This is a genomic window from Epilithonimonas lactis, assembly GCF_900110605.1.
Taxonomy (GTDB): domain Bacteria; phylum Bacteroidota; class Bacteroidia; order Flavobacteriales; family Weeksellaceae; genus Epilithonimonas; species Epilithonimonas lactis.
The window spans coordinates 633,764-691,291 of record NZ_FOFI01000002.1 but is presented as its reverse complement, the minus strand read 5'-3'; the positions used below and the strand labels follow the sequence as shown (position 1 = coordinate 691,291).

Here is a 57,528-nt window from a genome sequence, read left to right as displayed (position 1 = left end):
GAACTTTTTGAAGGCTTTCAAAATACTTTTCACGCTCCAAAGAAAGATGCCCGCATTCCAAAGAAAATCTCCTGACTCCATGAAACTTTTGGCGATATCCAAATCGGGTTTCTCTGTAAAGGTTTTCACCTTGGAATAATTTTCATTATTCTGTTGGATGAACTGGATGTAGCCATAGCCTGTATCTGGGCGTGTAGGCGTAATTCCCAATGTGATGAGATAATCATTTTCCGATGCCAATTTGAATCCCAACTCCACTTTTTCCAGAAAAGCTCTTTCTTTCAGGATCAAATGATCGGCCGGCATTACAATGATATTGGCATTTGGGTTCACAGCTTCGATTTTTTTTGCCATGTAGAGATTACAGGCAGAAGTGTTCTTCATTGCTGGTTCTCCCACAATATTGCTTGCAGGAACCTCAGGTAACTGCTGTTGAGTCAGCTCCACATATTCCTGATTTGTAATAATATAAATATTCTCTTTGGGAATCAATTGGCTGATCCTGTCGTACGTCTGCTGGATCATCGTCCTACCAGTTCCTAAGATGTCATGGAATTGCTTGGGAAATTTTTGGGTACTCATTGGCCAAAATCGGCTTCCGATCCCACCGGCCATTATTACACAATAATTATCGTTGTTCATTTATGATAAGTTTTTCGACCTTTGCCAGAGGGCGGAATAGATACTTCTTTGAGCTTTTAAGATGATGACAAAGATATAACTTTTTCTTTTTTTCCAAGATAACGTATTCATCACCTTTGTACAGAAAACTATCGTTGATCGACAAATTCTCAATAAAAACCAAGTTATCTTCTGGGTCTTCGATATGAAAGTAGCGAACCAAGTCCGGACTTGCCATAAAATTGGCTTTTGGATTTTTCGAGAATGATGAAATAATCGGTTTCAGATCATCCTGGTAAACATCAATACTTTCCAAAAGCATGTCACGAAAGGTTTCCTTCCACTCTTTTCCGTGTGCACTGATCTTGTAATTGAACTTATCAAATGCAATAAGATGCGCCAGTTCATGCGTCAACACAAAGAAAAATAATTGCTTGTCCAATGTAGAATTCACAGTGATCTGATGTGACTTATCTGGCAACCTTCTGTAATCTCCAAGCTTGCTATTCCTGTTTTTTGTGATCTTGATATGGATGTAATGATCAGCAAACCATTTTTTCAAATATGGAAAAGTATGCTCCGGAAGATATTGTTCTAAGGTTTTGATTGACATTAAAAGTGGTAGAAATATTAAACAAAAATAACCATTCACACGCATTTTAAAATTAATTAGCCGTCAATTATTATAATATTTCTTAAATTTCGGGTAAATTGTAAAATTGCTGAGACCAGTCGTATGCTTCTTATTATTTATTTTAATTGGATGTTCTAAAAAAGAGGATCTAAAAACACCGACTGCTGTAAGCAAACAGATCAATCCATTTTACGAAAAAGCATTTGTCTTTATGGACAAGAACCAGGACAGTGCTTTCTTTTATCTTAATAAAGGTAAAGAATTGTTCCTCAAAAGAAATGATAGTTTTGGACTGGGGAAAAGCTTTGTGAACATGGCTATCATTCAGGAGAAAGAAGGCGACAATTTTGGTAGCATAGAAACCAGTTTGATGGCAAGTCGGTTTTTCAAGGAAAAGGATACTTCGCACCACGGCTTTTTGTTTTCCAATTATAATAATTTGGGTGTAGCGTCCGCAAATCTCAAGAATTATCAAGATGCAAAACGGTTTTATGACAAAGCTTTCGATTTCACAAAAGACCCCATAGACAAAATGATGTTGGCCAACAATATCGCCATTACTTTTCATAATGAGAAGCGCTATGACAAGGCCATCGACATCTACACAAAACTTCTGGACAGCGTTGGTGATAAGAGCGAATTTTATCCTAAACTATTACTAAATTATTCCAGATCAAAATGGTTCGAAGACCAAAACTACAATCCGACAAAAAATTATCTTCTCGCAGAAAAATTAAGTGAAAACCTGGATGACGATTGGACCAAGGACGCTGCTTTTGCTTACCTGGCCGCCTATTATCTCACAAAAAATAATGATTCTGCCAGAATCTACAGCAACAAGATGTTGGATCTCGCAAAAAAAATAAATTACCCTTCCGACCAATTGGAAGCTTTGCAAAATCTGATCAAGATTTCCGACGGAAAGCAATCACAGAAATACTTTGAAGACTATTCTCGAATTCAGGACAGCTTACTCAATGAGCAAAACCGAGCAAAAAATCAATTTGCGCTGATCCGCTTTGAAAGCGAAAAAGCGAAGGCCGAAAATCTGACATTACAGAAGACAAAATCGGTGAACGAATACAAGATACTGCGACAAAAGATCACCATCTGGAGCACTTTTGTCATTACCACTATTGGTGCTTTTTCTATCTTTTTCTGGATTCGCAGAAAGCGGCAACACCTCATTCTGGAAGCGAACAACAAATTACAAAACCAGCGCCTGGACTTTTCCAAAAAGGTTCATGATGTGGTTGCCAATGGGATCTATGAGGTGATGAGCACCATCGAGAATCAGCATGATATTCCAAAAGAAAAGATCCTGGACAAGCTGGAACTCATGTACGAAAAGTCTCGAAACCTATCGTACGACGGCACATTGCAAAAGGACTTTGATGAAAGGATAACGGCATTGATCAGCTCTTTCGACCATGGCCAAACCAAGATCATCATTATTGGAAACGATGGCTATTTTTGGGAATCCATTCCAAACCATGTGAAGGAAGAATTGTTTCAGGTCATCCGAGAACTGCTTGTAAATATGAGAAAACACAGCCAGGCATCACAGGTCATTTTAAGATTTGTAAAGGAGAACGACGATTACGAGATTAAATACACAGACAACGGAATTGGCCTGGCAGAGCATGTTGTAGAAAAAAATGGGTTTATCAATATGAGGTCCAGGCTTGCCGAATTGGATGCGAAATTTGAAATTGGCGAGCGCATTTCTGGATTAAGAATCTCAATAAAATTTAAAAAAAATGTTCAATAAAATATTGATTGCAGAAGATCACGAGAGCAGCAATTTTTCTGTTCAAAAGATTTTGGAAGAATTAAATGTTCCAGATGTAAATCACGTCTATTACTGCGATGATGCGTTTTCACAAATCAAAAAATCACTAGACGCTACACCGTATGAGGTTTTGATCACCGATCTGTCATTTGAGGAAGACCACAGGAAACAGTTCATAAAAAATGGCCGCGAACTGATCAAATGCTGCAAAGACCTAGATCCGGAACTGAAGGTGATCGTCTTCTCTGGTGAACACAGATTGGGCGTGATCGACCTTCTATTTTCTGAATTGAAGATCAATGCATTCGTACGAAAGGCAAGATCTGATGCAAAGGAACTGAAAAAAGCGATTGAAGCGGTTTACAATGGTGAAACTTATATTTCCCATGACCTGAAACTTCCTGTAAAAAGCATGAACACCTTGGAATTCAGCAACTATGATATTATTCTTCTTCAGCTTTTATCGGAAGGTGTGTTGCAAAAAAACATTCCACAGATCTTGCAAGAGCGAGAGATCCATCCCAATAGTTTGAGTAGCGTCGAAAAAAGAATGAACGCGATGAAGCTGGCATTGACGGTAAAAAACAACGAACAACTGATTGCTTATTGCAAAGATTTGGGAATAATTTGATTTTTTTTAATTTTTTTTTGCGTTTTACGGTTTCCCGTAAGGAAATACGAATTTATCTATCTAATTTTGTCCCAGATTAATAACCGTAAAAACACAAAAACACAATAATCATTTCCTAAATAGCCTGAAGATTTTCTTTAGGCTATTTTATTTTCTAAACATCTCTGTGTGCGGAATGTTATCTTCAAGGTATTTCTTCCCTGTATCCTGGAATCCAAAATCCGAATAGAACTTTAGCAAATAATCTTGCGCTGAGATCCGGACTTCCGAAGTTCCCAATCTGTTTTCTATAACCTCAAGAGCGTATTTTATGAGTTGTTTCCCAAGTCCTGTTCCTCTGCCATTTTCCGTTGTCACCACTCTACCGATAGAAGTTTCTGGATATTTGATGCCTTTGTCAAAAATTCTGCAATACGCTAAAACCTCACCATTGTTTTCCGCCCAAAGGTGGATTGCTTTTTGATCATTATCGTCCAGGTCAGGATAAGGACAATCTTGTTCCACTACGAAAACGTTGACTCTGGCTTTGATAATTTCGTATAGTTCCGGGGTTGTAAGTTCAGAAAATGTTTTGATTTTCCACTCTGCATTAATCATCGAATCGTACTTTATTTTTGATGAGGAATTGATTGGTCTCCGAGATGAATTTCAGGATATTGTCTGTTCCCGTTTTTTTCTCTGCCGAGGTTACGTAGATCTCTGGCAAGTCTTCCCAAGTATTCAGCAATTCCTTTTTGTAAGCTTCAACATTTCGGTCCGCCGCGCCAGGTTTCAATTTATCCACTTTTGTAAAAACGATGGAGAACGGAACATTACTTTCACCACACCATTGCATAAACTCCAGATCAATCTTTTGAGGCGTCAAACGTGAATCTATCAAAACAAAAAGGTTGACCAGATTTTGTCTGTTGAGGATGTAATTGGTGATCAGTTTTTCAAAATCTTTTCTTAGGCTCTTAGAAACTTTCGCATAACCATAACCTGGAAGATCGGTAAGAAACCAATTTTCATTGACCAAAAAATGGTTGATAAGTTGCGTTTTCCCTGGCGTTTGTGATGTTTTAGCCAGATCTTTGTGATTCATCATCGCATTGATGAGAGAAGACTTGCCTACGTTGGAACGTCCGATGAAAGCATATTCTGCCATCGTAGGCTCGGGACAATCCTGCCATTTCTGACTGCTTTTTACAAATTCTGCGGTTTTGATTACCATATTTTTTATATTTAAAAACCATTAAGAATCAATTTATTTAAGATTAAAAAAATCAAATTCTTAATGGTCTGAAAAGTTTTTATTGATTACTGCTTACATTACTCTCTGTAGCCAAGCGTAAAGAATCTCATTGAATTCATCCGGCTTTTCCATCATTGCAGCGTGACCACATTTGTCAATCCAGTGCAATTCGGAATTGGGAATGAATTTGTGCATATCCTCTGCCACTTCCGGCGGCGTCACATTATCCTGTTTTCCCCAGATGATGCAGGTTGGGCAAGTGATTTTCGGAAGATCGTTCAGCATATTGTGTTTGATGGCACTTCTGGCCAACATCACCGTTTTGATGCCTTTCATCCTGTCGTTTACCACCGCAAAAACCTCATCTACAAGCTCATCTGTTGCTACAATCGGGTCGTAGAAAACATCCTGCGTTTTTTTCTTAATGTATTCTTTATCACTTTTTCTCGGGAAACTATCGCCAAAAGTTCTTTCGTAAAGACCCGAACTTCCTGTTAAAACTAAGTTTTTTACCAATTCCGGACGGGAAGTTGTTAAAATCAATCCAATATGACCACCCATAGAATTTCCTACGATGGTCACTGGTTTCCCAATAACATCTGTAATGAACTTTGCCACAAACTTCGAAATTGAGGTCAAATTGGTATTCAAAATAGGGAGATCATAGATTGGCAATTGCGGCACAAAAACCTTGTAGCCTTTGTCCGAATAAAAATTGATCATCTTATCGAAGTTGCTCAAGCCTCCCATCAAACCATGCAAAAGCACCAGTGGATGACCTTCACCCGCTTCTACATAAGTATATTTCGTGTCTTTTTTAGTTTTAAAAATCATAATGCTCTCTCGATAACGCGCCAAAAATACAAATAAAAGAATAATTTTTTATTTTAATCCTACTAATATGGTCAAATTTAATTTATTTTAACACTGCATTCACTTCATTGATGCGGTTGATAATCGGCAGTGCGAATATTCCGCTGGTTGTGAGATAAAGTTCGTAAAAAGATTTCGCTTTTTCTGCAAAATCGATTTTCTTTTCTGTCCGGAAATGAAACATAAAAACATTGCCGAGCATCTCATAATAATCCGCGTGGTCTTTCGATTCCCGAAGTTTGACCACTTCTATGATCTCATCTTTTGATTTTAATGAAAGTTCAGCAAAATCCATTTTGAAAATATCCTTCATCAAGGAATCGAAATCCAATTCTTTCTGCATCAGACTTTCTTCTGGTTTTCCGAGAAGTAATTTTTCCAATGCTTGGCTGAGTTGTCTTATCAACCTAAGCGTAAAATCTTTATCTTGAATCATTAAGTAGATTTTAATTGTTTGTATTTAGTTCTTAGTTTCAAATTATTAACCAAAAAACAAATACGCCAAAATTACCGAAACCGTTACGCCCACTAGATCCGCCAAAAGCATAGACCCAACTGTATATCTCGTATTTCTGATTCCAACTGAACCGAAATAAACAGCGATCACATAAAAGGTCGTATCCGAACTTCCTTGCAAAATAGCTGATAACTTCCCTGCAAAACTGTCTGCGCCGAAGGTTTTCATCGTATCCACCATCATTCCACGAGCTCCGGAACCAGATAATGGTTTTATTAATGCAGTTGGCAATCCGTCCACAAATCTGGTATCGAGGTGGGAAGCACTGGCAATCCACTTCATTCCATCGATGATGACCTCAAAAACTCCACTAGTTCGCAAGAGGGAGATTGCAATCAACATACCAACCAAATAGGGAATGATTTTCACACAAACCGTAAATCCTTCCTTCGCACCATCGATGAACGCGTCGAAAACGTTGATCTTTTTATAAACTGCGCCCAAAACGATAGCCAGGAAAATCAATAAAATAATACCGTTGCTCATCACTTTGCTGAAAGAATCCAACTCGTCTTTGCTCAGTTGAACCAAGTAGATCACAAGCAAAGCGATGATTGCAGAAATACCACCAACATAAGCTAAAACAATAGGCTGAAAAAGATTGATTTTTTGTCTGATAGAAACAATCGTCATTGCTGCCAGAGTTGCACAAAATGTCGCAATCATACACGGCAGAAAAATATCGGTCGGCGTTACAGAACCCATTGATGAACGGATCGCAATGATGGAAACCGGGATCAAGGTCAATCCGCTGGCGTGCAGACAGAGAAACATAATTTGGGCGTTGCTGGCTTTGTCCTTATCAGGATTCAAGGTTTGAAGACTTTCCATCGCTTTGAGTCCGAATGGTGTGGCAGCATTGTCCAATCCCAATAAATTCGCACTGAAGTTCAACATCATATGTCCGAATGATGGATGGTTTTTCGGGATGTCCGGAAATAATTTGGAGAAGAATGGCTGAATCATTCGACTGAGGAAATTGATACCGCCAGCTTTTTCGGCGATGCTCATAAAGCCCATAAACAGGGCCATAATGCCAATCAGTTTAAGGCAGATGTTTACGGCTGTTTCGCTGGTTCCGATGACGCCATCTGTTGCCGCAACTCTGTACGTATTTACGTTTTGAAGGGAATCCATTTTGTAATGGATGTGATTTTCTTCGAGTTCCGGCGTGGCCTTCAAGGATCTTTGAATATCTGGAGAAAACTGCGCAAATGGTTTTTGCGAGATCTGAATCGTGTCGCCACCTTTCCCTACAACCATATCGTTGAAGATCTGACTGTAATTCTCTGAACTGAAATATTTGATAGAGGCCACCGCAATGGCGATGATGATGAAGGCTGACCAAATCCTGCTTAGAACCATTCTGGAAATTAATTTCAGTAAATGTAAGAAAAATGACAATAGATTTTGGAAACTGGTATTCAGAAATTAAAATTTTAATAGAATACCAAATCCCGCAGCCCGGCCTGAGTGGAGCTCATTTTTTTGCGTTGGGAAAAGCTCGGCAAAAAATAGCGGGAACGGAGGACGGAAATAGCCGCCCAAAACTTTAAGAATCAAATTGTGAGGACAAATCCCATAACTGATTTTTGTCATAAATCTAAATTATACTTGTTTGGTATGAATTGAATTAATACCTTTGCCACGGCTTTTTTTAAACACTATCAATGTTGAAATTTTGTTTTGTTTGTTGCAGTAATATATTTCAGTGATATAGAATGAAGAAGAGAATAGTGTGTTTATTTCGAAAACCTTTCATAATCTCATTTGAAAGGTTTTTTATTTTAATTAATTCGTAAAAATGATAGAACTTTTAAACGTTACCAAAAGTTTTAAGACCAAAAATAAGACGATCCAGGCTTTGGCAGACGTTTCTTTGACGGTTGAAAAAGGCGAGATCTTTGGCGTCATCGGAACTTCTGGTGCCGGGAAAAGTACGCTGATCCGCTGTGTGAACCTTCTCGAAAGACCGAACGCCGGGAAAGTGAGCGTGGATAATATTGAACTGACAAAATTGTCTGATGCTCAACTGACCTTAGAACGAAGAAAGATCGCGATGATCTTCCAACATTTTAACTTGTTGTCTTCTCGAACGGTTTTTGACAACATTGCATTTCCGTTGGAATTGGAAGGAAAATCCAAATCCGAGATCAGGGAAAAGGTAAATGGCCTTCTAGAACTTGTTGGACTGAATGAAAAGGCAAAGGATTACCCAGCCAATCTTTCCGGTGGACAAAAACAAAGAGTCGCGATTGCCAGAGCGTTGGCCAATGACCCGAAGGTTTTGCTTTGTGATGAGGCGACAAGTGCACTGGATCCGGCAACCACCAAATCGATTTTGAAATTGCTGAAATCCATCAATCAAAAATTGAACCTGACGATCCTTCTGATCACACACGAAATGGAAGTCATCAAGACGATCTGCGATAAAGTAGCGGTCATCGATCACGGAAAACTGGCGGAACAAGGCAATGTGGAACAGATCTTCACCAATCCGAAACAGGAAATAACAAAAGGATTTATCCAGTCTTCTCTCAATATCGAATTGCCTTTGGTCTATCAAAATGCATTGAGCAGTGTTGATAGCGGAAATAGCAATCCGCTCTTGAAATTTATGCTAACAGGAAACAATGACCAGAGTTTTGTCATCAGTAATTTGTTTGAGAAATTCCAGGTCAAAGCAAAAGTGATCAGTGCGCAACTGGAATATGTTGGCAATTTGAGTTTTGGCGTTTTGCTCGTGGAATTGCAGGGCAAAAATACCAACGAGGCTTTGGCTTATTTGGAAAATGAATATTCTAACACAGAAATTTTAGGTTATGTCGGATAGTATTATCAATTTGTTATTTCAAGGGACGATAGAAACGATTGTGATGACCTTGGTTTCTGGATTTTTTGGATTTCTGCTAGGATTGCCAACAGGAATTTTCTTATTCCTGACAAGAAAAGGCCAATTGCTGGAGAACAAAGTTTCTCATCAGGTTGTTTCTGTGATCGTGAATATTTTCCGCTCGATCCCATTCATCATCTTAATTGTTTGGATGATCCCATTCACCAGAACGATTGTTGGAACATCGATCGGTGTGGCGGCAGCTTTGGTCCCTTTGAGTGTTGGTTCGGCTCCATTTATTGCAAGATTGGTAGAAAATAGCTTGCTGGAAATCCCTTCCGGATTGATAGAAGCGGCAAGATCGATGGGCGCAAAACCGTTGCAGATCATCCGGAAAGTTCTTTTGCCGGAAGCTTTGCCATCATTAATCAATAATGTCAGTATCACTTTGATCACACTCGTAGGTTATTCCGCAATGGGTGGCGCAGTTGGTGCTGGCGGACTGGGACAAGTTGGTTATCAATATGGCTACATCGGCTATGATTTTGCGGTGATGAATTCGGTCTTGGTATTACTGATCATTCTGGTTTTCATCATTCAATTGGCGGGAGATTTCCTTTCGAAAAAATTCAATCACAGATAAAAAATTAAAAATGAATAAATTAAAAATAATTGCTTTAGCATTTGCTGTCATCACATTATCAGCTTGCAGCAAAAAAGAATCGAACCCGAATATTTTAAAAGTTGGCATCGCTTCCGGACCTGAACAAGGTTTGGCAGAAGAAGCTAAAAAAGTAGCAAAGGAAAAATATGGTCTTGATGTAGAATTGGTAAGTTTCAACGATTACGTGGTTCCCAACGAAGCTTTGAGCCAAGGTGATGTGGATGTGAACGCGTTTCAACACTTGCCTTACCTGGAAGAACAATCCAGACAACGAGGTTACAAATTGGCTGTTGTCGGGAAAACTTTTGTTTATCCAATTGTGGCTTACTCCAAAAAGATCAAGTCCATTTCAGAATTGAAACCTGGACAAACCATTGTGATCCCAAATGATCCTACGAATGGTGGAAGATCACTATTATTGCTTCAGAAGCAAGGATTAATTAAATTAAAAGAAGGCATTGGACTATTACCGAAAGTCGCAGACATCACAGAAAATCCTAAGAATTTCAGAATTCTGGAATTAGAAGCGCCACAGATCCCAAGGGTTTTGGAAGACAAAGAAGTGGTGCTGGCCATCATTAATAATAATTTTGCGGCTCAAGCTGGCCTGGACCCAGAAAAAGAAGGCCTTTTCACAGAAGATAAAGATTCTCCTTACGCCAATTTGATCGTTTCCAGAGAAGACAACAAAAATGACGAGAAAATCAAAAAATTCGTCAAAGCCTATCAATCTCCGGAAGTAGAGGCCGTTGCCAAGCAGACCTTCAAAGGAGGTGCTGTGAAAGCGTGGTAAAACTTCTATTTTATATCTAGTTTTTTAAGTTGGCGGTTCAGATTGAATCGCCAATTTTTTTATTAAATTAACCAAAATCGATTATGGCTTCAAAATCATCAAACTAAACTAGCAATCAAAATCGACTACAAATCCATTCTGTAAAGAGAAATCATTATAATACACAATTATGATTTAAATCATTTTGTTATTTTTATTAGTTCTAAATAAATATGTTTGCAAAAAATTAAATTATATGCTTAATAAATATCTTTGTTTAGGATTGTTTGCGGCTTTTGTAAACACCAATGCACAAAACTGCACACCGCAAGCTGCAGGAAATAATGTGGGCGACAACGGCTGCGTGAGTCTTACTTATCAAAACCAAACCGTGTCCTACAAAACTGTGAGAGCTGCTGATGGCTACGAGTGGCTTCAGCAAAATCTTGGAAGCTCAAACGTTGCAACCAGCATTGCTGACGAAGGCGCAAGAGGTGATTACTTCCAATACGGCCGTTGGGATGATGGTCATCAATTGAAAACTTCTCAAACTACAGATGTTTATCCAACACCTAACAATCCTGTTGGTTTAGGAGCCGGAAATGCTTTGTTTTATATTAATGGAGGAACGCCTTGGTCTGGTAATTATACTGGATGGTTTGCCAATCCTGACCAAAACGATACTTGGTCTGCAAAGAACCTTTCCGAAGTGACAGAACATAACGGGATCGACCCTTGTAAAGCCATTGGTGACAATTGGGAAATGCCTTCTGAGGCAGATTGGGACCTTGTAATGACCAAAGAAAACATCTTCCCAAGACCAGCTGGCGCTACAACTGGCGGAATTGTAAGAGGTTTTGAAAGCAATCTTAAAATCGCTGGTGCAGGTTCGCGTAAAGACGCAGGATGGGCTTTTGAAGGAACCCGTGCTTACATCTGGACAAAATCTGCCAGTGCCAATCCAAACTTTTACCGTTACGTGTATTTGGGAGCTGCAGCATCTAGCACAACTGGTTTTGGTGGTGACGCAAAAAGTTTTGGATATTCTGTAAGATGTGTGAACAAGTCCAACAATACTTTAGCCGTCAATGACCTCAACAAAATTGATTTTTCATTCGGTCCAAACCCAGCTGACAAATTCATCAAGATCAATACAGAAAATGCTTTGAAATCTGTGGAAGTTCTATCCATCACAGGACAAAAGATCTCTGAGACCAAAGAAAATACGGTTGATGTTTCTCGTTTGGCAAAAGGGAATTACTTCATCAAAATTACTTTCGAGAACGGAAAGACCACGACGAAGAAATTCATCAAGAAATAAACATTTCACTAAATTAATAATTGAAAAAAGAACGCCTTTTGAGCGTTCTTTTTTTATTCTAAATAGATCAGGATATCCTTAGCAACTTCTTCATCAACAGAGGTGATCAAAACCGCATCTTTCGTTTTTTCCTGAAGCTCTTTAATGAAGAAACTACTCTCAAAAAACTGTCGGTGAACGCCTGGCAAAAGGCTCATAAAGTAATCCATTCCCAATTGATTGTTATGCAAATCCATTTTGGTTTCCAGAGGTTTGTTCGGGAAAAGGTCTTCATGCATATCAGTCAGCCTTTTGCACCATTTCAAGGACTTCTCTGGCGATGACACTTTGCAGAAGTACATCATAATGATACAACACCAATAGGCGTGACGGAATGCATTTCCTATGCCGCTGTTGGAATTGGTTTTGGGATAAAGTTCCTTTGCTTTTTGAAAAGCCCTCAGACTCGCATAAGTGTAAAGGAAAGCAAATAAAGGATGCATTATTCCAATGGAAAAAACCTTCAATAATTTATTGAAGGTCAAGGTTTTTAAAGCTCTGAAAATGATGCCTATAAATCTCATAAATAAAAAACTCTCCCAGATTTGAGAGAGTATATTTTTAGTTCAATAATTTGATCAATGATATTCGTGGATCAAAAGTTTTACCGCTCTTGAAACTTGATGTTTGATCTCGGTTCTCTTCACGATGAAATCCACAAAACCTTTCTCTTGCAAAAATTCTGAGGTTTGGAAACCTTCTGGTAAATCTTTACCAATAGTTTCACGAATCACTCTCGGTCCTGCGAATCCGATCAAAGCGCTTGGTTCTGCGATAATTAGATCTGCAGTCATTGCAAATGAAGCTGTAATCCCACCAAAAGTTGGATCCGTCAAATAAGCGATATAAGGTAAACCAGCATCAGAAAGTTGAACCAATTTGGCCTGAACTTTTGCCAACTGCATCAATGAGTAAGCCGCTTCCTGCATTCTCGCTCCACCAGATTGGCAGATGATCATGTAAGGCAACTTGTGTTTGATACAATAGTCGATCGCTCTTCTGATCTTCTCACCCATCACAGATCCCAAAGATCCACCGATGAAAGCAAAATCCATACAAGAGATCACCATTTCCACACCATTCACTTTTCCAGTCGCATTACGGATGGAATCAGTCAATTTGGTTTTGGCTTTCACTTCTTTCAGACGGTCTGTGTAAGATTTTGTATCCTTGAATTTAAGAATATCAACACTTTCCACATCAGCATCCAACTCTTTGAATTTCTGATCATCAAAAAGCATATCAAAGTATTCCCTACTTCCTATCCTTACGTGGAAACCATCTTCTGGAGACACAAAATTATTAGCTCTGAGTTCTTCAGCTTCTATGATTTTGCCAGTTGGCGTCTTGTGCCAAAGTCCTTTTGGAACGTCCTTTTTGTCTTCTGTAGAAGTGGTAATGTTTTGCCCTTTCCTTTTAAACCAATCAAATGCCATATAATCTATAATTGATGAATGATAATTGATAATTGATGAAAAAACAACTTAGAAAAATCGTTTATCGCTCATCAATTATCATTTATAAATTTTATTAAAGTGTATTAATGTTGTTCAGATCTTCGAAAGCCTGAGTCAATCTTTTAATATAAGTTTCTTCTCCTTTTCTTACCCAAACTCTTGGATCGTAGAATTTCTTGTTCGGTGCATCTGCTCCTTCTGGATTTCCGATTTGATGACGTAGATATTCGATTTTATCGGTCATATAATCTCTGATTCCTTCTGTATAGCCGAACTGAAGATCTGTATCGATGTTCATTTTCACAACACCGTAACCGATGGCTTCTCTGATCTCCTCCAAAGTAGAACCTGATCCACCGTGGAATACGAAGTTTACTGGCTTCTCCCCTGTTCCAAATTTCTCCTGAACATATTTTTGAGAATTGTCAAGAATCTTCGGCGTCAATTTTACGTTTCCTGGTTTGTAAACACCGTGTACGTTTCCAAATGCCGCAGCAATGGTGAAGTTATCAGAAACCGCTTTTAGAACTTCGTAAGCGTGAGCTACTTCTTCTGGCTGTGTGTAAAGTTTTGAGCTGTCAACGTCAGAGTTGTCAACGCCATCTTCTTCTCCTCCAGTTACACCCAATTCGATCTCAAGAGTCATTCCCATTTTGTTCATTCTCTCGAAATATTTTGCAGAAACCTCTAGGTTTTCTTCAATTGGCTCCTCAGAGAAATCCAACATATGAGAAGAATAAAGAGATTTTCCGTTTTGCTTGTAAAACTCTTCACTTGCGTCCAAAAGACCGTCGATCCAAGGCAACAATTTTTTTGCGCAATGGTCTGTGTGTAAAATTACAGTCGCTCCATAAGCTTCTGCCAAAGTGTGGATATGTTTTGCGCCAGCAACAGCTCCTAGAACTGCAGCTCTTTGGTTATCATTGTTCAAGCTTTTTCCAGCGTTGAAGATCGATCCTCCGTTTGAGAACTGGATGATCACAGGTGCATTAAGTTTCGCAGCAGTTTCCATCGTTGCGTTGATATTACTAGACCCGATCACATTAGCTGCAGGAAGTGCGAATTGCTTCTCTTTGGCATAATCGAATATTTCTGTTACTAAAGAACCAGTGGCAACTCCTGCCGGAAATTTTCTGCTCATTTTGATTATATTTTTAAGATTTTTTTTGAACGGTAAAGTTACAAAATTATTAATTATTTAAAGTTTCGAATTTTCAGTCTTATGTTATGACCAATATTTTTAATTAATTCCTCTTATCATTCCCCCAAAGCAATTTTTGGCGAATGGTCTCGTAGAAACTGAAATTTTTTGGTTTGATGAGAAATAGGGAGAAATCTGCTTTTTCGATATTGATCTCGCTTCCAATCTCCATATGATAAAGTCTGGAATCCAAAGCCAAAGTATACTGCTCTACCCGACTTTTCACGATCAATTTTATTTTTGCGTCATCTTTTACGATAAGTGGACGAACATTCAGATTGTGAGGTGCAATCGGCGTGATGACGAAGTTGTCATTCGCTGGAGAAATGATTGGTCCGCCGCAGCTCAATGAGTAAGCCGTAGAACCTGTTGGTGTAGAAACGATCAAGCCGTCGCCCCAAAAAACGTTCAGAAATTCTTCGTTGATGTAAGATTCCACTGTGATCATGGATGTGGTTTCCTTTCTGGAAAGACTGACATCATTCAAGGCAAAAGGAAAATCGATATCGTTTGGATTGTCTGTGGTGATCTTGATGACAGAGCGTTCGCTGATGTTGTAATTTTTATCTAGGATAATAGAATCCAACTCGTCAAAGATCTGATCTTTTCTGAAGTTGGCCAAAAATCCCAATCGGCCTGTATTAACCCCAATAATTGGAATTTCTAGATCCTGGATGAAGGTCAAAGCGTTAAGAATTGTCCCATCGCCACCAAAACTGAAAACGATATTGACGTTTTTACTTTTCAGCTCATCTTTCCCGGAAAATGTGTCAAATTCCTTAGAAAAATTAAGATTTTCCGCCATTTCGGAATGCAGAACCACAGAAACCTCTCTGAGCGCCAATTCGGAAATGAACTTGTTGAGATACAAAAAAGTATCGAGGTCTTTTTTTTGAGAGTAGATCGCTGCCTTCATAAATTAAATTTCCAAAAATTTCTGAAAAAACCCAAATCGGTCTTTCAACAGTTCTTCCTTCTCGTCGTCGTAATGTTTGGTAACCACCGTGTAGCCATATCTTTCAAAGGTTTCATCAATGGAACTTAGATTTTCATTGCTTATCTTCAACGTAATTTCTATACTATCTTCTTTGATAGCGCTGATGAAGGTGCCGTAGATCTTGGCATTGTTGCTTTCCACAATTTGAGTGATCTCCGTCATCGAATAATGCAAACCTGTCGTTTGGATTGTTAAAATCGCACCGTTCTCAGAAAACAATGGATATTTTGAAAACTCATTGAAGATGTCGTCGCAAGAAATATAACCTAGATATTTCTCCTCTTTCGAGATTACGGGGATCACATTCGCATTGAAAGTATGGAAAAGCTTGATGCTATCGAGGATACTGCTGTCCTCTATGATGGCAAATCGCTCGTAATGAATATTGAGACTGTCCAATTTTCCCTCAGGACTGTCCTCCAGAAAAGACTGGCTGAGTCCGCCAAGGAAAACACCTTTGCTGACAATGAAAACGTGGGAATAGCCAAAGTCTTTCGCAACCTCAGAAGCTTCCTCTATGGAATCTTTTCTGCTGAATGCGGGATAATCTTTGGAAATGTAGTCTTTTATAAACATTATGCTAATTTACAAAAAATCCTTAGCCACAAAAGATTTTAAAAATTTTTATGAAATTTTATAAAAAGTATTGCTTTGTATTAAACAAAAAATATATCTTTGTCGCCTTTCATTTTTACTTTTTATTAGATTTATTTCAAACTGCAACACTTCATTGTGTCTGCAGTTTTTTTATTTTAAAGAACTCAGGTTTTTCGCAAACTCCCAAATGACGATTCCGCCACAGACACTTACGTTCAAAGAATGCTTGGTTCCCAATTGAGGGATTTCCAAAAATACATCAACATTTGGCAAAGCTTCATCACTGATGCCGTCGACTTCATTTCCTAAGATCAGAGCGTATTTTTCATCAGATTTAATTTCAAAATCAGTGATCATTTGGCTGTCGGAAGTTTGTTCAATCCCAATAATATTGAAGTTTTCTTTCTTAAGATTTTCAATAGCAATATTGATATCCTGCTCATAGATCCAATCCACGCTTTCGGTCGCACCCAGCGCAGCCTTGTGAATTTCGCGGTGAGGCGGTTGAGGCGTAATGCCGCAAAGCACCACTTTTTCGATCAAAAAAGCATCGCCGGTTCGGAAAATAGCGCCCACATTGTGCATACTTCTTACGCTGTCCAGAATGATCACGAGCGGAATCTTCGCTGTATTTTTGAAGGTTTCAACATCTATTCTACCCAATTCTTCAAGTTTCAGTTTCTTCGTCACAGTTTTAGGCTTTATTTATAATTAAATCAATATTTCTTTCGATATTCTTTGCGATAGATTCCATTGGGATATCGTTCTCGTCGTTGTTGAACGGATCTTCTATTTCTTCGGCGATCAACTCCAAACTCATCAAAACATAATATACAAACATCGTAATTGGGATCATAAAAATGCCGAGGTTCACCACATTGGCAACCGGCAAGGCTACCACGTAAAAAACCACAAATTTTTTGATAAATGATGAATAGGAATAAGGAATCGGCGTGTTTTTGATTCTCTCACATCCACCACAGACATCCAGAAATCCTGATAATTGGGCATCCAGGAAGAGCATTTCGGTGTCGGAGATCTTTCCTTCTTTTTTAAGTTGAAAAAGTTTTCTGGTCAGGAGAAAGACCAACTCTGCAGGCGGATGATGCTTCAACTCTTTGGCGAGCTCTGCAAAATCCTTGTCCAGAACCAGTCTTGTGGATTCTTTGGAAAGATGGCTGGATAGAAAATGAGGGAAGAACTTAATATATTTTGCGATCTGATTTTTTGTTTTGACATCTTTCTCATCCAGAATGCCACAGATCTTGATCATAAAATTTCGGCTGTCATTCACGAGTTTCCCCCACAGTTTTCGGCCTTCCCACCAGCGATCGTACGCCGTATTGGTCCGGAAAACCAAAAGTAAAGACAAGACAAATCCCAATAAAGAATGCAACATTCCGATGTGGCTGACCGTCGATTTTTCTGTGAGATGCAGATATTCGATCTCTAGGTAATACATCCCGTAAGAATAAAGTCCCACGAGAAGCATTGTAGGAAACAGGATCTTCAGCGTATCTGTTTTATGAAGACTGATCAGGATCTTCAGGAAGTTCTTTGTGTTGTAGGCGCGCATACAATTGCATTTGAGCACAAAGATAATTGATATGGAACAAAAACTTGTGGTCGTTCAACTATTTAGTTCAAGTTTTAAAACCGTTTCTGAAAATTATTTTTAAATTTAAGCTTTTAAAAACCATTCGATGTCAAATAAAGAAAAATTCATAACCGACCTTAACTCAAAATACAATCCAAAAGGCGACCACATCATCCTAGGAAAAGGAATGTTGGACGGCGAAATCGTCACAGAAGTGAATGTTTCGATTCCCTTGAAAACAGTTAACAGACACGGCTTGATTGCCGGTGCAACAGGAACTGGAAAGACCAAAACACTTCAGGTTTTCGTGGAGCAATTGTCTCACGCCGGAATCCCGACTTTGGTAATGGATATCAAAGGTGACCTTTCTGGAATCGCTGAATCTGGGACGGAAAACGACAACATCAAAGAACGATATTCTAAAACAGGTTTACCATATTCTCCTCAGAATTTTCCAGTGGAACTGATGACAATTTCCGGTGCAAAAGGTGTGAAACTTCGCGCAACGGTTTTGGAATTTGGACCGATTTTATTAAGCAAAATTCTTGGGTTGAATGATACTCAGCAAAGCATTATGTCCATCGTTTTCAAATATTGCGATGACAAAGCTTTGCCTTTGGTGGATTTGAATGATTTGAAAAAAGTCCTTCAATACGTAACCGATAATCCAATTGGCAAAAAGGAATTGGCTGATAATTATGGCTCGATTGCGCCGGCATCTTTGGGCGCAATTCTTCGTTCAATCGTGGCAATGGAACAGCAAGGCGCTGCTACCTTTTTCGGAGAACCAAGTTTCGATGTTGAAGACCTTTTGCAGACAAGAGATGGAAAAGGTGTTGTGAATATCTTCCGTGTGGATGATATTCAAAGCAAACCAAATCTCTTCTCGACCTTTATTTTATCACTGTTTGCGGAAATCTATATGACTTTCCCAGAGGAAGGTGACAGCGGGAAACCGAAATTGGTTCTATTCATCGATGAGGCGCATTTGCTTTTCAACGAAGCTTCAAAAACTTTGCTTTCGCAGATTGAAACGATGGTGAAGTTGATTCGTTCTAAAGGAATTGGGATTTATTTTATCACTCAAATTCCAGGTGATGTTCCGGAAAATATTTTGAGTCAATTAGGTTTGAAAATCCAGCATGCCTTGAGAGGTTTCACTGGAAAAGACAAAAAAGAAATCGATAAAGCGGTGGAGAATTATCCAACGACAGAATTTTACAACGCCAGCGAACTCATCCAAAATCTTGGAATCGGGGAAGCTTTTGTAACAGCGCTTAATGAGAAAGGAATTCCAACGCCATTGGTTCACACTTATTTAATTTCTCCCGAAAGCAGAATGGATATTTTGACCTCATCGGAAATTGATGATCTGACGAGAAACTCCGCATTAGTCAGAAAATATGAGGAAGACATCGACAAGGAAAGTGCCTACGAAATCCTCAACAAAAGAATCGAAGAACACACGCAAACCGTGATCCCGACGCCAACGAGAGGCAGAACGGCGCAACCAAAAGAAGAAGCTGGAATGTTTGAGCAAGTGATTCAAAGCCGAGCCGGAAAAACCTTTATGACGACATTGGCAAGAGAAGGCGCGAAGTTTATTCTGGGAATGTTCAGTATGAAGAAAAGAAGATAATATACTGCCAATGGATTATAAACTGATTGAAAAATTACAGATACTTTTGCCTTTAGGGTATTTATATCTTATCATTTTAGGAATATTGAGAGACGGCGTATTTTTCTATATGCTGGGCGTCAATTTTCTGAAATACTCCTCTATAATGGATATTTTGATAAGCCCAATCGCAGAATTGACATCTCAGCCGATCATTTTGGCGACAGTGATTTTGATGATCATTGGATTCTTTTTTTATTATAATTTTCTTGCCAAAAACAGTCATAAAAAATGGGTTCGTGAGTCTGTGGTGAGCAAAAAATATCTCAAACAACATCCTGATTCCACAGAACTCGATTTGAAAATTCATATAAAAAAGCAGGTCTATTTTGCAGTCGCATTTATGATTTTAGCTTTCTTCCTTGGTGGCGGTGTTGGAACAGGAATCAATGTAAAGGACAGAATCACGAACAATAATTTAAAAATCAAGCATAGAATAACCGACGATTCTGGCATTCAAAAAGAAATTTATCTGATTGATTCCAATAGTGCTTATTTCTTTTACGTTGAAAAAGGAAGCAAGATTGTCACCATTGTCCCAGTTAGCTCCATCAAAAAAATAGAACTCATCAACAACAAAATGTTTGAGAATGGAAGTTTCTCAAGTTTCTTAACTTTGTAGAACGAAAAATGTAGATGTACTCAGTAATAGATATAGAAAGTAACGGCGCACCATTTCGGAAGGAAAGCATCATAGAGATCGCGATCTACCGCTATGACGGTCACGAGATCACAGACCAATTTATTTCGCTCGTGAATCCCGAAGATGAGATCTCTTCTTTTGTTCAAAAGTTGACAGGAATCTCGTCCAAAATGGTTTTGACTGCTCCGAAATTTCACGAGATCGCAAAACGTGTGGTAGAGATCACGCAAGATTCAACTTTGGTCGGTCATAATATCGACTTCGATTATCGGATGCTTCGCCAATCGTTCAAACGACTTGGTTATGAATTCAATATCAATACTTTAGATACGATTCCGCTAGCTAAGAAATTGATTCCGGAAGAGAAAAGTTATTCATTGAGCAAGCTTTGCAAATCCATCGGAATTCCTTTGACAGAAGCGCATAGAGCAAGTGGCGATGCGAGAGCGACTTTAGACCTCTTTAAATTATTGATGATCAAAGACAAATCAAATGAGATCATCCAATCTCAACAGGAAGAGAACCACGCGAAAAGTTATCTTAATAAGATCCAATTGCTGACAGAAGACCTTCCAAACGAGCGCGGAATTTTATATTTCCAAAATTCTGACGGGAAGATCATTCATTCCGATGTTGTTGAAGACCTTTACAAATCAGCCAAAAAAATCCTTGAATCGGATTCCAGAAAATACAAGAATATCCAAGAAGATGCAGTTCTGACTTCGTACGAATTGACCGGAACCGATCTGATCGCCAAACTGATGATGAAGAATAAAGGCATCAGCAAAACGCAACCTCTGCCTTTCGGATTGTTTTACAGAAAGAATAAATTCATTCTTGAGAAAATAAAAAAAGAACAGGAAGAAAAACCTTATTTGCGATTCAAAAGTTTTACACAAGGTTTGAAAGCCATCAATTACATCAAATCAAAACCTGAGCTCAAGGAAAATCTTGAGGAATTCACGCAGAAAATCAACCTTAAAAAAAGAAACGAAATCTGGACTTCATCGGGAAGAACTTTGGGCGAAAAGTCTTTCCTCATTTTAGAAAACGGAAAACTGACAGGCTTTGGGTTTTACGATTTGTATCATCAAATCCAGTCTATGGAGAAAATCAAAAAACTGATGTTGCCCGTTTCCAGATTCTCTCAGGATTTGCAGAATGATTTGCAGTTGGCGCTTTTGAGGAATGAGTTTGAGGTTTTGGAGTTGCCGAAAATATAATTTTAACCAAAGCATCAAGCGGATAAGCTTACACAAATGAAATACAAAATACTTTTTACATTCCTTTTTACCTTAACTCTGATATCTGCCCAAAGTTTAAGACCTTTTCAAATAGATTCATTATTTGGATATAAAAATGTAAGTGATAAAATAGTAATTAAACCGCAATTTCAGTATGCATCAAAATTTATTTATGATTACGCAGTTGTTGCAAAAAATGAAAAGTTTGGAATAATTAATTCTCGAAATGATCAATTGATTGATTATAAATATGAGTTTTTGATGCCCTTAGACTCTAGTGAGGTACTGTACGGCAAAAGAGGAAAATATTTTGGAGAATTTTTATTAGGCGTTCTTACGCTAAAGGAAGAAATTAAAATTCAGGATATTTATAGTTCGATTGAGAAAAAAAACAGACTTTATATTGTTCAATTAGATGATAGCCAAATCATTAGTAAAGATGAAAATGGAGCAATGCGAAAAATGAAATCGAAATACGGATTGTTGGATTCAGATGGTAAAATTTTAATTCCTTGCAACTACAGTAATATAACTTGGAAAACCTCGAAAATATTAGATGTTTCTAAAGATTTAGAAACAAATGACCACGCATTATTTAATATTGAAGGCAAACAAATAACTGATTTTGGTTTTATGGTTTTTGGAGATTTCAAAGATGGTTTAGCAAAAGCTAGAATTGATAATAAATTTGGTTTTATTGATGAAAACGGCAAAATCATTATTCCAATAAAGTACGATTATTGTAATGAATTCGAAGATGGTTTTTCAATAATAGAAAGCAATAAAAAATACGGAGCCATTAATACTAAAGGCAAAATTATAATTGAACCGCTTTATGAATTTGAAATTGTCAAGAAAAAACTTGAAGAAAATATAAAACAATAAAAAGAATACTGCAATCTTCATAAACGTCATCAAAATAGCCCAAAATAAAAATCAATCCAAAAATTGCGAGATTTACAGATAAACTCTAATTTTGCCAAAATTTTATTAACAACAAGCAATGCAATATTTTAAACAAAGCAAAATCGGAAAAAAGGGAGCTGTAAGGTTCTCTAAGGTTTGGAATGTATAATGAGTTGCGTGCATAAGATATCTATTGCGGCAGACTCTTTATATAAGAATCTGCCTTTTTATTTTTAAAAATCTACGATTATGACCAATCAGGACTTGCTAAGCATAGCAAAAGAATTCGGGACGCCCGTGTATGTTTATGACGTTAATTCCATCAGCGAGCAGTATAAAAAGCTGACGTCTTCTTTCTCGAAGACCACGCGTTTTTTCTACGCTGCAAAGGCTTTGACCAACATCAATATCCTGAAGTACGTAGAAAAACTGGGCGCATCTTTGGATTGCGTTTCTATCAACGAGGTAAAATTGGGCTTGAAAGCGGGTTTCTCAAACGACAGAATTCTTTTCACACCAAACTGTGTAGATTTGGCTGAGATTGAGGAAGCAATGTCTCATAAAGTTCATATCAACATCGATAATATTTCGATTCTTGAGCAATTTGGAAACAAATTCGGAGGTTCTTATCCGATTTTTGTGAGAATCAATCCACATATTTACGCTGGTGGAAACCACAAGATTTCGACTGGACACATCGATTCTAAATTCGGAATTTCGATTCACCAAATGCGTCACATCGAGCGTGTGATGAAATCTACAAACCTTAATGTGGAAGGTCTTCATATGCACACGGGAAGCGAAATCAAAGACCCAGATGTTTTCATCCAAGGTCTTGAAATTATGTTCGAATTGGCAGAATATTTCCCGAATTTGAAATATCTGGATATGGGAAGCGGTTTCAAAGTGCCTTATCAAGAAGGTGACATCGAAACTGATGTAAAATCTCTTGGAAAAAAAGTAAACGCATCCATCAAAAAATACGAGGAAGAATCTGGGAAGAAATTCCAGCTTTGGTTTGAGCCAGGAAAATTTTTGGTGAGTGACAGCGGTCATTTCTTGGTAAAATCGAATGTCATCAAGCAAACAACAGCGACAGTTTTTGTAGGCGTGAATTCTGGTTTTAATCATTTGATTCGTCCGATGTTCTACGATTCTTATCATATTATCGAAAACTTGTCCAATCCAAAAGGTGCGGAAAGAATTTACACCGTAGTCGGAAACATCTGTGAGACAGACACTTTCGCTTGGGACAGAAAAATAAATGAGGTGAGAGAAGGCGACGTTTTGGTTTTCAGAAATGCGGGCGCTTATGGTTTTGAGATGAGTTCAAATTTCAATTCCAGATTAAAACCTGCGGAAGTAATGTTCCTGGATGGAAAAGCACACCTCATCAGAAAAAGAGATGAGTTTGAAGATCTATTGAAAAATCAGATCGAGGTTTTGTAATTTGTTGCTGATCAACAATATTTTGGCATAGAATTTCTTTCATCACTTTTAAAATCAAAAACTATGAGATCATTATTACTTTCCTTAAGTTTAATCATTGGTTCATTTGCTTTCGCTCAAAACAATGACGTGGAAGATATGATGAACATTGATATTCCGATGAATGATTCATCACTCAGTTCTGTTGCTTACAATGTGCGCGGTATTTATCAGCTTAAGGATAATGCCTGCGATCCAGCGAACTTCAAAAGTTTGAGATATCCTGGTGGCGCTGATGCTTACATTAAAGAAATAAAAGAAAAACTGGCGCAAAATGTAAATTGGAAAACCTACGTCATCAACGGTTTGTTCTTCGTCAAAATGGATATTACGAAAGATGGTGTTCTATCAAAATTGGAAGCTGGACCAAAAGTGACCAACAGCGAACCTTTTCTGAACGATTTGAAAGAAGCGGCCAAAAAAGTAAATAAAACCTGGACGCCAGCGAAATGCAGTGGCAACCCAATCGATTCTCAAGCAATGTTGAAAATTGATTTTTCATCCATGGCTTATGACAGTTCTTTTAATTAAGATTTTAAAATTATAAAATAAAAACCGCCTTCAATTTGGCGGTTTTTTTATTTTTTAGATAATTGGACGAGATATTGGTCATTCTCATCTTCATAGATCAACTCGGATTTCCAGCCTTCTTCTGAAGTGATTTTCTCTAAAGTTTTGAAATCCAGATAAAGCCAGTTGAACCAATCTGTGACTTCTTTTTGATACTCGTATCTGCAAGTCACTTCGCCGTAATAGTGGTCTTGTGGAAGTTCTTCGTCTTCGTACATATAATTGATGTCGGACGAATCGAAAATTAAAATCCCATTTTCATTGAGCAATGTTTCAGCTTTTCTAAGGAATTTCCTGAATCCATCCAGGTCACCACACAAACCGATTCCATTCATCAACAACAAAAGTGTATCGAATTTCTCATCTTTATATTTGAAGATATCTTCACAGACGACCTTTTTCAAACCTCGATCTTTCATCACTTCACATGCTGCGGAAGAGATTTCCAAACCTGTGACATCCAAACTCTTACTTTGAAGGATCAAGGCGTGACTTCCCGCGCCGGCACCAATATCCAGGATCTTTCCTTTACATAGGTCAATGGCTTTCTTCTCCAGTTTAGGCAATTGTTTTTCGGTTCGGAAATAGAGGGAAATAGGCATTTCTACCTTTGGTCCAAAAGTGTCGTGGACGTAGAGTTTTGCGCGGCTAGTTTTGTCTTGGAAATTCTTGATAGCAATTCCGGGAAGATCGATCATATTAATAGTAATTGCTGCAAAGATAAAATTAATAAAAAAAGCGTCCAGATCTCTCTGGACACTTTTTTTCGTCATTCGGAACTCACATTCTGAATGCTCACTACAAATATAAATTTTATTTATTACAAATAAAATGAACCTCGGTTAAGAAATGCGCCTTCTTATTCTACTCAAAGCTTGTGGTGTGATTCCCAAATACGTTGCAATATGCTTGAGTGCGACCAACTGAAACAATTCTGGATGCTCTTTCATCAATTTCAAATAGCGTTCTTCCGCAGATTCGCTCAGATAGGAGAATTCCTTATTGGATTTCGCTAGATAGATCTGTTCTACAGTGATTCTCCCGATCAGGTTTCCTACGCTGGATGTTCTGTAGACTTCCTGCAGATCATCGTAATGGATCTGCCATACGACCATATCTGTAAGCGCTTCCACCGTACATCTGGAAGGCGACCTTTGCAAAAAAGAATCATAGGAAGTCAGATAATAATGCCGGAACACAAATCTGGTTGTCAGTTCTCTACCATCTTTCATAAAGAACAATCTCGCAGTGCCTTCTTCTACAAAGGAAAGATAATTTTCTACTTCGCCTTTTTCCAGGATCACATCATTTTTCTTATATTCTTTCCGAAAGTTCTTGGCACTATAGATTTCCCAGTTTTCGTCTGATATCGGAATATTATTTTCGCGAAGAAATTGTTTCATGAACTCCATCCATCATTTCTTTTAGTGATAAATAGAATTCAGTTCGTTCATATATTCATATGCCGTCAAATCGAATTTCACCGGAACGATGCTAATGAAGCCATTTGCTAAAGCCGTTTCGTCTGCATCTTCCGACTCGTCCATATTATTGAAATAACCTGTCAGCCAGTAATATTTTTTCCCGTGTGGATTGGTTCTTTCATCGAAGCTTTCTTCCCATTTCGCATTGGCCTGTTTACAAACTTTGATACCTTTGATCTCTTCTTTCTTAAGATTTGGAATATTCACATTCAGCACAACACCTTTTGGCATTGGGTTCTCAATGGTTTTCAGGATGATGTCTCTAATAAAATCTTCTGCCTGATCAAAGTCCGCTTCCCATTTCAAATCAGAAAGGGAAAACCCGATGGCCGGCAAACCTTCTACGCCAGCTTCCACAGCCGCAGACATGGTTCCGGAATAGATGACATTGATGGAAGAATTCGAACCGTGATTGATGCCAGAAACCACGATATCTGGTCTTCTCGGAAGGATCTTGTCCAAAGCCATTTTCACGCAATCAACAGGTGTTCCGGAGCATGAAAAATCTTTTTGTGGACCATCAAGATTCAATTCTTCGAAGCTTAATGTCGAGTTGATCGTAATGGCGTGTCCTTTTCCGCTTTGAGGAGAGTTTGGAGCGACCACGATGACGTCTCCTATTTCGTTTACTATGCTAATTAATTTTCTAATTCCAGGTGCTGTGATCCCATCATCATTGGTTACCAGTATCAATGGTTTGCTCATAAATCTTATTTTTATATTTTTTCGCTTTTTGCGACATTTTCAAAATTATCTCAAAAATAACCAATTTATAATGAGTAAAATAAAATAAGGTGTTAAATTTGGTTTCGTTTTTGAATACCAACGTAACATTCAAAATAAAATTTTGACTAATATAAGTACAGATTAAAATTTATGTTCAAAAAAATCAAGTTCAAGAAACTGCTGATGTTTGCGCCGCTGATGACGCTAATGTTCTGTTTCAACTCTCCTCAAAATGATGATGAAAAAATGCAGACCATCATGGTAAGCGTTAAAAATACACTTTCATACCTTCATTACAGCCCAAAACCTATTAACGATGCTTATTCCCAAGATGTTTTTGATAAATATATGGAAAACGTGGATGCATCCAAAAGATACTTCCTACAGTCTGATATTGACGAGTTCAAAAAGCACAATACCAAACTGGATGATTATCTGAATAATGGAAATCTTGTGTTCTACAAATTGACAATCGACCGTCTTTACCAACGTGTAGATGAGATCGACAAAATGACCCAGGATATTCTTTCGAAACCAATCAATTTGGATGAAGATGAGGAATTGATCCTGGAACCGAAAAAAAGAGTGAATCCTGCTGATGCAAAACAACAGCGTGAGGAATGGAAAAAGTACATCAAGTACAACATCCTTCAGGAAATGGAAACATTGACCAGCAAGGAAGAATCTCAGAAAAAGAAAAAAGATTCTGTCGTCAATAACAAATTGCCAGACACGATCAAGTATGCGCCACTTTCTGCGGAAAAGAAGCGTGAGAAAGCAACTGCTGAAGTGAAAGACCTGATCACAGATTCTTTCAGACGATTCAAAAAAAGAAAGAAAATGGACTGGTTCTCAGTTTATATGAATGCTTACACCGAGGTTTTCGATCCACACACCAACTATTTCTCTCCGAAAAGCAAAGAGGAATTTGACATGCAATTCACTGGAAAAGTGATTGGCATTGGGGCTTTGATCCAGGAAAAAAGAGGTTATCTGTATCTTGGCGAATTAACGATCGGTGCACCAGCTTGGAAATCAAAACAATTGACCGCCGGCGATAAGATCCTTAAAGTAAAATCAAAACCGAATGAAGAAGCGGTGAATGTTGTCGGAATGTTATCTGATGAAGCCGTAAGATTGATCCGCGGCGAAAAGGGAACACCAGTGACTTTAACCGTTGAGAAAAAAGATAAGACCATCAAAGAAGTGACCCTGATCCGTGAAGAAGTGGCGATAGAAGACACTTTTGCGAGAAGTATTGCGGTGACTGCGAAAAATGGAAAAAAATATGGTTTCATCTATCTGCCAAGTTTCAATGTGGACTTTGAAGATGCAAAAGGCAGAAATGCTTCCGATGATATCAAAGCAGAATTGATCAAACTTAAAAAAGAAAATGTTGAAGGGATCATCCTAGACCTTAGAAGCAATGGTGGTGGCTCTTTGACGGAAGTTGGAGATATCATGGGCTTGTTTATGAACGCTGGTCCTTACGTTCAGGTAAAAGACAGCCGTGGAAAAGTTCAGACCTTGAGCAACAAATCCAATGAACCGATCTGGACAGGTCCGCTTGTGGTAATGCAAAACGAATTATCGGCTTCGGCTTCAGAGATTCTTGCAGGTGCATTTCAGGATTATGGAAGAGCAGCGATCATTGGTTCGCCAAGTTCTTTCGGAAAAGGCACAGTTCAGACGTTTGTTGAGCTCAACAGATTCCTGAATACGAATGATGATTTCGGAGCTTTAAAATTAACGATTCAGAAATTCTACAGAATATCGGGAGAATCGACGCAGAGAAAAGGTGTGGAATCTGACCTTAAGATGAAAGATTTCTTTTCATACTCTGAAGTGGGAGAACGTTTTGACCAATTCGCTTTGCCTTGGGATAAAATCGAAACCACTTCTTACAAAAAATTGACCGGACTTAATATTCCTCAATTACAGGCAGAACTTGATAAGCAATTGGCAAACAACCAAAATTACAAGATGTTGCAGGAATCTTCCGAATGGAAAGAAGCGCTTGACAAGGAAGAAACGATCACATTGAACCAAGCCAAATTCAACGAACTGATGAAAACGCGTAAAGCGCAGATCGAGAAGTTCAAAGGTTTGGATAAATTCAACAACGGATTGAAGTTCATGGTTCACCCAGACGAATTGGAAAGAATCAAAAAAGATGAAGCATTTGCCAAGAAAACAGAAAACTGGAGAAAAAATCTTGAAAGAGATTTCTATCTGGAAGAAACGGTAGATGTCCTTTCGAAGATCAAATAACAAAAAAGCGGAACTAAAATTTAGTTCCGCTTTTTTTATGCTTAATGAAATTCTTCTTTGTTTCCCCAACCCTAAAGGGAGCAAAGAAAAATCAATTGATTTATATTATTTCAAGCTCTCAAAACTACGCTTGATAAAGTCTGTCAATTCTTTTCCTTTCAAAAGATTCTGAGACAATTTTGCCAGATCCAAAGCTTGATTGATCATCGCAGTTTTCTCTTCCGCATTCTCTTTCTTCAATAATTCTCCAGCAAAATCTGAGTTAGAATTCACCACCAAATTGTACATTTCCGGGAAACCGCCCATTCCGAACATTCCGCCACCGCCACCTGTTGCCTGCATATCCTTCATTCTTCTGATGAACTCTGGCTGAGTCAAGGTAAACGGTGCATCTGTAGAATCCAAATCTTCCAACTGCACGGTGAACTTTTGATCATTGATAGATTCCTCGATATTTTTCTTCAAAGTTTCCTTATCCGTTTCATTCAATTTAGAAATAACAGGCTCGTCTTTTTTGATCAAATTATTGATGTGATCTGCATCTACTCTGGCAAAAGAAACATTCTCCTTAGAGCTTTCCAATTTTTGGATCAAGTGCGGAACAATTGGAGAATCTAGCAACAAAACCTCATAACCTTTATCTCTCGCAGACGCGATGTAGCTGTGTTGCTCATCCGCGTTGGTTGCGTAGAGGATCACTGTTTTTCCATCTTTGTCGGTTTGCGTTGGTTTGATCTTCTCAACCAATTCATTCCAAAGATAATATTGGCCTTCCGTCGTTGGATAAAGCGCGAACTTGTCAGACTTCTCATAGAATTTATCCTCAGAGATCATTCCGTACTCGATCACGATCTTGATGTCATTCCATTTTTGCTGGTAATCTTCACGATTCTCATTGAATAACGAAACCATTTTGTCCGCCACTTTTTTCGTGATGTAAGAAGAGATTTTCTTCACCGCGCCATCAGCCTGCAAGTAAGAACGGGAAACGTTCAACGGAATATCCGGAGAATCGATCACACCTCTTAGCAACATCAAGAAATCAGGAACAATCCCTTTCACTTCATCCGTCACAAAAACCTGATTTTGATACAACTGAATTTTATCTTTCTCGATATTAAGGTTGTTCGCCAATTTTGGAAAGAACAAAACGCCCGTCAGATTGAACGGATAATCCACATTCAAATGGATATGGAACAACGGATCTTCAAACTGCATCGGATACAATTCTCTGTAGAAATTGTTGTAATCCTCAGCTTTCAGCTCACTCGGCGCTTTTGTCCAAGCCGGCGTTGGATTGTTGATGATATTATCAACTTCAACTGTTTCAGCTTTTGCATCTTCCGCAGAACCTTCTGGCAAAGGCAAAGTCTCCGTTTTCATCCCAAATTTAATTGGAATTTGATTGAATTTATTATACTTCGTCAAAAGCTCACGGATCTTGGACTCTTCCAAGAATTCTAAAGAATCTTCTGCAATATGAAGCACGATTTCTGTTCCTCTGTCAGATTTTTCGGTTTCTTCCAAAGTATATTCCGGGCTTCCATCGCAAATCCAACGAACGGCTTTCGAATCTTCTTTATAAGATTTCGTGAAGATTTCCACTTTCTCCGCCACCATAAAAGCAGAATAAAATCCAAGACCAAAATGTCCGATGATTCCAGCATCTTTCGCAGAATCCTTATATTTTTCAAGGAATTCCTCCGCGCCAGAAAACGCCACTTGGTTGATGTATTTCTCAACTTCCTCGCCCGTCATCCCAAGACCTTGATCCTTGATGCTCAGCGTTTTCGCCTCCTTATCAATTTTCACCTCGATGATTGGATTACCATAATCCACTTTCGCTTCACCGATCACGGTCAGATGTTTCAACTTCGTCGTTGCATCCGTCGCATTGGAGATCAATTCACGAAGAAAGATCTCGTGATCACTGTAAAGAAACTTTTTGATCAGCGGAAAAATATTCTCCACCGACACATTAATACTTCCTGTTGACATATTATATTATTTTTTGTTTATTTAAAATTTCAATTCCCGTATCATAATCATCTATCGATTATCATTTATCAGTCATAATTTAGGCGACTGCCAAAAGCCAAAGCTTTCCCCGCGCTATTTTGTCACCGGGCTATCCGTTGCAATCTTTTGCTTATCACGATTTGTCACCGATTGACGCATTTCCCAAGCAAAAGGATTTCCACTACTATCCCTGTCGCGGGTTTCCACAGTCCATCAACATTTCACAAAAAAAAGACCATCCAACAATTAATGACAAATTGTCGCTTTGGTAAAAACCACAAAGACTCAAAGATTTCACAAAGCACACAATTCGTATTTCTAATCTAAACACTTTGTACTCATTGATGGATTTAAGTTTATGCATAGCTCGTCGAAGTACTATTGCGAACCTTCGCAGGCTTTGCGTTAAAAAACCTAAGTAACCCTCGTGAACCTTGTGCAAAAACTTTGAGCTCTTTGTGGTTAAAAAAAATCCTTACATTTACTTTCATCAAGACCAATCCAAAATGCGCCACAAAATCCAGAACCAAAACCCTGATTTCAATAACATTACCTTCGATTCCAATTCAGAAAATTACACTTTTGAAAAAGACGGTTTGGAACTGAAATCAAAATACACCAGCGAAGATGTCAAAAACAAAGACATCAAAGCAGGCTCCGCAGGGATTGCGCCTTTTCTTCGTGGTCCATATTCCACTATGTACGTTCAAAAACCTTGGACAATCCGCCAATATGCTGGATTTTCTACAGCCGAAGAATCAAATGCATTTTACAGAAGAAATCTCCAAGCTGGACAAAAAGGTCTTTCTGTTGCATTCGATTTGGCAACACATCGCGGTTACGATTCCGACCACGCAAGAGTTGTTGGAGACGTTGGAAAAGCAGGCGTAGCAATAGATTCGGTTGAGGATATGAAGATTTTGTTTGACCAGATTCCATTAGACGAAATCTCAGTCTCGATGACAATGAATGGCGCGGTTTTGCCGATTTTATCTTTTTATATTGTTTCGGCAGAAGAACAAGGAATCTCGATGGATAAGCTTTCCGGAACCATTCAGAATGATATTTTGAAGGAATTTATGGTGCGAAACACTTACATCTATCCACCAACGCCATCAATGAAAATCATCGCGGATATTTTCGAATACACCTCCAAGCATATTCCGAAATTCAACTCGATTTCCATCTCTGGTTATCATATGCAGGAAGCTGGCGCAACGCCGGTTTTGGAAATGGCCTACACCTTAGCCGACGGTTTGGAATACGTGCGAACCGGAATAAAAGCGGGAATGAACGTCGATGATTTTGCGCCGAGATTATCGTTCTTCTGGGCCATCGGAATGAATCATTTTATGGAAATTGCGAAAATGCGAGCGGCAAGATATATTTGGGCAAATCTTCTGAAACAATTCAATCCTCAGAATCAAAAATCCTTAGCCTTAAGAACGCATTCGCAAACATCTGGCTGGAGTTTGACAGAGCAGGAACCTTTCAACAATATTACCCGAACAACAATCGAAGCATTATCTTCAGCTTTGGGCGGAACACAATCTTTGCACACCAATGCTTTGGACGAAGCGATTGCTTTACCAACAGATTATTCGGCGAAAATCGCAAGAAATACACAGATTATCCTTCAACAAGAAAGCGGAATCTGCGACGTCGTTGACCCAATGGGCGGAAGTCATTTGATTGAAACTTTAACGCAACAAATGATCGAGGAAGCAATGAAATTCATCGATGAAGTGGAAAAAGAAGGCGGAATGACGAAAGCCATCGAAGCCGGAATTCCGAAAATGAGAATCGAGGAAGCATCGGCCATCAAGCAAGCAAAAATCGATAGCGGAGAAGAATTCATCATCGGCATCAATTCCTTCAAATCCGATTTGAAACAAACCGAAATCGAAATCCTCGACATCGATAATACGGAAGTTAGAAGAAAACAAATCGAAAGATTAAATTCAATAAAATTAAATCGTGATTCTTCAAAAGTTGAAGAAATTTTAAATCAAATTCGAGAAACAGCAAAAACAGGAAACGGAAATCTTCTGGAACTTTGCATCGAAGCCGCTCGCAGAAGAGTTACACTTGGCGAAATGAGCGATGCAATGGAGGAAAGTTTCGGACGTTATAAAGCCAATATCAGAACCATATCAGGAGTTTACGCGATGAATGCAAGCAAAAATGAATACTTTGAAAAGGCGGTTGCTTTAAGTCAAAAATTTGAAGACCAAGAAGGAAGACGACCAAGAATCATGGTCGCAAAAATGGGACAAGATGGTCACGACCGTGGCGCAAAAGTCGTTGCAACTGCATTTGCAGATATGGGATTTGACGTCGATGTCGCACCATTATTTCAAACGCCTGAAGAAGTTGCGAAGCAGGCAGTGGAAAATGACATTCACATTTTGGGTGTTTCGTCTCTGGCGGCTGGACATAAAACTTTGGTTCCGCAAGTGGTGGAAGAGTTGAAAAAATTGGGTGCAGATGATATTACAATCGTTGTTGGTGGTGTAATTCCGCAACAGGATTATGAATTTTTGTATCAAAATGGGGCGCATCATATTTTTGGTCCGGGAACGAATTTGCCGAAATCTGCTTGCGAGATATTGGAGAAATTTTTAGCTTAATTTTTTACCAAATGACAAATCAACCAAGAATTTTTGTCCCTAACTTTCCACAATGAAAGAATTATTCGATTTTATTTTACGCTTCGGGAATCTCAATCCGCAGCAAATTGACTTTATTACAAGTAAAGCCAAAGAAATTGATTTCAAAAAAGATGAGTATTTCTCCGAGACCGGGAAAATTGCGAGTCAGGTTGGATTTGTGGTGGATGGAATTTTACGTGTTTGCTATTATAATAATGAAGGCGAAGAGATCACCAAATATTTCATCGAGGAAAACAATCTGGTCGTTGACCTGGAAAGTTTTGACAATCAAATCATTTCCAGTTCTTATGTTCAGGCCATTACAGATTGTAAAATGATCATATTCTCAAGAAAAGATTGGTTGGAGCTTTTGCAGACCATTGTTGGCTTCGATGTTATTGTCAACAAGATCATTTCCAGAGCATTGTTACTGAAAGTGGAACGGAGAAGTCCGCTTGTGACAGAAGATGCAACAAAACGTTATCTCAAATTTTTGGAGATCTATCCGAATGTTGTGAACAGAATTCCATTGTCTTACGTTGCCTCTTATCTTGGTGTGACACAATCTTCTCTTAGCCGAATCCGAAAAAATATTTAATTATCATCGCTTTTTGTCATTTGGCAAATGCTATCGTTTTTAATTGATTCAACTTTACATCATCAATTTAAAACAAGAAAAAATGACAATCGTATTAATAACAGGTGCCAACAGAAGCATTGGTCTTGAAACCGCAAAACAACTTTCAGCAAAAGGTTTATTTGTTTATTTAGGAAGTCGCAACCTCACAAAAGGTGAAGCAATTGTAAAAGAACTTAATGAGCAAGGATTCAACAACATCAAAGCAATTGAAATAGATGTTACCAATCACGAATCAGTTTTAGCAGCTAAAAATAGCATTGAACAAGAGCACGGAAAATTGGATATTCTCATCAACAATGCAGGAATTCTGGGAACACAGCCTCAAACTGCCACAGAAACTTCTGTCGAAAATATCAAAGAAGTTTTTGAAACTAATTTTTTCGGTGTGATCCATGTGACGCAGGCATTTTTGGAATTGCTTAAGAGATCTGAAAGTCCAAGAATCAGCAACATCACTTCAGGACTTGGTTCATTGACGCTTCACAACGATCCAAATTGGAAATATTATCAAGTAAAATCTGCGGCCTACGGACCATCCAAAACAGCTTTGAATGCGTACACGATAGTTTTAGCTCACGAATTGAAAGATTCAAATTTCAAAGTGAATGTCATCGATCCAGGTTACACGGCGACAGATTTCAACCACCACAGCGGTCCAGGCTCTGTGGAAAGTGCAGCCAGCTTCATCATCAAACATACTTTGACCGAAGATGACGCGCCAACAGGACAATTCTTCAGCAATGATATCGAAGACGAGACTGGAATCAGTCCGTGGTAATTTTTGTAAAATGTAAAACGTACACTGTATTAATGAATAAAAGAGAAACTTTCTGGTTTCTCTTTTTTATTTCTTAGCATTTTCATTCACATAAGCCAAAACCCAATTGGTCTCTTCAGCATTTAGTTTTGCTTTCGGTGCCATTGCAGCGATGATCGGTTTCCAATCAGCCACTGTGAAATCTCCAGGCGAAGGCAATCCGTGGCATCTGCCACACTTCAGATTGAACAGGTCTTCTCCTTTTTTGAGCATTTCTTCCTTGCTAAGATTAGCCGTGGCGACAGAAGTTTCTGGAGACGCTGCAACTGGAGCTGTCTGTTGGGTTTTACAAGAATAGACGATGACGCCTAAAAGACACAAGCTGTATATGTATTTTTTCATTATTTTTGAATTTGATTTTCATCAAAAATAATTAATTTGAACACAGCTTCTAACCCTCTGTTCTAATTTGTAACAATTCCAAATATGGCAAAGCAATTCGGTATCGACGATTACATCAATGGGATCAAAGCGTCTGATAAACGGATCCTGGGAAAAGCCATTACCCTTATTGAAAGTAAAAAACCCGAACACAGAGATCTCGCCGACGAGCTTTTGAAAGCCATTTTACCTTTTACTGGAAAGTCCATCAGAATTGGAATCACTGGCGTTCCTGGCTCAGGAAAATCTACTTTTATAGAAACATTTGGAAAACTGGCAATCGAGAAAGGAAAGAAGGTGGCCGTTTTAGCGGTAGATCCAAGTTCGTCCATCAACAAAGGAAGTATTCTGGGCGATAAAACGAGAATGGAAGAATTGGCGAAAGACCCAAATGCGTTTATCCGTCCTAGTCCAAGTTCCGGATTTCTTGGTGGCATTGCGAACACAACTTATGAAAGTTTATTAATTTGCGAAGCGGCAGGTTACGATTATATTTTAATCGAAACCGTTGGGGTTGGTCAAAGCGAGACTTTGGTAAATGATATTACCGACGTTTTTCTTTTTCTAAAAATTATTGGCGGCGGCGACGAACTTCAAGGCATCAAACGTGGGATCATGGAAATGGCAGATTTGATTTTCATTAATAAAGTGGATTCCGAAAATCTCGCAAAAGCCAAACTCACGAAGACCGAATTGTCCAGAGCCTTACAATTCATCACTGCGAAAGAAAAAGATTGGAAAGTGCCAATTATATTAGGTTCAGCGCTAGAAAATGAAGGTTTAACTGAAACCTTCGAAAAGATAGAAAACTTCATTTCACTCAAAAATAAGAATGGAACTTTTCTGGAAAACCGAAGAGATCAGGCTGAAAAAAGATTCGAATTTTGGGTTAAAGAATATATTTTGGAAAAAGCCAAGCGAGATCATTCATTAGAAAATTCTTACCTCGAACATAAAAAAAATGCTTCCGATCTCCATTCAAATTCGAGTTCAGAAGCAAGAGAATTTGTTAAAAAATTGTTCGGAAATTAATTACCGCCAGCCGAAATATTACCATCAAAACTGATAGGTTGTCTGTTATTCGAGCTTACGGACAAAAATGCGCTTCCGTTTTTAAAGATCTCCAAAGTGAAAATGTAGCTTTCTTTTTGATCCACTGTTGTGATTGTAAACATTGTATTCCCTTTTTTGGTAACCGACTGTTTTACACGGAAATCTTTGGATTCAAATCGCAATCCACCATTAATTGCATCGCCCGGACTTGCATTGAAAGCTCTTCCGAAATAAGGCAAAGCGACACTAAAAAGGTCTTTTTTTAAATTAAATCCGTTCCCCGGATCTAGATTCAAAATTCTTGTTCCAGTCGAGCCTGGCATTGAGTTCATAACATTGATGACATCAAAATTGGTTGGGAACGCCTTGGTTGCGTTGAAATCAAATTCTTTATTTTGAACCACAGAACTCAAAGTGGTGGGATCCAGATAGGTTTGGCTTGTGCAGCCTATCGTCATCAAAGCTAGACTGAATATTAATATTAAAGATTTCATTTTCATTATTTTATAAAGTTAATACATCAAGAATGATGCAACTTTTAGATGTAAAAAAGTGGAAAGGTTAATGGTTGTGCTCCAACTCTTTTCTGGAATCGCTGAAAATTTTCAGGATCTTGTCTTCTTCATTTTCCCAGCACAGTTCGTCGGATGCTACATTAAGGTTATGGAGATAGAAGGCTTTGCCGTTCTTCAGTACCAGATTTATCTTCTCCGCAAGGTGTTCTGGCGAATGATTTTCTATGATCTCTCCCACATCGAAAGTGTTGACGATGTTCGTCATCTCCGGGAAATTGGAAACCACCACAGGAACTCGGGATTGGATGTAATCTGAGATTTTGTTTGGTAATGAATAATAATAACTAAGCCCTTTATTTTCCTCGATGCTTAAACCTACATCAGCTTTTGGGGTGATCGTCCGTAAATCAGAAGGGCAAAGTTTTCCGAGAAATTTAATTTTATCTTCAACGCCGGATTGTTTGGCCAAATTCCAAAATTCTGATTCCATCGGTCCGCCGCCTGCGATCCAAAGTTCAGCATTGTCAATCGATTGCATGGCGAGAATGGCCTTGTCGATCCCTCGGGAATAATTGAGCCATCCTTGATAAAGAATTATTTTCTTCGAATTTTCCTTGGTTCCCGTAAACTCGATTTTTCTTGGCAGATTATTAATGACAGTTGGTTTATTGATCTCGTATTCCTTTACAAACCAGTTGGCGTAGGAATTACTTGCGGTGATCATTCGTTTGATCTTCGGGACAAAGGTTTTTTCGATTTTCTTCCAAACGTGCTTTACCCAACGGCCTTGGATGGTTGGCATTTCTGTAAAGATCTCGTGGCTGTCGAAGACGATCGGGATGTTGAGTTTTTTGGAAATCAGATAATTTGGCATAAGGGTTTCCAGATCATTGGCCAATAAAATGGTCTTATTGTCAGCATTTTTCAAAACCTCTTTGTACAGTTTTCTTTGAAATTCGATGTACGCAAACCGAAGTTTTTTTGACTTCAAATCAATCCTGAAAAAAGGATAAGGCCTTTCCATTTCTGGCGCTCCAAGCCAGTTGCATCCGATCAGAACAGGCTCGTAGCCATTATCATAAAGTGTTTTACATACCTTTTCCACACGCTGGTCGGTATATAGATTATTGAAAACACTAATGACAACTTTCATTCTAATTCTTTTTTACAATATTATAGATCTGGATCAAGGCGAGAATGCCATTTGGAATGATGATCGGCCACAGCACGCCATAGTAGAATCCGTAGATCACAAAACAGATGCAGCCCAATAAATTAATGGTCCTGATCGTTCTAATATCCTTGAGCAAGAAGCTGACTACGATGAAGACAGACGCTAAGTAACCGACATATTCTGACCAATTATTCATCTGGTGATTTTTGAGGTTTACAAACCTAAACAATTTTATAAAAAAATCAAGTCATAAAGTCCGTTTTTTTCTAATGGCAATCTATTTGCAAACAAATATTTAAATTTTACAATAATTAATTGTAGGATTTATCATAAAAAACATAACTTAGTGTATAATTTTTAATTATGGATTATAAATTTTCAGACGGTTTGAACCGCGTGTTCAAGCAAAGCAAAAATGAAGCAAGGCGTTTGCAGAGTGAATTTCTGAATACTGAACATTTCCTTTTAGGAATCATCAAAACTGAAAATTCTGCAAAGGAGATCCTCGAAAGTCTAAGCGCAGATCTTACCCAGATAAAGAGAAAAATAGAAACCCTGAGCTCTGTAAACTCAAACCCGTTTACAGCGAATATGGGAAGCATTTCTTTTACAAAAATGGCAGATCAGGCCGTGAAAAGATCTGAGCTGGAATGTCGCCAATATCAATCTTCTGACATCAATACGGTGCATCTTTTATTAGGTGTTCTGTACAAACAGGAAGATCCAACGGCAAATATTCTTCAAGCTTACGATATCGATTATGACGCTGTGCAAAAAGCATACAGAACGATGTTGAAAAACACCGATCAGTTGCCACAAAACAGTGCGTATGATGATGACGAAGAGAAAGAAGAACCTTACAGCCAAATGAAAAAGCCGACGGGAAATCTTGGCGCTCAAAAAAGTAAAACCCCAACTTTGGACAACTTCGGTCGTGATTTAACTTCTCTCGCAAGAGATGGAAAACTGGATCCGGTCATCGGTCGTGAAAAAGAAATTGAAAGGGTTTCTCAGATCTTATCAAGAAGAAAGAAAAACAATCCGCTTTTGATCGGTGAGCCAGGTGTTGGTAAATCGGCGATTGCAGAAGGTTTGGCTTTGAGAATTCAGCAGAAAAAAGTTTCTCGCGTTCTTTATGGAAAGAGAGTCATTACCCTTGATCTTGCGAGTTTAGTTGCTGGAACCAAATATCGTGGACAATTCGAAGAGAGAATGAAAGCGATCATGACAGAATTGGAGAAAAACCGCGATGTCATCCTTTTCATCGATGAGTTGCACACGATCGTTGGCGCTGGAAGTTCTACTGGAAGTTTAGATGCTTCCAATATGTTCAAACCAGCTTTGGCAAGAGGTGAGATCCAATGTATTGGTGCTACAACGCTTGATGAGTACAGACAATATATCGAGAAAGATGGAGCTTTGGAACGTCGTTTTCAAAAAGTAATGGTAGAGCCAACTACGGTTGATGAAACGATTCAAATCCTTCATCAGATCAAAGATAAATACGAAGACCATCACAATGTTCATTACACAGATGAAGCCATCCAGGCTTGTGTGAATTTGACAGCGAGATATATCACAGACAGATTCCTTCCGGACAAAGCAATTGATGCGATGGACGAAGCCGGATCTAGAGTCTATATCAAAAATATGAAAGTTCCTTCCGAGATCATCGAGCACGAAACGCGCATTGAAGAAGTGAAGGAATTGAAACAACAAGCGGTGAAAGCCCAAGATTATCTTGAAGCAAGAAAACTGAAAGACGAGGAAGAAAGACTTCAAATCGAATTAAATCTTGCTCAGGAACAGTGGGACAAAGACGTCAAAGAGAAAAAAGAAGAAGTGACCGAAGAAAGTGTTGCGGAAGTGGTCTCTATGATGAGTGGCGTTCCTGTAACGAAAGTTGGTAAAAATGAGCTTGATAAATTGGCTCAAATGGATGATAAACTTAATGGAAAAGTTATCGGTCAGGAAGACGCTGTGAAGAAAGTGGTGAAAGCCATCCAGAGAAACAGAGCTGGTCTTAAAGACCCGAACAGACCAATTGGAACATTTATTTTCCTTGGAACAACTGGTGTTGGTAAAACCGAATTGGCCAAAGTAATGGCTCGTGAATTATTCGACTCAGACGAAGCTTTGATCAGGATCGATATGAGTGAGTATATGGAGAAATTCGCGGTTTCCAGATTGGTTGGAGCGCCTCCAGGATACGTTGGATACGAAGAAGGCGGACAATTGACGGAAGCTGTGCGAAGAAAACCTTACGCAGTCGTTCTTCTTGATGAGATCGAGAAAGCACATCCAGATGTGTTCAATATTTTGTTGCAAATTTTGGACGAAGGTTTTGTAACCGATTCATTAGGTAGAAAAATTGATTTTAGAAATACAATCATTATTCTGACTTCGAATATCGGAACCAGAGACCTGAAAGACTTCGGAGATGGTGTAGGATTCGGAACCAATGCAAAGAAAACCAATACCGATGCAAGAGCGAGGTCTACAATTGAGAACGCTTTGAAGAAAGCATTTGCGCCGGAATTCCTGAACAGAATTGATGACATTATTATCTTCAACTCTCTTGAGCAGAAAGATATTAAGAGAATCATCGATTTGGAATTGTCCAAATTGTATGGCAGATTGGAAAAATTAGGCTACAGAATCGAATTGACGGAAGAAGCGAAAGATTTCATCTCAGAAAAAGGATGGGACAAAGATTTTGGAGCGAGACCTCTGAAACGTGCAATCCAGAAATACATCGAAGACTTGTTGGCGGAAATGCTTGTCAACAAACAATTTGGTGAAGGTGAAACAGTTGTCCTGAAAGTCAACGAAGCCAAAGATGGTTTGGAAGGCGAAAATGTGAAAGAAGAGCAAATCGTAAAGTAAATCATTTCAAAACTATATAGACCACCTTTGCGGGTGGTCTTTTTTATATTATGGAAGAATCTTCAAAAGAATATTTGTTACAAAACATTCCAGGAATTACGAAAGAAGACGTGGAAATCCTTACGCCTTACACCACGCTGAGAACCTTCAAATCTGGGGAAATCTACATCAGGCCAGGAGATAACAATCGCAAGGTCTATTTCATCAAAAGTGGAATTGTACGTGTTTATCACTTGGAAGCCAACGGTGCGGAAAAGACCATCCTTTTTCACAACAAGAAGAGTTTTTTCGGTAATTATGATGGAATTATCTACAATCAGCCTTCGAGATATTTCTACCAATCCATTGGCGAGACCGAACTATTTGAATTGACCTATGATGCGATTCACCTTGGTTCTCAAAAAAGTCTGACCATCAACAATTTGCGGGCCAATATGTTCTTGCAAATGATTGGAATCCTCTTACAAAACATCGAAGATTTTGTACTCCTGAATCCCGAAGAACGATATCAGAAACATCTGGAAGCCAACGCAAAAGTTCTGCAGAAAGTGCCTTCAAAATATATTGCATCACTACTGGGAATCACGCCGGTATCACTTAGTAGAATTAAAAAGAGACTTTTGAAGGGAAATTAACAAAGGTTAATTTTTGTTTCGAATATTCATTCTACCTTTGCAGTTCCTAATAAGGTCCTCTAAAAAAATCTATCCAAACACGAATGATGATAAATAGGAGGACTTTATTTTTTTTATAAGCCTACCACAAATCCCACACTTGGGATAAATCCGGAACTGAAAATACTACTTCTCTCCTTCCACAACACATTGTACATCAATCCAAATTGTGCAAATGCATTATTTCCCAACGGCTGCATATAGCCGCCGCCTAGATAAAGTGCCGTTTCATCTTTATCAAATTTATAACCTGTGAATTTTTCTTGTGAATTAATGAAATATTGCTGAAGATTGGCACCTACAAAGAAAGAACGGGCAAAATAATAATTCATAAAAGGACCAACGCCAAACATTGTCGATTTGTAAAAATCTGAAGTCTGCCAGGAAACATTTCCGATAACGCCGCCTTCCAATTGGTCTGTGATTTTGTAACCGACTCTGGGAGAAACCTGCAGATTGAAATAACTATCACTTCCGAAACCAACGCCTAATCCACCACCGAAAGTCCAGCGATTGGCCGGCGTTTCTGGACTGATTGCTATCTGGGAAAAACTTAGGAAGCTAATTAAAATTAAAGAAAGACTAAACAATTTTTTCATAATTAATGTGGTTTTTGTGTTGGCATTTTATTCAAAGGTTGAATCCCGCAGCCCGACTTGAACGGAAATCCTTTTTTGCTATGGGAAAAGCCTGGGCAAAAAAGATTGGGAGTGGAAGGCGGAAATAGCTGCCCAAATAATTGATTTTTGTAATATCGTTTTTATCAATCCTTAAAATTATGGTTTTTTCGCGAAAGTTTTAATTGTATTTTTGCAATCTCAAACTAAGAACTCCCGTCAAGAGTTTCGTAAAATTGAAATCAAATGAAAATAGTAGTTGGCCTCTCCGGAGGCGTAGATTCTAGCGTGACCGCTTATCTTTTGCAGCAACAAGGTCACGAGGTCATCGCACTTTTTATGCGAAACTGGAACGATGCATCGGTGACATTGGAAGATGAATGCCCTTGGATTGAAGATAGTAATGATGCGCTTCTCGTCGCACAAAAATTAGGAATTCCTTATCAGGTCATCGATATGAGCGAGCTCTACAAGGAGCGAATCGTGGATTATATGTTTGACGAATATCAGAAAGGACGAACGCCAAATCCCGATGTGCTTTGCAACCGCGAAGTGAAATTCGATGTTTTTATGAAAACAGCTTTATCGCTTGGTGCTGAGAAAGTTGCGACCGGACATTATGCGCGCGTGACTTCGACTTTTGATGAAAATGGAAAGGAGATTTTTCACTTGCTTGCAGGGAAAGATACTAACAAAGACCAAAGTTATTTCCTTTGCCAATTGAGCCAAGACCAATTGTCGAAAGCGTTGTTCCCAATCGGAGAATTGACTAAGCCTGAAGTAAGGGAAATCGCTAAGGAAATTGGATTGGTAACCGCGGATAAGAAAGATTCTCAGGGCCTTTGTTTCATTGGGAAAGTGAGTTTGCCGACTTTTCTTCAACAACAACTCGTTCCGAAAGAAGGTGAAATTGTTGAGATTTTCAATGACTTTGCTGAATTCCATAAAGAGACTCCAACTTTTAATTCAAAATTAGAGGAGCTGGAATATCTGTCGGCGAAAATCAATTATAAAAAAGAGGACGGAAAAGTGATTGGCAAGCATCAAGGTGCGCAGTTTTTCACGATTGGGCAAAGCAAAGGTTTGGGAATTGGTGGTCACAAGGAATCTTGTTTCATTATCCAGCGAGAGATGGAAAACAACATCATCTTCGTAGGTGAAGGGAAAAATTTCCCCGGACTTTTCCGAAAAGCTTTGAAAATTGAAAATGCCGAATTACATTGGGTCCGCGAAGATTTGAGATTGAAAAATGGAGAATCTATGGACGTATTGGCTAGAATCAGATACCGTCAAACTTTGGAGAAAGTCACGATTCATCAATTCGAAAATGGATTCTATATGGAATTTGAAAATCCTCAATCGGCGATTGCAGAAGGGCAATTTGCGGCTTGGTACATCGATGATGAACTGATTGGAAGCGGCGTGATTTCTTAGAAATAAATTGAAATTAAATAATTGAACAGGCTTTGCGGAATTTTCGTGAAGCCTGTTTTGTCTAGACAATGTTTACGTTCGTCGATACAAAACCGAGTTTTGTCTATGACCGCTAAACTACGATGAATAAAGGAATGCTAATTGTTCAATATCACTCAACAAAAACATTTTTTAACACGTAAAATTATTTATTATGAAAAAGTTATTAGTAGTTGCAGGTTTATTTGTAGCATTAACGATAAACGCACAAGAGAGACAAGACAGAGGTCAAAGACCAACAGCAGAACAGCGAATGAAAGAGTTTGATAACTACAATCTAACGCCTGCACAGAAACAAAAAATACAGGCGCTTTACAAAGACAGGGAAGCGAAGTTTGCAAAAAACAGACCTCAGGGCGAAAAAGGCCAAAGAATGCACGATTCTAAAATGAAAGCGAATTTTGAAAAAAACAGAAAAGATTTTGACGAAAAAGTTCAGAAAATCCTATCAAAAGACCAGTTTGCAAAGTTCCAGGCGAATCGCAAAGAACATCAGAAAGGTGGTTTTAGAACTGACGGACAAAGACCGGAACGCAAGAAAGCTTAGTTACAATCAAATTTAAATAGTAAAACCTTCAGAAAATCTGGAGGTTTTTTTTATTCTAATTTCCAGCCAACCAATCTTTAAAATCCTTCACTCTATCACGACTTACCGTAATTTCTTCCTCCGGCTGGATTTCCAAATCAACTTTGTAATTAGGCGAAGTGTGAATGTTTTTGATGTAATCTGAGCTGATGATGAATTGTCTGTTGACACGGAAAAACTTGGAAGTCTCTAGGACATTTTCAAGTTCGTCCAAAGTGAAATCTGTCGGAAAATTTCGTTCTTTGGTTTGAAGATAAACGATTTTGTTTTCGCTGTAGAAACAACTGACCTCATTGATGGAAACCACTTTCAAATTATATCCAATTTTGACCAAAATTCTAGAAAGTGTCGCCTGTTCTTTTTTAACGATTTGTCTGATTTCCTGTGAATTAACAGCGCCTTGCTCCGGCAAAAATGATTTGAATTTCTCAATTGCTTTTGCTAAATCTTCTTTCTCGATAGGTTTCAAAAGATAATCAATGCTGTTGAGTTTGAAAGCCTTCAAAGTATATTGGTCAAAAGCCGTTGTGTAAATGATAAAAGCCTTAGTAGAAACTTTATCAAAAATATCAAACGATAATCCGTCGCCGAGAACGATGTCCGAAAAAATCAATTGCGGATGTCCATTTTCCTGAAACCAACTCACGGATTCCTCCACAGAATTTAGGCTTGCAACTACTTCTAAATCAGAAAACAAACCTAATAATTTCTCAAGCCTTCTGACTGCTGGTTTTTCGTCTTCGATGATTATCGTTCTTATCATTTTTATGGTTTATTTTATTTAATTCGAAATTAGGTAAATTATTTTTCTTTGTCCATTAATTCCCTGATTTTTCGCTCTTCCCAATTTTTCCCGAGAACAAATTGAGGAACGAAAACACTCATTGCGTGTGCTAGCAAACCAATTCCCCAGAAGAACAAGGTGATGAAATTTTCATACTTAAAATAGCTTTCGCCAGGTTTTAAATCCTGATAATTAATCAACACAATCACCAGATTTACAAGAACATAAATTGTCAAATGGATGTAAAAACCTTTCAGCTTTTTCACTCTTTTCTTAGCTTCAAGGTATTTGATTTCGTTTTTATCTTTGATAATTTCCATCGTTTTGCTTTTTGAGTTCTTTATTAATCATATCATTTTCCCAATCGGAATTGAAGAAAAACAACTTAATTCCTTTGATTGCGAGAATCAATCCCCAGATGATAAAAATCCAGGAAACTTGCATCTCTCCAAGGTTTTGTGGAAATCCGTGTTTGAAAAACTTAATTCCATAAACGATTCCGAATACAATTGCAAAAACCAAGATTCCTGTATAGAATTTTTTGATTTTTCTGACTCTTTCCACGGCCACTTCGTAACGTGGATTTTGTTTATTGATGTGTTCCATTGTTATCTGTTATTATGTTATTTCTGATTGTTCATTATCTCTTGGATTTTCTTTTCTTCCCAATTTTTACCGATTGCGAAGACGTTCATCCCGTGAGCCAAAAGTCCAATTCCCCATCCAAGCATTGGCCAATAAAACCAGATTTCTCTTGGAGAAGTGATTAGGTTAAGGATTACCAAAAACGGAATGATAATGCAATATGAAATTAAATTTCCGTAGAAACCTTTCAGTTCTTTTACTCTTTTTACCGCTTTTTCGTAAGCTGCATTTTCTGTGGTTTGTGAGGTGTAAGTTGTCATTTTTTGTGAGTTTTTTTCTATTAATATTGGTATTTTGACTTTGAAGTTTTCTTCTGATTTTTCTATATAAACATTGTCTTTCGTAAGAAGTGCGTATCGCTGAACGATGTTTGCCAAGCCGATTCCAGCGCTTTCTGTAAGTAGCTCTCTGACCTGAAGATTATTTTCGATGCAGAGAAATTTTCCTTCGGTAAAGATTCTGACATTCAATGGTTTCGAGGATGTGGCGAAATTATGTTTGATGCAATTTTCTAGTAATAATTGTAACGAAAGCGGCACAACCTGTTTTTGCAAATCGTCAGGATTGATGTCTAAAGTGAAATTGACGCTATCTTCAAATCTGGTTTTCAGAAGGTTGCAGTAGATTTTTGCAAATTCTATCTCATCCTCTACTTTCACCATCTCCTTATCTTTTTGTTCCAAAACATAGCGATAGATTTTCGACATCGATGTGGTGAACTTCTGCGCCTGTTCCGGATTTTCATCAATCAAAGCTGTGAGAACATTCAGTGAATTGAAGAGAAAATGCGGGTCCAACTGGTTCTTCAAAGATTCGAATTGGGCATTGGCAGATTTAGCGATGAGTTTCTGTTCCACGACTTCTTTCTTCGAAGTTTTCTTCAGCTCTTCCATAAAACCTTTGGCGTGAAGGAAAGCCGAAATCATCAACGCAAAATTTATCATAAACCAAATGCTAAAAGTGTATTTTTTGGAAAAGATATCTTCTGCAGTAGCCACTTTTTGGATGACCACATAGTTTAAATAAGTACACAAATAAACCATAATGAAGTTGACAATCAATGTTGCTATGATTCCTGTAATGGTTCTAAGCCTGGTCTGGTCTGCCCACGATAGTTTTTTATTAAGAAAATCATTCACATAACCATTACTCAACCCTAATCCAAATGCATACATTGCAGAAATCAGCAAGTTGTAGCCAAAATTTTCCAAAGTCTTTTCATTTGAGAAAAAAGTGAAGAAAAAAATGGACGAGCCAAGTGTAATCCACGAGAGCGTTATTAATGATTTCTTATTCATATTTTAATTTCTTGAGTTCAAAATTAGGACAGAAAGAAAAGTTAAGCAATTATATATGACCGAATTGTTAAAAAAACCGACTGAACTGTAAAAACTGCCGTTCAGAATCTTAAATTTTTGATAAGATTGAGCTTGGCCAATCAAAAAGGAACATCTTTTGCTTGGAAAAAAATATTAATCTTTAAGAATATGAAGAGAAACGTAGAAATCATCTTTGCCGGAATTTTCGGGACAGCAGCTGTTCTGGGCGTTTTGGTGGCGAGAAAATATTTAAGAAACAGAGTTTACAACAGCGATTATTCTGACCATCATCTATTATTCGGGAATTCCAAGAGAAGTCCTTATGCAGCGGCGGATGACGGCGTAGAGTTGGACGCATTTTTATAACACACACTATTTTAATTATACAGATTTCCGGTTCTCACGAGCCGGATTTTTTTGTGGAAAACTTTCCGGAATTTTAAGAGAGATTTTATTTTTCTAATGATAATTTTATAGTTCAAAAATTAGAGCCTGTCTAAATTTCATCAAAATTATTTCCCCGACCCTAAAGGGAGTAATTTTGATGAAATTTTCAAGGCATTTTTCCACCCTTTAGGGCTGGGGAAAAGAAAAATGCTTTGAAAATTTTATTTTTTAATCATTTTTAAACAGGCTCTTAAGCTTTCAAATTCTATTTTTTTGAATTAATGAAACTCTGACCGTAAGATTCCAAACTTAGAACCCAAAACATTGAACTCTCAAATCCCAAAAGGGCAAGGCGCTCAACGAAATGTTGTCAACAAATTTGACCGATTCACTCACGAACCGGAAGATTTTGAATTGGATTTAATCAAAACACAAGTCACAGAAGTTTTCCCGAAAAGCATCATCAACGTCATCAAAAGTCCAGACCTGATGATGGATTATTCTATGAATCCGTACCAAGGTTGCGAGCACGGCTGTTCCTACTGTTTCGCCCGACCAACTCACGAATTTTGGGGTTACAGCGCAGGCGTTGACTTCGAAAGAAAATTGATGGTTAAGAAAAATGCGCCGGAACTTTTGGAGAAAACTTTTCAGAAGAAATCTTACGTTCCGAAAACCATTATGCTTTCCGGCAACACAGATTGTTACCAGCCGATTGAAAGACAATTTGAAATTACAAGGAAATTGCTTCAGGTTTGTTTGGATTACAGACATCCGGTTTCCATCATAACCAAAAACGCTTTGGTTCTGAGAGACATTGACATTCTCGAAAAAATGGCGGAGAAAAATCTGATTTCCGTTTCGCTGAGCATTCCGACCATCAACGAAGAACTTCGACGCGTGATGGAACCACGAACTTCTACCGCAAAAAACAAACTGAAAGCCATCGAAGTTTTATCATCGAAAAACATTCCCGTGAATGTGATGATTGCGCCAGTCATTCCGGGTTTGACAAGCGACGAAAGTCTTGGCATAATGAAAGCCGTTTCCGAAGCTGGCGCGAGAAGTTGCGGTTACACTTTGGTCAGATTGAATGATACCGTTGAACCTGTTTTCATCCAATGGCTGGAAACCCATTTCCCCGACAGAAAAGACAAGGTTCTGAATCTCATCCGCTCGATGCGAGGCGGAAATCTTGGTGAGAAAAGATATTTTCAGCGTTATCAAGGTGAAGGAAATATTGCAGAGATGATTCATAAAACCTTTGAAATCGGGAAAAAGAAATTTTTTGCAAATCAGGAAAGAGCAAGTCTCACAACCGAACATTTTACGGGAAGCAGAACGCAACAATTGCGATTGTTTTAAGCGAGTTTGAAAGCTTTTGATTAAATTTGCAATCAGAATTAATTTTCAGTAAATTTCACAAATGAAGCAATATTCCGCAAAACGAAGCATCCAAATTCTCGCACATATTCTTGAGCAATACGGCATCGACAAAATCATCATTTCTCCAGGTTCTAGAAACGCGCCTTTGTCGATTCATTTTTCCGAGATTGATGCCTTTCAATGTTACAGTATTGTGGACGAAAGGTCGGCTGGATTTGTTGGTTTGGGCATTGCGAAATCCATCAAAAACCCAGTAGCAATCACTTGTACAAGTGGTTCTGCGGCGGCAAATTATTACCCTTCTGTTGTGGAAGCTTTTTATCAAAACATTCCACTTTTGATTTTGACCGCAGACAGACCTTCCGATTTTGTGGATTTGTTTGATGGCCAGACGATTAGACAAAAAAATATTTTCCAGCAACATTCCTACGGCGATTTCGAATTGTTGGAAGATGAGAAAGACGGCGCAGAAGATTACAACTTCGAAACCATCAAAAAAGCGGTTGAACTTTGCATCGAAAAAAGCGGTCCGGTTCACATCAATATTCCTTTGACAGAGCCACTTTACAACTTGGTAGATGAATTGCCGGTTTTGCCAATTGTGGAAAAAACAATTCAGAAAAAAGCTTACGAACTTCCTACAAACTTGGTTGCAGATTGGCACACTTCCAAACGAATTTTGATTCTTGCCGGAACATTGGCGCCAAATCCAGAATTGCAAGCGCAACTTTCTCAATTGGTTAAAAATCATACCGTTGTAATTTTAACGGAAATGAATTCCAATCTTCAGCACGAGAAATTTTTTGCCCACATCGACCGATATATCACAGATTTTACTGAAGAAGATTTCAGGACTTATGCGCCAGATTTATTAATTACAATCGGACAAAATGTTGTTTCAAAACGCGTAAAACAATTCCTTCGAAAAGCCAAGCCACTTCAACATTGGCACATCGATGAGTATTGGCAACCAGACACTTACTACGCCTTAACGCAAAAAATAGAAACCAAAGCTGAGATTTTCTTTTCCAAATTATTGAAATCTATTAATCTCGAGCCAAGACCGTTTTTCAATCTTTGGGACGTTTTGAAGGACAAAAAAGATGCGAAACACGAGGAGTTTTTGAACAAGGCTCCTTTCTCAGATTTCTATTTGTTCAAGCTTTTGGCCACTCAAATTCCTGAAAATTACAAGATTCATTTTTCCAATTCCTCAGCGATTCGATATGCGCAATTGTTTGATTATCAGAAGCACGACATCTACTGCAACCGAGGAACCAGCGGAATCGACGGTTGTACTTCTACCGCAATGGGATTTGCGATGATGGAAGACGAACCTACGATTTTGATTACCGGCGATTTGTCATTTTTCTATGACATCAACGGACTTTGGAACCAATATATTCCGCCTTACACGAGGATTGTAATTTTCAACAATGCTGAAGGTAACATCTTCAAAATCATTCCTGGACCAAGTGGAACCAATGCTTTGGACGAGTTTATCGCCACAAAACATAATAGAAACGCAGAATTATTGGCGAAAAACTTTGGCTTTGATTATACGAAAGTGGAAGACGAAATCACCTTGGACAGAGTTTTACCGAACTTCTTCAAACCAAATCCGAAACCAAAGATTTTGGAAGTAATGACGTCGGAGTGCAATAATGCGGATATTTTGAAGCAGTATTTTGCGGAATTGAAATAGTGTTTACCTAAAACATAATATTGTCATTCCGTAGGAAACCTAATGTAGTGGTTCGACGAAGTCAATCTCGACAGTTTAGATTCCTACGGAATGACAACTCGGTGTTTTTAATTTGATTTTTAAAACTCCAAATCCGTTTCCTCTGTCGGCAGATTGATGATTTTCTCAATCGGATATATGAACATTTCATCAAAATCATTCATTGCATTAATCAATTGAAAATGAGAATATTCTTTGATATTTTCAATCGTAATTTCCGTTTCTTTGATTTTTTTCGAGGTTAATAAACTTTGTCGCATTACGCCATTCAGAAGATAGGTTTTCGGGGTGAACCAAGTTTTATCTTTCAGGAAAAGGAGATTGGAATAGGACGTGTCTGTGATTTGATTTTCTTTGATGATGACGATTTCTTCGGCGCCACTTTTTTCTTTTAATTTTTGAAATTGCGTTCTGTCGGCTGATTTGAAGCTGTAATCAATTTCATTATCAATCACCAGTTCGAAATCATCGTGTTCCGAAATGGCGTGCGGAAGAATTTGCGTTTTGAAATTGTTTTCCAAATCATATTCAATCCGGAATTTGTAAAGTCCATCTTCATCGTGTTCCAGATTTAGGAACAAGCTTTTGATATTGATTTCGCACGCTTTTCCGAAATGGGAAAATGTCTCATTCATTCTTTTCTGATGAAGTTCTACCAAGAAGATTTTCTGGTCTTCCACTTTGATGCTTTCAATAAATCGGGACATAAATTTTGTTTTTCATTTCTTCGTATTCGCTTGTCAAGTCGCTTTGGTGGGTGATTCCGCCTCCACTTTTGAAAAAAAGCTTTCCGTTTTCCTTTTCAATAAATCGAATCATCACGCAGGAATCGAGATTTTTTCCATCAAAATAACCTGCAATTCCGGTGTAAAAACCTCGGTCATATTTCTCAGCTTCCAAGATGATTTCAAATGTTTTCGGTTTCGGAGCACCGAGAATGGAACCTGCTGGCAAGAGTTTTTGGAGAATAGAACCGATTTTGTTTTGAAACTCCGGTTTGATTTCGCCTTCGATTTCGGAACTCATTGCGAGGAGATTTTTTTGTTTTGTTTTGATGAAATCGATTCTTTGAAAATCTTTGACGCGAACATTGTTGGCCACCATACTCAAATCGTTTCTCAGCAAATCGACGACAGTATAATGTTCTGCTTTTTCCTTCGGGTCATTTTTCAGAATATTTTCTGCATCTTCAATTTCCGCATCGATTGTTCCTTTCATTGGGTGTGTAAAAATCTTGTTATCAATGATTTCGATGAACGTTTCAGGAGAAAAACAGACGAATTCATCTGGAACCAGTATTTTGTATTTGGCCTTTGAAAATTTGAAAATGTCTTCTAAAGTCAAGTTGGTTTCAATTTCCGTTTTTCGGGTGTAATTGGTGAGATAGGAATTTCCTTTTCTGAGATTTTCTTGAACTATGTTGAATCCTTGTTGATAATCTTCTAAAGTTTCTGGGAAAGATTTCCATTCGAAATTTGGAATTGTCGCGTGTTCATCATTAACGTTTGTAAGATTCGGAAAATCAATTGATAAAATATTATTTTGAATTTCGTTTTGAGTGTAAGTTCTGACTTCATCCATCAAAAAATCTATCAAGAAAAAAAAGGGTTCTTTTCTCTCTGACAACTCGTCCATTCTTTGAAACTGCGGATTTTGAAACATAAAACAAAAATAGAGAAAAGTCTTCTAATAAAAGTTGAAGGTTGTAAGAACACCGAAACCCGCAGCCCGGCCTGAGTGGAAATCCTTTTTTGCAGTGGGGAAAAGCTTTGGCAAAAAGATTGGGAACGGAGGACGGATAAAGCTGCCCAAAATAAAATCATCAATTTCGTTTGTCCTTAATTAATGGTTACTTTTGCAAAAAATTTTGATAATGACGACGCCAAAACCGGAAATCGGGAAAATACTGACAGAAGCCTATGAATACTGGATGAAAACTTTGCCATTTCAGTTTTTGTTTTGTGTGATCTACTTTTCTGTGACAATGTTTGCGGGCTCTTTTGCGTTCCGATACTATGGTCTTTTTGAAGAGATCAACAAGTTCCAAGGTTTGATTTATACGGACTACAAGGCTTTTCTGGACAAATACACTGCATTGATGCAAACGGACAATGCCGTTCTATTTTTGCAAATGATGATCATCTTAAAAGCGGTCATTTTTCCTTTGAACATTGGTTTTTTGAAAATCTATAGAAAACTGGATCTGGGAGAGAAGCCGGAAATGGGTGATCTTTTTGCGGGATTCCAGGGTCATTATTTCTTTTTGTTTGTGATCTATTCGCTGGCTTGGAGCATGATCAACAACTTCCTTTCCATCTTCACTATGATCTGGATCCCGATGATGCTGTTTGTTCCGGCGCTGATGTTCTTCAAAGGGTTTAATTATTTTCAGTCATTTCAGATGAGTGTTCAGACTTTTCAGAAGAATTTTGTTCTGATCTTCATTGCTATGATTGTTTCCATCCTGTTTTCATATTGTGGTTTTCTTATGTTTTTCTTTGGGATATTCATCACGTTTCCATTTTGGAATGCGATGATCTATGTGCTTTATAAACATCTAATTGGTGATTTTGAGGAATAATTGTTTGTGAGTTAATTCTATTCAGAAAATTTTTATGTAGATTTGATAATAACTCCAAACTTAAACTACTATGGAAAATTTTAATGAGCTGGAAACTGTTGGGAAAGTACCTAACAGAGATTCTGGAAGTGTACTATCTCACGCATTCGAGCTGTACAAAGGCATTCTGCTTTACCCGATTGTGGCAGGTGTCATCATCTTTGTTATCGTGTCTATCTTATTTTCTCTCACAGGATTGTGGGGAATCTTCATGGAAATGGGACAAAACTCCCAAGGCATGGGAAGCTACGACACAGAAGCCTATGAAGAATTGTACCGTGGTACGCCGTTTCTAAGTTTTATGGGAAGTTTTTCGCTTGTCAATATTTTGGTTTTTTCGCCATTGGTTGTAGGAACAATCTACATTGCGCATAAAAAGAATCTGAACCAACACATTGAGTTTTCTGACCTATTCATCGGTTACAGACAGAATTTTTTAAACATCGTGCTTTACGGACTCATCTTTTCGATTGCGGTCATCATTTGTACCAATCTTTGTTACGTACCTGCAGTTTTTGTGATGCCTTTCTTATTTTTGGGCTATCCATTTCTATTATTTCAGAATCTTTCTGCAATCGAAGCACTCAAAAAATCGTTTGATGTCGTGAAAAATAATTACGGTGACATTCTACTGATCAACCTGTTAGCATATCTTTGTTCTTCCTTGGGATTCCTTGCATGTTGTATTGGCATAATAGTTACTTATATGTTTTATTACTCGACAATGTACTCTGCCTATTGTGCTTACGTTGCATTGCCTAGACAACTAGAACAAAACTAAACTTATAAAAAATTATGTCAGATTTCGGCAAACCAATCGATTCTATCGTTATTAAGCAAATAGCGTTAATTCTTCTAATTTCCGTCTTGGTCTTATTGATCTGTTGGAATCTGGCATTATTTATACCTTCTCTATTAGGGGCGATCACCTTGTATATCGTCTGTAGAAAATATAACTTCTATCTGGTTGAAGAGAAAAAATGGCAACCTTGGCTTGCTTCATTAGCCTTGATGTTAGCATCACTTATCATCTTGATCTTACCTGTTTATTTCATCGTTGATATGTTGGTTGCGAAAGCTGGAAATGCGCAGATCTACATGGAGAAGTTCAATGTTTTTCTGGAGAAGATCCATCAGTTCATTTATTCTAAAGTCGGTTTTGACATTCTCAGCAAAGAGAACATTACGAAAGTTACCAATTTTGCGGGAACACTTTCCACAAAGGCCTTGAGTACAACGGTCAATACTTTTACTGTGATTGTCTCGATGTATTTTATTCTATATTTCATGTTTGTGAAAGCAAGATTATTTGAGAAAATTGTGGCGAGAGCGATGCCTTTCAAAAATACCAATACACAAATGTTGGGAGACAAATTCAACAAATTGGTTTTGGCCAATGCCATTGGAATTCCTGTTGTGGCAATAGGACAAGGTGTAGTTGCGCTCATTGGTTATTGGATCTTTGGTGCGCCAAGTGCCATCCTTCTATTCGCTTTGACCGCAGTGGCATCCATGCTTCCAGTTGTAGGTGCAGCGATTGTCTATGTTCCAGTTGGAATCTTTATGATTGCTGAAGGACAAACTGGTCCTGGCGTTGGGGTTTTGATCTATGGCCTTGTAGTGGTTGGATTGACGGATAATCTACTAAGATTTACATTACTAAAAAGATTGGAAGACATTCATCCATTGGTCACCGTTTTCGGGATCATTTTGGGGATGAATATCTTTGGATTTATGGGATTGATCTTCGGTCCAATATTGATGTCCATCACCGTTCTTCTGATCCAGGTTTACAGAGACGAATTCTCTGAAGAAGAAACAATACCAGCTTTGCAATTGCCCAATGACAAAGATGACCTTGATAACAAAATTGATTTGATCGTTTAAAAATGGAAGGTTTAAATCCAGAAATTCTCATAGAAATTTGCCAAGTACGAATGCCTTTTGGTAAGCATAAAGACACAATCCTCGCAGATCTACCCATAAGTTACCTGGAATGGTTTCAAAGTCAGGGAATGCCAAAAGGGAAATTGGGAATGCAACTTGCAACCATTTACGAGATTAAAATCAATGGTCTAATGGATCTATTGATTCCAATACGTGGAAAAGTCAATACTCAAAAATCTAAAAATACTGTTTACAAATTTTAATCAGTTGCGAATTTCATCGTGAAATATTGGTCTAAAAAAGGTTTAGATTTAATAATTTATTCCCCGATTTTGAGCTGATATTCTAGTCATTTTTATTTTACAAGTTCTCTCTATTTTTGTTATTTTTGTTGGTCTTTTCGGCTCGATTTAATTTTCCTTTAAAATTACTTTAGAAGGCCTTTCAGCTAAAAATCTCCTATGAGTACCAAAAAAAGAATAAACGTTTTCAGAAGAAAGATCATGCAAGGTCTTACCAAAAACATCGGTAAATCAAAAGCTGGTCTGAAAGCGAATGAAAATATTAAAATAAAAAAAATTCTGATTTCCAGACCAAATCACAGGCTTGGAAATCTTTTACTTTTAACACCATTGGTCCAGGAAGTTGCGAAGACTTTCCCAGACAGCAAGATCGACCTTTTTGTGAAAGGTGGCGCGACGCCGATCATCTATAAAAATTATGGGAACATCAATTCTTACATCCAACTTCCCAAGAAACCATTCAGCAGTTTGGGAAAATACATCAAAGGCTGGTTTCAATTGAAGTTTCGGAAATATGACCTGGTGATCAATTCCAATCCAGGCTCGTCTTCTGGCAGATTATCAGTTCTTGCAACCAATTCCACCTACAAATTCTTTGGCGACCATGATGAAGAATTGAGTGCAAAATATCCCGATTACAACCACGATGCAAAGAAAACGATCTACAATCTTAGAAAATTTCTGACAGAATTAGGCTTTCCGGAAAACAACTCTGAAATTCCTTCTCTAAAAATTGTTTTAGACCAAGAGGAACTTGAGACAGGTAAAGCGAATCTGCAGAAAATCGTACAAAACGATAAAAAAACCATTTGTCTTTTTACCAACGCAACCGGCGCCAAAATCTATTCGGAAGAATGGTGGGACTCTTTCTATGACAAACTAAAAACTGCTTTTCCAGATTATAATATCATCGAACTTTTGCCTGTAGAAAATATTTCAAAATTGAATTTTAAAATCCCTAATTTCTACAGTACAGACATTCGGGAAATGGGAGGTTTTTTGGCCAATTGCGCACTTTTTATAGCGGCAGATAATGGTGTGATGCACCTTGCAAGTTCTGTAAACGTCCCGACCATAGGACTTTTCAAAGTGACAGATGAGACGATGTACAAACCTTACAACGACAAAAGTTTTTCCATCAATACAGACAATGTGGATCAGGATAAAGTAATAGACCTCATCAAAACGTCTTTATAATATTAGAAATCCGAATGGACTTTTAAAAACTATAACCCAATTATTATGAACTTTGTTCTTTCCGAAGCCTATTCTCAATACAAAAATGATATTTTAAACATTTTAAAGAATTTTAAAAATGATGGCGTCGTAGTTGGTCACGGCAACAGAAACGTTGTCAAATACTTTGTGGTCGATGGTTTGAAATTCAATTTTAAATCGTTCAAACAACATAATATCATCAACCGTCATGTTTATAAATATTATCGAAAATCAAAATCCAGACGTTCTTACGAATATGCTCAAATGCTTTTGGCTAAAGGATTTTTCACGCCAAAACCTGTTGCTTTTATAGAAAATCATGATTTGATTGGCGTGACATCAAGTTACTATGTGAGTGAGCAATTGGAAGATGTTTTTACCTTAAACGAAGCGCTTTACACGCCAGGTTTTTTGGACAGGGAAAAGATCATAAAAGATTACACGAATTTGATTTTCCAACTTCATGAGAATGGAATCGAATTCATTGATAATGCAGGAGGCAATTTCTTAATTAAAAAAGAAAATGGAACTTACCGCTTCTACATGGTGGACCTCAATCGAATGAATTTTCACCAGGAGATCGACATCGCAAAAAGACTTCACAACTTCGAAAGATTGACAAACGATGAAGAGATCATCCAATTGATCAGCACAGAATATGCGCGATTATCAGGACAATCTCCGGAATTTTGTTACAATAAAATCTTAGATTTCACGAAGAAAAAAGCATTTAAACGCAAGGCTAAAAATATTCTAAAGTTTTATAAATTCTTTTTCAAGAAAAACTAAGCTTTCAAAGCTGCAATTTCATCTCTTAATTTTGCGGCTTTGATGAAGTCAAGGTTTTTTGCAGCAGCTTCCATTTCTTTCTGTTTTGCTACCACGATCTTCTCGATGTCTTCGCTTCCATAATTGGCTTTGGTTTCGGCAACTTCTTGCATCAGCACTTTTTGCGTGTAC

The 57,528-nt window shown here is 38.1% G+C and carries 60 protein-coding genes (2 of these 60 only partly in view); 30 read left to right on the top strand and 30 right to left on the bottom strand.

Features of this window, described 5'->3' with window-relative positions; translation table 11 throughout:
* Positions 1-642: the 5' portion of a mannose-1-phosphate guanylyltransferase gene (locus BMW39_RS08445; protein WP_245750468.1), read on the bottom strand. It extends 438 nt beyond the left edge of the window; only the first 642 of its 1,080 coding nucleotides appear in the window; it begins with the start codon at positions 640-642; the stop codon falls past the left edge of the window.
* Positions 629-1,234, bottom strand: coding sequence for a SprT-like domain-containing protein (locus BMW39_RS08440; RefSeq protein WP_034973793.1), 606 nt, complete (start codon positions 1,232-1,234; stop codon positions 629-631). The genes BMW39_RS08445 and BMW39_RS08440 overlap by 14 nt, the downstream gene beginning before the upstream one ends.
* A gap of 232 nt (positions 1,235-1,466) precedes the next feature.
* On the opposite strand from BMW39_RS08440, the gene BMW39_RS08435 reads away from it, so the two are divergent.
* Entirely contained in the window at positions 1,467-3,026 is a 1,560-nt protein-coding gene (locus BMW39_RS08435; RefSeq protein WP_051879840.1) for a tetratricopeptide repeat-containing sensor histidine kinase, read from the top strand.
* Complete coding sequence (locus BMW39_RS08430) at positions 3,016-3,678, top strand: response regulator (RefSeq protein ID WP_034973792.1); 663 nt, start codon at positions 3,016-3,018, stop codon at positions 3,676-3,678. Before BMW39_RS08435 ends, BMW39_RS08430 begins: the two co-directional genes overlap by 11 nt.
* A 147-nt stretch (positions 3,679-3,825) precedes the next feature.
* Here BMW39_RS08430 and BMW39_RS08425 read toward each other — a convergent pair whose 3' ends face one another.
* From BMW39_RS08425 to BMW39_RS08405, 5 genes are all read right to left on the bottom strand, one after another.
* Positions 3,826-4,275: a GNAT family N-acetyltransferase gene (locus tag BMW39_RS08425; RefSeq protein ID WP_034973790.1), complete on the bottom strand. Its 450-nt coding sequence runs from the start codon at positions 4,273-4,275 to the stop codon at positions 3,826-3,828.
* Positions 4,268-4,891, bottom strand: a complete 624-nt coding sequence (gene yihA / locus BMW39_RS08420) for a ribosome biogenesis GTP-binding protein YihA/YsxC (RefSeq protein ID WP_034973788.1) — start codon at positions 4,889-4,891, stop codon at positions 4,268-4,270. The genes BMW39_RS08425 and yihA overlap by 8 nt, the downstream gene beginning before the upstream one ends.
* 93 nt (positions 4,892-4,984) lie before the next feature.
* Positions 4,985-5,746: an alpha/beta fold hydrolase gene (locus tag BMW39_RS08415; RefSeq protein WP_034973786.1), complete on the bottom strand. Its 762-nt coding sequence runs from the start codon at positions 5,744-5,746 to the stop codon at positions 4,985-4,987.
* 82 nt (positions 5,747-5,828) lie between these two features.
* Positions 5,829-6,221, bottom strand: coding sequence for a hypothetical protein (locus BMW39_RS08410; protein ID WP_034973784.1), 393 nt, complete (start codon positions 6,219-6,221; stop codon positions 5,829-5,831).
* Positions 6,222-6,266: 45 nt separating this feature from the next.
* The gene (locus BMW39_RS08405; protein WP_034973782.1) at positions 6,267-7,667 is read right to left on the bottom strand and encodes a nucleoside recognition domain-containing protein; all 1,401 of its coding nucleotides are present in this window, start codon (positions 7,665-7,667) and stop codon (positions 6,267-6,269) included.
* A 439-nt stretch (positions 7,668-8,106) separates the two neighbouring features.
* Between BMW39_RS08405 and BMW39_RS08400 the strand changes: the two genes are divergently transcribed.
* The 4 genes from BMW39_RS08400 to BMW39_RS08385 all read left to right on the top strand — a co-directional run bounded on the left by BMW39_RS08400 (position 8,107) and on the right by BMW39_RS08385 (position 11,892).
* Positions 8,107-9,135 (top strand): methionine ABC transporter ATP-binding protein, encoded by a 1,029-nt coding sequence (locus BMW39_RS08400; RefSeq protein WP_034973780.1) that lies wholly within the window; start codon positions 8,107-8,109, stop codon positions 9,133-9,135.
* Positions 9,125-9,778 (top strand): methionine ABC transporter permease MetI, encoded by a 654-nt coding sequence (metI, locus tag BMW39_RS08395; RefSeq protein ID WP_034973778.1) that lies wholly within the window; start codon positions 9,125-9,127, stop codon positions 9,776-9,778. Before BMW39_RS08400 ends, metI begins: the two co-directional genes overlap by 11 nt.
* Positions 9,779-9,788: 10 nt before the next feature.
* Positions 9,789-10,592: a methionine ABC transporter substrate-binding lipoprotein MetQ gene (metQ, locus tag BMW39_RS08390; RefSeq protein ID WP_034973776.1), complete on the top strand. Its 804-nt coding sequence runs from the start codon at positions 9,789-9,791 to the stop codon at positions 10,590-10,592.
* Positions 10,593-10,827: 235 nt separating this feature from the next.
* On the top strand, positions 10,828-11,892 hold the full coding sequence (locus BMW39_RS08385) for a T9SS type A sorting domain-containing protein (RefSeq protein WP_034973774.1): 1,065 nt from the start codon (positions 10,828-10,830) through the stop codon (positions 11,890-11,892).
* Positions 11,893-11,945: 53 nt separating this feature from the next.
* Here BMW39_RS08385 and BMW39_RS08380 read toward each other — a convergent pair whose 3' ends face one another.
* The 7 genes from BMW39_RS08380 to BMW39_RS08350 form a co-directional block, all read right to left on the bottom strand.
* A complete protein-coding gene (locus tag BMW39_RS08380; protein ID WP_034973772.1) occupies positions 11,946-12,455 on the bottom strand; it encodes a DUF6973 domain-containing protein in 510 nt (169 codons plus the stop codon).
* Positions 12,456-12,509: 54 nt separating this feature from the next.
* Positions 12,510-13,367, bottom strand: a complete 858-nt coding sequence (gene accD, locus BMW39_RS08375; RefSeq protein ID WP_034973770.1) for an acetyl-CoA carboxylase, carboxyltransferase subunit beta — start codon at positions 13,365-13,367, stop codon at positions 12,510-12,512.
* A 94-nt stretch (positions 13,368-13,461) separates the two neighbouring features.
* Positions 13,462-14,529 (bottom strand): class II fructose-bisphosphate aldolase, encoded by a 1,068-nt coding sequence (gene fbaA / locus BMW39_RS08370; RefSeq protein WP_034973768.1) that lies wholly within the window; start codon positions 14,527-14,529, stop codon positions 13,462-13,464.
* A 103-nt stretch (positions 14,530-14,632) separates the two neighbouring features.
* The gene (locus tag BMW39_RS08365; RefSeq protein ID WP_034973766.1) at positions 14,633-15,505 is read right to left on the bottom strand and encodes an NAD kinase; all 873 of its coding nucleotides are present in this window, start codon (positions 15,503-15,505) and stop codon (positions 14,633-14,635) included.
* Positions 15,506-15,508: 3 nt separating this feature from the next.
* Positions 15,509-16,162, bottom strand: coding sequence for a CBS domain-containing protein (locus tag BMW39_RS08360; RefSeq protein WP_034973764.1), 654 nt, complete (start codon positions 16,160-16,162; stop codon positions 15,509-15,511).
* 171 nt (positions 16,163-16,333) lie between these two features.
* A complete protein-coding gene (locus BMW39_RS08355; RefSeq protein WP_034973761.1) occupies positions 16,334-16,873 on the bottom strand; it encodes an RNA methyltransferase in 540 nt (179 codons plus the stop codon).
* Positions 16,874-16,877: 4 nt separating this feature from the next.
* A complete protein-coding gene (locus BMW39_RS08350; RefSeq protein WP_034973759.1) occupies positions 16,878-17,759 on the bottom strand; it encodes a bestrophin family protein in 882 nt (293 codons plus the stop codon).
* Between the two features lie 127 nt (positions 17,760-17,886).
* Between BMW39_RS08350 and BMW39_RS08345 the strand changes: the two genes are divergently transcribed.
* The 6 genes from BMW39_RS08345 to BMW39_RS08320 all read left to right on the top strand — a co-directional run bounded on the left by BMW39_RS08345 (position 17,887) and on the right by BMW39_RS08320 (position 24,270).
* Positions 17,887-19,419 carry a helicase HerA-like domain-containing protein gene (locus tag BMW39_RS08345; protein ID WP_034973758.1) on the top strand — a complete coding sequence of 511 codons (1,533 nt, stop codon included), beginning with the start codon at positions 17,887-17,889 and terminating at the stop codon, positions 19,417-19,419.
* Between the two features lie 10 nt (positions 19,420-19,429).
* Positions 19,430-20,080: a hypothetical protein gene (locus BMW39_RS08340; protein WP_051879839.1), complete on the top strand. Its 651-nt coding sequence runs from the start codon at positions 19,430-19,432 to the stop codon at positions 20,078-20,080.
* Between the two features lie 14 nt (positions 20,081-20,094).
* Positions 20,095-21,324 (top strand): 3'-5' exonuclease, encoded by a 1,230-nt coding sequence (locus BMW39_RS08335; RefSeq protein ID WP_034973756.1) that lies wholly within the window; start codon positions 20,095-20,097, stop codon positions 21,322-21,324.
* A 36-nt stretch (positions 21,325-21,360) separates the two neighbouring features.
* Entirely contained in the window at positions 21,361-22,230 is an 870-nt protein-coding gene (locus BMW39_RS08330; protein ID WP_034973754.1) for a WG repeat-containing protein, read from the top strand.
* 270 nt (positions 22,231-22,500) lie between these two features.
* Positions 22,501-23,700, top strand: a complete 1,200-nt coding sequence (lysA, locus tag BMW39_RS08325; RefSeq protein WP_175459329.1) for a diaminopimelate decarboxylase — start codon at positions 22,501-22,503, stop codon at positions 23,698-23,700.
* Between the two features lie 63 nt (positions 23,701-23,763).
* Positions 23,764-24,270, top strand: a complete 507-nt coding sequence (locus tag BMW39_RS08320; RefSeq protein WP_034973750.1) for a hypothetical protein — start codon at positions 23,764-23,766, stop codon at positions 24,268-24,270.
* A 47-nt stretch (positions 24,271-24,317) separates the two neighbouring features.
* Here BMW39_RS08320 and BMW39_RS08315 read toward each other — a convergent pair whose 3' ends face one another.
* The 3 genes from BMW39_RS08315 to surE form a co-directional block, all read right to left on the bottom strand.
* On the bottom strand, positions 24,318-25,082 hold the full coding sequence (locus tag BMW39_RS08315; RefSeq protein ID WP_245750466.1) for a class I SAM-dependent methyltransferase: 765 nt from the start codon (positions 25,080-25,082) through the stop codon (positions 24,318-24,320).
* A 69-nt stretch (positions 25,083-25,151) separates the two neighbouring features.
* Complete coding sequence (locus BMW39_RS08310) at positions 25,152-25,721, bottom strand: Crp/Fnr family transcriptional regulator (protein ID WP_034973748.1); 570 nt, start codon at positions 25,719-25,721, stop codon at positions 25,152-25,154.
* Between the two features lie 12 nt (positions 25,722-25,733).
* On the bottom strand, positions 25,734-26,498 hold the full coding sequence (gene surE / locus BMW39_RS08305; RefSeq protein WP_034973746.1) for a 5'/3'-nucleotidase SurE: 765 nt from the start codon (positions 26,496-26,498) through the stop codon (positions 25,734-25,736).
* Positions 26,499-26,669: 171 nt separating this feature from the next.
* Between surE and BMW39_RS08300 the strand changes: the two genes are divergently transcribed.
* A complete protein-coding gene (locus BMW39_RS08300; protein ID WP_034973744.1) occupies positions 26,670-28,790 on the top strand; it encodes a carboxy terminal-processing peptidase in 2,121 nt (706 codons plus the stop codon).
* Positions 28,791-28,895: 105 nt separating this feature from the next.
* On the opposite strand, the gene htpG is transcribed toward BMW39_RS08300, so the two are convergent.
* The gene (gene htpG / locus BMW39_RS08295) at positions 28,896-30,788 is read right to left on the bottom strand and encodes a molecular chaperone HtpG (protein WP_034973742.1); all 1,893 of its coding nucleotides are present in this window, start codon (positions 30,786-30,788) and stop codon (positions 28,896-28,898) included.
* 527 nt (positions 30,789-31,315) lie between these two features.
* Between htpG and scpA the strand changes: the two genes are divergently transcribed.
* From scpA to BMW39_RS08280, 3 genes are all read left to right on the top strand, one after another.
* The gene (gene scpA, locus BMW39_RS08290; protein ID WP_034974289.1) at positions 31,316-33,439 is read left to right on the top strand and encodes a methylmalonyl-CoA mutase; all 2,124 of its coding nucleotides are present in this window, start codon (positions 31,316-31,318) and stop codon (positions 33,437-33,439) included.
* A 52-nt stretch (positions 33,440-33,491) separates the two neighbouring features.
* Positions 33,492-34,058 (top strand): Crp/Fnr family transcriptional regulator, encoded by a 567-nt coding sequence (locus tag BMW39_RS08285; protein WP_034973740.1) that lies wholly within the window; start codon positions 33,492-33,494, stop codon positions 34,056-34,058.
* An 82-nt stretch (positions 34,059-34,140) separates the two neighbouring features.
* The gene (locus BMW39_RS08280) at positions 34,141-34,878 is read left to right on the top strand and encodes an SDR family oxidoreductase (protein WP_034974287.1); all 738 of its coding nucleotides are present in this window, start codon (positions 34,141-34,143) and stop codon (positions 34,876-34,878) included.
* Between the two features lie 66 nt (positions 34,879-34,944).
* On the opposite strand, the gene BMW39_RS08275 is transcribed toward BMW39_RS08280, so the two are convergent.
* On the bottom strand, positions 34,945-35,259 hold the full coding sequence (locus BMW39_RS08275; protein WP_034973738.1) for a c-type cytochrome: 315 nt from the start codon (positions 35,257-35,259) through the stop codon (positions 34,945-34,947).
* Positions 35,260-35,343: 84 nt separating this feature from the next.
* Between BMW39_RS08275 and meaB the strand changes: the two genes are divergently transcribed.
* On the top strand, positions 35,344-36,330 hold the full coding sequence (gene meaB, locus BMW39_RS08270; RefSeq protein WP_034973737.1) for a methylmalonyl Co-A mutase-associated GTPase MeaB: 987 nt from the start codon (positions 35,344-35,346) through the stop codon (positions 36,328-36,330).
* Here the strand turns inward: meaB and BMW39_RS08265 are convergent.
* The 3 genes from BMW39_RS08265 to BMW39_RS08255 form a co-directional block, all read right to left on the bottom strand.
* Positions 36,327-36,845 carry a DUF4251 domain-containing protein gene (locus BMW39_RS08265; RefSeq protein WP_034974285.1) on the bottom strand — a complete coding sequence of 173 codons (519 nt, stop codon included), beginning with the start codon at positions 36,843-36,845 and terminating at the stop codon, positions 36,327-36,329. The genes meaB and BMW39_RS08265 overlap by 4 nt on opposite strands.
* 67 nt (positions 36,846-36,912) lie before the next feature.
* Positions 36,913-38,019, bottom strand: coding sequence for a glycosyltransferase (locus tag BMW39_RS08260; RefSeq protein ID WP_034973735.1), 1,107 nt, complete (start codon positions 38,017-38,019; stop codon positions 36,913-36,915).
* A gap of 1 nt (position 38,020) precedes the next feature.
* Positions 38,021-38,236: a hypothetical protein gene (locus tag BMW39_RS08255; RefSeq protein ID WP_034973733.1), complete on the bottom strand. Its 216-nt coding sequence runs from the start codon at positions 38,234-38,236 to the stop codon at positions 38,021-38,023.
* A gap of 167 nt (positions 38,237-38,403) precedes the next feature.
* Between BMW39_RS08255 and BMW39_RS08250 the strand changes: the two genes are divergently transcribed.
* Complete coding sequence (locus BMW39_RS08250) at positions 38,404-40,926, top strand: ATP-dependent Clp protease ATP-binding subunit (RefSeq protein ID WP_034973731.1); 2,523 nt, start codon at positions 38,404-38,406, stop codon at positions 40,924-40,926.
* Positions 40,927-40,976: 50 nt separating this feature from the next.
* A complete protein-coding gene (locus BMW39_RS08245) occupies positions 40,977-41,561 on the top strand; it encodes a Crp/Fnr family transcriptional regulator (protein WP_034973730.1) in 585 nt (194 codons plus the stop codon).
* Between the two features lie 113 nt (positions 41,562-41,674).
* Here BMW39_RS08245 and BMW39_RS08240 read toward each other — a convergent pair whose 3' ends face one another.
* On the bottom strand, positions 41,675-42,199 hold the full coding sequence (locus tag BMW39_RS08240; protein ID WP_034973728.1) for a hypothetical protein: 525 nt from the start codon (positions 42,197-42,199) through the stop codon (positions 41,675-41,677).
* Positions 42,200-42,463: 264 nt separating this feature from the next.
* Between BMW39_RS08240 and mnmA the strand changes: the two genes are divergently transcribed.
* Complete coding sequence (gene mnmA, locus BMW39_RS08235) at positions 42,464-43,651, top strand: tRNA 2-thiouridine(34) synthase MnmA (protein ID WP_034973726.1); 1,188 nt, start codon at positions 42,464-42,466, stop codon at positions 43,649-43,651.
* A 193-nt stretch (positions 43,652-43,844) separates the two neighbouring features.
* Positions 43,845-44,237 carry a hypothetical protein gene (locus tag BMW39_RS08230; RefSeq protein ID WP_034973724.1) on the top strand — a complete coding sequence of 131 codons (393 nt, stop codon included), beginning with the start codon at positions 43,845-43,847 and terminating at the stop codon, positions 44,235-44,237.
* A gap of 55 nt (positions 44,238-44,292) precedes the next feature.
* On the opposite strand, the gene BMW39_RS08225 is transcribed toward BMW39_RS08230, so the two are convergent.
* From BMW39_RS08225 to BMW39_RS08210, 4 genes are read right to left on the bottom strand one after another with little or no spacing between them, the layout of a single operon-like run.
* On the bottom strand, positions 44,293-45,039 hold the full coding sequence (locus BMW39_RS08225) for a LytR/AlgR family response regulator transcription factor (RefSeq protein WP_083391909.1): 747 nt from the start codon (positions 45,037-45,039) through the stop codon (positions 44,293-44,295).
* Positions 45,040-45,077: 38 nt separating this feature from the next.
* On the bottom strand, positions 45,078-45,380 hold the full coding sequence (locus tag BMW39_RS08220) for a 2TM domain-containing protein (RefSeq protein WP_034973722.1): 303 nt from the start codon (positions 45,378-45,380) through the stop codon (positions 45,078-45,080).
* On the bottom strand, positions 45,361-45,666 hold the full coding sequence (locus BMW39_RS08215; protein WP_034973720.1) for a 2TM domain-containing protein: 306 nt from the start codon (positions 45,664-45,666) through the stop codon (positions 45,361-45,363). The genes BMW39_RS08220 and BMW39_RS08215 overlap by 20 nt, the downstream gene beginning before the upstream one ends.
* 17 nt (positions 45,667-45,683) lie before the next feature.
* Positions 45,684-47,003: a 2TM domain-containing protein gene (locus tag BMW39_RS08210; RefSeq protein ID WP_034973717.1), complete on the bottom strand. Its 1,320-nt coding sequence runs from the start codon at positions 47,001-47,003 to the stop codon at positions 45,684-45,686.
* A 189-nt stretch (positions 47,004-47,192) separates the two neighbouring features.
* Between BMW39_RS08210 and BMW39_RS08205 the strand changes: the two genes are divergently transcribed.
* From BMW39_RS08205 to menD, 3 genes are all read left to right on the top strand, one after another.
* On the top strand, positions 47,193-47,390 hold the full coding sequence (locus BMW39_RS08205) for a hypothetical protein (protein WP_131474280.1): 198 nt from the start codon (positions 47,193-47,195) through the stop codon (positions 47,388-47,390).
* 345 nt (positions 47,391-47,735) lie between these two features.
* Positions 47,736-48,776: a PA0069 family radical SAM protein gene (locus tag BMW39_RS08200; protein ID WP_034973714.1), complete on the top strand. Its 1,041-nt coding sequence runs from the start codon at positions 47,736-47,738 to the stop codon at positions 48,774-48,776.
* A 61-nt stretch (positions 48,777-48,837) separates the two neighbouring features.
* Entirely contained in the window at positions 48,838-50,502 is a 1,665-nt protein-coding gene (gene menD / locus BMW39_RS08195) for a 2-succinyl-5-enolpyruvyl-6-hydroxy-3-cyclohexene-1-carboxylic-acid synthase (RefSeq protein WP_034973712.1), read from the top strand.
* Between the two features lie 119 nt (positions 50,503-50,621).
* On the opposite strand, the gene BMW39_RS08190 is transcribed toward menD, so the two are convergent.
* Together BMW39_RS08190 and BMW39_RS08185 are read right to left on the bottom strand one after the other, a co-directional pair.
* The gene (locus BMW39_RS08190) at positions 50,622-51,248 is read right to left on the bottom strand and encodes an aminotransferase class IV (RefSeq protein ID WP_034973710.1); all 627 of its coding nucleotides are present in this window, start codon (positions 51,246-51,248) and stop codon (positions 50,622-50,624) included.
* A complete protein-coding gene (locus BMW39_RS08185; RefSeq protein WP_375600487.1) occupies positions 51,232-52,176 on the bottom strand; it encodes an aminodeoxychorismate synthase component I in 945 nt (314 codons plus the stop codon). The genes BMW39_RS08190 and BMW39_RS08185 overlap by 17 nt, the downstream gene beginning before the upstream one ends.
* A gap of 238 nt (positions 52,177-52,414) precedes the next feature.
* On the opposite strand from BMW39_RS08185, the gene BMW39_RS08180 reads away from it, so the two are divergent.
* From BMW39_RS08180 to BMW39_RS08155, 6 genes are all read left to right on the top strand, one after another.
* Entirely contained in the window at positions 52,415-53,122 is a 708-nt protein-coding gene (locus BMW39_RS08180; protein ID WP_034973705.1) for a hypothetical protein, read from the top strand.
* A 70-nt stretch (positions 53,123-53,192) separates the two neighbouring features.
* Positions 53,193-53,942 (top strand): hypothetical protein, encoded by a 750-nt coding sequence (locus BMW39_RS08175; RefSeq protein WP_034973703.1) that lies wholly within the window; start codon positions 53,193-53,195, stop codon positions 53,940-53,942.
* A gap of 14 nt (positions 53,943-53,956) precedes the next feature.
* Entirely contained in the window at positions 53,957-55,048 is a 1,092-nt protein-coding gene (locus BMW39_RS08170; RefSeq protein WP_034973701.1) for an AI-2E family transporter, read from the top strand.
* Positions 55,049-55,050: 2 nt separating this feature from the next.
* On the top strand, positions 55,051-55,311 hold the full coding sequence (locus BMW39_RS08165; RefSeq protein WP_034973699.1) for a DUF3820 family protein: 261 nt from the start codon (positions 55,051-55,053) through the stop codon (positions 55,309-55,311).
* Positions 55,312-55,509: 198 nt separating this feature from the next.
* The gene (locus tag BMW39_RS08160; RefSeq protein ID WP_034973697.1) at positions 55,510-56,547 is read left to right on the top strand and encodes a glycosyltransferase family 9 protein; all 1,038 of its coding nucleotides are present in this window, start codon (positions 55,510-55,512) and stop codon (positions 56,545-56,547) included.
* 45 nt (positions 56,548-56,592) lie between these two features.
* On the top strand, positions 56,593-57,357 hold the full coding sequence (locus BMW39_RS08155; RefSeq protein WP_034973695.1) for a lipopolysaccharide kinase InaA family protein: 765 nt from the start codon (positions 56,593-56,595) through the stop codon (positions 57,355-57,357).
* Here BMW39_RS08155 and uvrB read toward each other — a convergent pair.
* Positions 57,354-57,528: the 3' portion of an excinuclease ABC subunit UvrB gene (gene uvrB / locus BMW39_RS08150; RefSeq protein WP_034973693.1), read on the bottom strand. The gene runs 1,817 nt beyond the window's last position; only the last 175 of its 1,992 coding nucleotides appear in the window; the start codon falls outside the window, past its right edge — the gene reads right to left on this strand; its stop codon occupies positions 57,354-57,356. The two genes, BMW39_RS08155 and uvrB, sit on opposite strands and share 4 nt — an antisense overlap.

Coding starts and splice junctions, on each gene's coding strand:
- htpG (WP_034973742.1), bottom strand. CDS start 30,788: ATGTCAACAGGAAGTATTAATGTGTCGGTGGAGAATATTTTTCCGCTG.
- lysA (WP_175459329.1), top strand. CDS start 22,501: ATGACCAATCAGGACTTGCTAAGCATAGCAAAAGAATTCGGGACGCCC.
- accD (WP_034973770.1), bottom strand. CDS start 13,367: ATGGCATTTGATTGGTTTAAAAGGAAAGGGCAAAACATTACCACTTCT.
- yihA (WP_034973788.1), bottom strand. CDS start 4,891: ATGGTAATCAAAACCGCAGAATTTGTAAAAAGCAGTCAGAAATGGCAG.
- menD (WP_034973712.1), top strand. CDS start 48,838: ATGAAGCAATATTCCGCAAAACGAAGCATCCAAATTCTCGCACATATT.
- BMW39_RS08415 (WP_034973786.1), bottom strand. CDS start 5,746: ATGATTTTTAAAACTAAAAAAGACACGAAATATACTTATGTAGAAGCG.
- surE (WP_034973746.1), bottom strand. CDS start 26,498: ATGAGCAAACCATTGATACTGGTAACCAATGATGATGGGATCACAGCA.
- BMW39_RS08250 (WP_034973731.1), top strand. CDS start 38,404: ATGGATTATAAATTTTCAGACGGTTTGAACCGCGTGTTCAAGCAAAGC.
- fbaA (WP_034973768.1), bottom strand. CDS start 14,529: ATGAGCAGAAAATTTCCGGCAGGAGTTGCCACTGGTTCTTTAGTAACA.
- BMW39_RS08335 (WP_034973756.1), top strand. CDS start 20,095: ATGTACTCAGTAATAGATATAGAAAGTAACGGCGCACCATTTCGGAAG.
- BMW39_RS08365 (WP_034973766.1), bottom strand. CDS start 15,505: ATGAAGGCAGCGATCTACTCTCAAAAAAAAGACCTCGATACTTTTTTG.
- BMW39_RS08160 (WP_034973697.1), top strand. CDS start 55,510: ATGAGTACCAAAAAAAGAATAAACGTTTTCAGAAGAAAGATCATGCAA.
- BMW39_RS08190 (WP_034973710.1), bottom strand. CDS start 51,248: ATGTCCCGATTTATTGAAAGCATCAAAGTGGAAGACCAGAAAATCTTC.
- BMW39_RS08165 (WP_034973699.1), top strand. CDS start 55,051: ATGGAAGGTTTAAATCCAGAAATTCTCATAGAAATTTGCCAAGTACGA.
- BMW39_RS08405 (WP_034973782.1), bottom strand. CDS start 7,667: ATGGTTCTAAGCAGGATTTGGTCAGCCTTCATCATCATCGCCATTGCG.
- metI (WP_034973778.1), top strand. CDS start 9,125: ATGTCGGATAGTATTATCAATTTGTTATTTCAAGGGACGATAGAAACG.
- BMW39_RS08435 (WP_051879840.1), top strand. CDS start 1,467: ATGGACAAGAACCAGGACAGTGCTTTCTTTTATCTTAATAAAGGTAAA.
- scpA (WP_034974289.1), top strand. CDS start 31,316: ATGCGCCACAAAATCCAGAACCAAAACCCTGATTTCAATAACATTACC.
- BMW39_RS08410 (WP_034973784.1), bottom strand. CDS start 6,221: ATGATTCAAGATAAAGATTTTACGCTTAGGTTGATAAGACAACTCAGC.
- BMW39_RS08260 (WP_034973735.1), bottom strand. CDS start 38,019: ATGAAAGTTGTCATTAGTGTTTTCAATAATCTATATACCGACCAGCGT.
- BMW39_RS08265 (WP_034974285.1), bottom strand. CDS start 36,845: ATGAAATCTTTAATATTAATATTCAGTCTAGCTTTGATGACGATAGGC.
- BMW39_RS08360 (WP_034973764.1), bottom strand. CDS start 16,162: ATGTTTATAAAAGACTACATTTCCAAAGATTATCCCGCATTCAGCAGA.
- BMW39_RS08340 (WP_051879839.1), top strand. CDS start 19,430: ATGGATTATAAACTGATTGAAAAATTACAGATACTTTTGCCTTTAGGG.
- BMW39_RS08175 (WP_034973703.1), top strand. CDS start 53,193: ATGGAAAATTTTAATGAGCTGGAAACTGTTGGGAAAGTACCTAACAGA.
- BMW39_RS08345 (WP_034973758.1), top strand. CDS start 17,887: ATGTCAAATAAAGAAAAATTCATAACCGACCTTAACTCAAAATACAAT.
- BMW39_RS08205 (WP_131474280.1), top strand. CDS start 47,193: ATGAAGAGAAACGTAGAAATCATCTTTGCCGGAATTTTCGGGACAGCA.
- BMW39_RS08220 (WP_034973722.1), bottom strand. CDS start 45,380: ATGGAAATTATCAAAGATAAAAACGAAATCAAATACCTTGAAGCTAAG.
- BMW39_RS08385 (WP_034973774.1), top strand. CDS start 10,828: ATGCTTAATAAATATCTTTGTTTAGGATTGTTTGCGGCTTTTGTAAAC.
- BMW39_RS08210 (WP_034973717.1), bottom strand. CDS start 47,003: ATGAATAAGAAATCATTAATAACGCTCTCGTGGATTACACTTGGCTCG.
- BMW39_RS08215 (WP_034973720.1), bottom strand. CDS start 45,666: ATGGAACACATCAATAAACAAAATCCACGTTACGAAGTGGCCGTGGAA.
- BMW39_RS08310 (WP_034973748.1), bottom strand. CDS start 25,721: ATGGAGTTCATGAAACAATTTCTTCGCGAAAATAATATTCCGATATCA.
- meaB (WP_034973737.1), top strand. CDS start 35,344: ATGGCAAAGCAATTCGGTATCGACGATTACATCAATGGGATCAAAGCG.
- BMW39_RS08300 (WP_034973744.1), top strand. CDS start 26,670: ATGTTCAAAAAAATCAAGTTCAAGAAACTGCTGATGTTTGCGCCGCTG.
- BMW39_RS08285 (WP_034973740.1), top strand. CDS start 33,492: ATGAAAGAATTATTCGATTTTATTTTACGCTTCGGGAATCTCAATCCG.
- BMW39_RS08225 (WP_083391909.1), bottom strand. CDS start 45,039: ATGATAAGAACGATAATCATCGAAGACGAAAAACCAGCAGTCAGAAGG.
- BMW39_RS08350 (WP_034973759.1), bottom strand. CDS start 17,759: ATGCGCGCCTACAACACAAAGAACTTCCTGAAGATCCTGATCAGTCTT.
- BMW39_RS08170 (WP_034973701.1), top strand. CDS start 53,957: ATGTCAGATTTCGGCAAACCAATCGATTCTATCGTTATTAAGCAAATA.
- BMW39_RS08320 (WP_034973750.1), top strand. CDS start 23,764: ATGAGATCATTATTACTTTCCTTAAGTTTAATCATTGGTTCATTTGCT.
- BMW39_RS08185 (WP_375600487.1), bottom strand. CDS start 52,176: ATGGACGAGTTGTCAGAGAGAAAAGAACCCTTTTTTTTCTTGATAGAT.
- BMW39_RS08440 (WP_034973793.1), bottom strand. CDS start 1,234: ATGTCAATCAAAACCTTAGAACAATATCTTCCGGAGCATACTTTTCCA.
- BMW39_RS08240 (WP_034973728.1), bottom strand. CDS start 42,199: ATGAAAAAATTGTTTAGTCTTTCTTTAATTTTAATTAGCTTCCTAAGT.
- BMW39_RS08315 (WP_245750466.1), bottom strand. CDS start 25,082: ATGACGAAAAAAAGTGTCCAGAGAGATCTGGACGCTTTTTTTATTAAT.
- BMW39_RS08180 (WP_034973705.1), top strand. CDS start 52,415: ATGACGACGCCAAAACCGGAAATCGGGAAAATACTGACAGAAGCCTAT.
- BMW39_RS08245 (WP_034973730.1), top strand. CDS start 40,977: ATGGAAGAATCTTCAAAAGAATATTTGTTACAAAACATTCCAGGAATT.
- BMW39_RS08380 (WP_034973772.1), bottom strand. CDS start 12,455: ATGAGATTTATAGGCATCATTTTCAGAGCTTTAAAAACCTTGACCTTC.
- metQ (WP_034973776.1), top strand. CDS start 9,789: ATGAATAAATTAAAAATAATTGCTTTAGCATTTGCTGTCATCACATTA.
- BMW39_RS08330 (WP_034973754.1), top strand. CDS start 21,361: ATGAAATACAAAATACTTTTTACATTCCTTTTTACCTTAACTCTGATA.
- BMW39_RS08430 (WP_034973792.1), top strand. CDS start 3,016: ATGTTCAATAAAATATTGATTGCAGAAGATCACGAGAGCAGCAATTTT.
- BMW39_RS08275 (WP_034973738.1), bottom strand. CDS start 35,259: ATGAAAAAATACATATACAGCTTGTGTCTTTTAGGCGTCATCGTCTAT.
- BMW39_RS08230 (WP_034973724.1), top strand. CDS start 43,845: ATGAAAAAGTTATTAGTAGTTGCAGGTTTATTTGTAGCATTAACGATA.
- mnmA (WP_034973726.1), top strand. CDS start 42,464: ATGAAAATAGTAGTTGGCCTCTCCGGAGGCGTAGATTCTAGCGTGACC.
- BMW39_RS08155 (WP_034973695.1), top strand. CDS start 56,593: ATGAACTTTGTTCTTTCCGAAGCCTATTCTCAATACAAAAATGATATT.
- BMW39_RS08400 (WP_034973780.1), top strand. CDS start 8,107: ATGATAGAACTTTTAAACGTTACCAAAAGTTTTAAGACCAAAAATAAG.
- BMW39_RS08425 (WP_034973790.1), bottom strand. CDS start 4,275: ATGATTAATGCAGAGTGGAAAATCAAAACATTTTCTGAACTTACAACC.
- BMW39_RS08280 (WP_034974287.1), top strand. CDS start 34,141: ATGACAATCGTATTAATAACAGGTGCCAACAGAAGCATTGGTCTTGAA.
- BMW39_RS08255 (WP_034973733.1), bottom strand. CDS start 38,236: ATGAATAATTGGTCAGAATATGTCGGTTACTTAGCGTCTGTCTTCATC.